Source organism: Pseudomonas citrullilanati (assembly GCF_030580855.1).
Lineage (GTDB): Bacteria > Pseudomonadota > Gammaproteobacteria > Pseudomonadales > Pseudomonadaceae > Aquipseudomonas > Aquipseudomonas citrulli.
The window spans coordinates 1-48,117 of record NZ_JAUQOP010000038.1; the positions used below are offsets into that span (position 1 = coordinate 1).

Sequence of the window (48,117 nt, forward strand, 5' to 3'; positions counted from 1 at the left end):
AAAACCCCCCCAGGGGCTGGCGGGCGCAGGGGGGGGGGGGGCGGGCCCCCCCCCGGCCCCCCGCCCCCCCCCCCCCGCGCCCCGGGGCCCCCCCCCCCCCCCCCCCCCCCACCGCTGTCTCTTTACGTCGTGCGGGCAATCAACCCACCGGCACCCGCAGGTACTCCGGCTGCAGCACGTTGAACCAGAGCAGGATCATCTCCACCAGGATGGTCACCAGCACCAGCAACCCCACGCCCCAGACACACGCCGAGTAGAGCAGGCCTTGTTCCTTCTTCAGGTTCATGAACCGCGGCAGGCCGACGAAGAGCAGGAATGTCGAGTAGGCCGAGGCTGCCAACAGCACAGCCACCGCCAGCCAACGACTCGGGTACAGCCCGGAAATCCCGGCGAGGAAATACGGCGTGGCGGTATAGGCGGCGAAGCCGATGCACTGGTTGAGAGTCGGCCGCGCTTCGAAAGTGCGGGACATCCAGCGAATGAACACCCCCATCAGCGCCACGCCGGCGACGATGGTCAGGTACAGCAACACGCACAGTTGCAGCGCGCTGGCCTGGGTCAGGCGCACGGTTTCGTTTTCCGCCAGGCTCCAGCCGGTCCAGGTGATCCCCACGAACAGGCAGGCTGCCGGAATCAAGGCCAGCAACAACAAGTGAGCCAGGTAATGACGCGGGTGAGCTTGCTCTTCTTCGCGAATGTCCTTCCAGGCGAACTCAGGGTGGGTGAACAGTTTGACGAACAGTGCAGACATGGCGACCTCCTGATCGAGACGGCCTCAGCGTGAGGCCCTGCAATTTTGAGGTGCACCCCGGGCCCGAGGTTTCATTTATTTGGCCTGCGCGCGCAGTCCTCCGATCAGAGGGAATGAATCCGTGCCCACAGGGTCAACCCATCAGCACCCCTGGAGGACTGTGTGCCATGACTGTTGCCCAAACGATGGTTGACTACTTGCGTGAACATGAACTGCGCCTGACCACGGCCGAATCCTGTACCGCCGGACTGATCGTGACGATGCTGGCCGAGATCCCCGGCAGCGGCTCGCTGATCGAAAGCGGCTACGTGGTGTACTCCCCCGAGGCCAAGCAGCGATTGCTGGGCGTCAGTGCCCGGACCATCGACACCTTCAACCTCACCAGTTGCGAAGTGGCCGAGGAAATGGCCCTGGGCGCGTTGCACGATGCCGACGCCAATGTGGCCGTGGCCACCACCGGCATTCTCGGGCCGGACGACATGGACGGCATTCCGGCCGGCACCGTGTGTTTCGCCTGGGCCTTCGAAGTGAAGGGCAAGCGTGCGTTATTCAGCCGCCAGGAGCGTTTCTTCGGCAGTCGCAACCAGGTGCAGTTGCGCGCCGCCGAGCACGCGCTGTTGCAACTGCGCCACTTCCATCAACGCGTCCTGGCGGGCGAATCCCGATAGGTGAAGGCATGGCCCGGCCCGGCGATCCAGAGGACTTTCACAGCCGCACATTCCCGGTGCGCGAGGACATGGCCTACCAGCTCAAGGTCTGGCGGTTCGAGCGGGTCGGCTGGTACATCCTGGTGTTGCTGGTGCTGCTGACGTTGCTCGGCCTATTTTCCCACGGCCCCTTGAGCGCTGGTGAGGCATGGAGCCGCGATGGCCGGCTCGGCGTCGAATATGAACGGTTCCACCGCAACGGCTCGACCAATTCGCTGACCCTTCATCTCAAGGGCCAGCCCGACGCGGTGCTCGAAGTGGAACTGGGCGGCGATTGGCTCGAAGGTTTCGACGTCGAGGCCTTGCAGCCCCAGCCCCTGCGCTCGGCGGGCGCGGGCAAGGGCATGAAGTTCTGGGTCCAGGCGGACGCGCAGGGGCAGGCCACTCTTTACCTGTCGGTACTCAGCGAGGGCCTGGGCACCTACCACAGTCGCATCGCCATGGCCGGTGGCAGCGCAGTCAGTTTCGACGCTTTCATTTTCCCTTAGGTGACCTATGGATTCCGTGCTGCGCGCCGCCGCCATCTATGTAGCCTTGCTGGTCCTGTTCAAGATCGCCGGTCGCCGGTCGCTGGCGGAGATCACCACCTTCGATTTCGTGCTGCTGATGGTCATCGGCGAGGCGACGCAACAGGCGCTGTTGGGGGATGATTTTTCGCTGACCAATTCGCTGATGGTGATCGTCACGCTGATTGCCATCGACGTCGGCCTGTCGTTGCTCAAGCTGCGTTCCAGGCGGGTGTCGCAACTGATCGATGGCGGGCCGACCATCATTGTCGAGGACGGCCGGATACTGCGAGGTCGCCTGCGTCACGCCCGGCTGGTGGAGGAAGACATCATGGAAGCGGCCCGTGCGAGCCAGGGTATCGAGACCCTGGAGCAGATCAAGTTTGCGATCATCGAGCGCAACGGCAAGATCTCGGTGATTGCCAAGGAGTCATCCTGAGCATGTCCCCAAGGCCCGTGGCAAGGGCGTAGGCCCCTGGCCACGGGTATCGGTGCTGGCGGTTCAGAGAATTGGCTTGCCGCCCGTGATCCCATACCGCGAACCGGAGATGTAGCTGGACTCGTCCGACGCCAGCAGCACATAGATCGGCGCCACTTCCACCGGTTGTCCTGGCCGGCCCAGCGGCGTCTGGGAACCGAAGTTCTGTACCTCCTCCTCCGGCATCGTCGCCACGATCAACGGCGTCCAGATCGGGCCTGGCGCCACGCTGTTCACGCGGATGCCCTTGGGCCCCAGCATCTGGGCCAGGCCGCCGGTGAAATTGGCGATCGCGCCCTTGGTGGTGGCGTAGGCCAGCAGCGTCGGCTTGGGCATGTCGGAATTGACCGAGCTGGTGTTGATGATCGATGCCCCGGCCTGCATGTGGGGGACGGCCGCCTGGCAGATGCGGAACATCGAGGTGATGTTGATATCGAAGGTGCGCACCCATTCCTCGTCGGGGATGTCTTCGAGGTTTTCGTGGGTCATCTGGAACGCGGCATTGTTGACCAGGACATCGATGCGCCCGAACCGGGCGACGGTGTCGTCGACCACTTTGCGGCACTGGGCCTTGTCGGCCAGGTCGCCGGGCAGCAGCAGGCACTGGCGGCCCGCCTGTTCGACCCAGCGGGCGGTTTCCCGGGCGTCTTCATGCTCGTCCAGGTAGGAAATCGCCACATCAGCGCCTTCACGGGCGAACGCAATCGCCACGGCGCGACCAATGCCACTGTCGGCACCGGTAATCAGGGCTATCTTGTTCGCCAGGCGACCGGAGCCGCGGTAGCTCTGCTCGCCACAGTCCGGATAAGGGTCCATTTTCCTTTGGGAACCGGGGACGGGCTGGCTTTGTTTCGGAAACGGCGGAGTAGGGTAGTCGGCCATGATCGTTCTCCATGCAGGCTGTGGTTGCGATGGAGGGTGGACCGGGGCACCGTGGGCAGAGTTCGGTCGGATTGGCCGGTCGGTCGATAGGCGTGCACCGCCCGTTCGGCCTGGGCAGTCCCGTTGAATGAAAAAGAAAAGGAGTCAGGCATGTTCAGTCACATCATGATCGGCGCACGCGACTTGCCGAAAATGGTCGCTTTCTACGACGCGGTCCTTGGCACCCTGGGCCTGGTGCGTGCGCCCAGCGAAAACGATACAGGGCCGCCCGGGGAGGGCTGGCACCTGCCCGGCAAGGCGTGGCCGCAGGTGTTCGTGCAGCTGCCGTTCAACGGCCTGCCCGCCACGTGGGGCAACGGCATGCAGGTCAGTTTCGCCGCCGATTCACCCCAGGCCGTGCAAGCCGCCTGGGAGCAGGCCCTCGCCCTGGGCGGCACTGACGAAGGCGCGCCGGGCCTGCGGGCGCATTACTGCCCGGGGTATTTCGGCGCGTATTGTCGGGACCCGGAGGGGAACAAGTTGTGTTTCGTGCATGCACCGGACCTGCCGGCGTGATCACCAGCGTACGTGATGACGAGGGAGCAAGCTCCCTCGCTAACGCCGTCAGCCCCGAGCCTTGAGGCTACGCTCCATCCGCGCCAGCCCTTCCTCGAGCAATGCCCGTGGGCAGCCGAAGTTCAGGCGCACGAACTGGCCGGCGTCGTCGCCGAAATCCAGGCCGGCGCTCAGGCCGACCTTGGCTTCCTTGAGGAAGAACCCCTGTGGATCCTCCAGCCCCAGAGCCGAACAATCCAGCCAGGCCAGGTAGGTACCCTGGGGCACGGTCATGGTGATGCCCGGCAGGCGGGTGTTCACCGCCTGCACCAGGTAGTCGCGGTTGGCTTGCAGGTACGTCTTCAAGGCGGCGAGCCACGGGCCGGCTTCGCTGTAGGCCGCGCAGGTCGCTTCCAGCCCCAGGGCATTGACGCTGTCGACCATGCCGGCGCGGGCCGCGTTGACCCGCTCGCGCACCTTGGCGTCCTGGATGATGGCGAACGAGGTCTTCAACCCGGCGATGTTATAGGCCTTGCTGGCGGACATCAGGGTAATGGTGCGCGCGGCGATTTCCGGGCCGAGGGAAGCGGTCGGGATGTGCACGCGCCCGTCGAAGCACAGGTCGGCATGGATTTCATCGGAGATGATCCAGGCGTCCTGCGCCAGGCAGATGTCGGCCACCGCCTGCAGTTCTTCCCGGCCGAACACCTTGCCCAGCGGGTTGTGGGGGTTGCTCAACAACAACGCGCCGCCGCCTTGCAGGGCCTCGCGCAGCGGGCCGAGCGGCGTGTGGAACTCGCCATTGAGCGCGGTGAAGCCCAGCTCCACCTTGTCCAACTGCCAATGCCCCGGGGCGTTGCGCAGCGGCGGGTAATTGGGCACCTGCACCACGACATTCTGCCCGGGCGCCACCAGCGCATGCAGCGCCATGTTGAAACCCGGCTCCACCCCCGGCAGGAAGACGATCTGCTGGGGCTCGACCCGCCAGGCGTACTTGCTCCACAAGTCGGCCACGACCGCTGCGCGAAGGTTGTCCTGGGCCACGCTGTAGCCCAGCATCGGGTGTTCCAGGCGCTTGTGCAGCGCCTCGATGACCACGGGCGGGGCAGGGAAGTCCATGTCCGCCACCCACATCGGCAGCACATCGGCCGGGTAGCGACTCCATTTGGTGCTGCCGGTGCCGTGGCGCTCGAACACCGTGTCGAAATCGAAAGTCATGGTCGTTCCATCATTCGGGGAATTGAGTGGGGGCCATGATAAAGCAAAGAAGCGATGAGAGAAGATCCAAGGGGGATCGCCGACCAGGCGTCGATCCGGCTCACGCTTGGCGGGCCATTAGGCTTGCCGCTACACTGCGCCCCCCGAATTTCAGCAAGGAAGCGATGGATGCGTTCGCTTGTCAGTGGCGTGCTTCTCTTTATGACCCTGGCGACACCAGTGATGGCCGAGCCGCGTGCATTTTCGGTCAATGACCGCGACGGCCAATACCGGGTCGACGTGCTGATCCCGGAGCCGCCCGAAGACCCGGAACAATTGGCGCAGGCGTTCATCACCGTGCGCGACAACCAGACGCTGCAAGTCCTGCAGCAGTTGCAGACGCCCGCCGGCAACGTGCCGGTCGATCGCAACGGCAAGGTCAACGCCTGGCTGCTGGGGCCCTTCAGCCTGTTGTACTTCGCCGACTTCAATTTCGATGGTCGCCAGGACCTGGCGATTCGCAACGGCACGGACCCTGAGTCGAGCTACAAACCGATGTTCGACGTCTATCTGCAAGACCCGCAGAAACCCCAATGGATACTCAATGCGGCCCTGACGGCGTTGGCGAAGGAGGCCAGCAGCGGGATGTTCTCGGTGATCGCGCAAGACCGCATCCTGTTCACCCAGACCGACCGAGACGACACCTCGACTCGCTCTACCCAGTGGCAGATGCAGGGTGACACGCTGGTCCGGCTTCGTTCGTCCAGCGACGAGGAGATCGAGCCAAGCGAACTGGGCGATGAAACCAGCATGCCCCGTGGCTACACGCTGCACACCTTTGGCGAGCTGAAAGACGGCGAGTGGCAAGAGCAAGCCACCGTGCAAGGTCCTGCGATCAGCGACCCGGTGATGCTCAAGGGGACCCTTGGCGGGAAGGTCCCGGTCGAGCTCTGGTACCAGGAACAGGGCGCGCTGGTGACAGGCGAAGTGCGCTACACCAAGAGCGGCAATGGCAAGCCGATCAGATTGGCCGGCTTCATGGACAACGAGGGTGACGACAGCTATGCGATCCTCCAGGAGTTCGCTGACGATGGCCACCAGACCGGTATCTGGCGGATCACCCAGGAACAGGTTGAACCTTATGGCTACACCGGCACCTGGATCAGTGGCGTCAAGGGGGATGACCGTCAATTGGCGATCGTCTTGCACGCTGGGACTGGCGAACCGGACCCGGAAAAAACCGGCACTGTCGGTTCCGCCCAGCGCAACGGCCATTACCAGTTGCGCAAGGATCCCCAGGGGCACAACGCCGACCTGGACTTGAAGATCCTGCCCGACCGGGATGCCCAGGGCAGGGAAGTGGCAGAGTTCACCGTGACGGTGACAGACGCCGCGACTTCCCGGGAAATCCTGCGTGACCACCAGGTGGTGCCGATGGAGACGGGCAACCTGGTGATCGTGCGGGGCGCGCAGGCGCTGGGGGACGGGGGCGCTTATCATATTCAACTGCTTCCCGGGTTCGCGGTGATCAGCCATAACGAAGGGTTTGAGTCTGCGGAGGACTTGCCGGGGATGTACCTGAGGCGACAGCCTTGAGTGGGGGGCTGGGCCATGGCTTTCGCGAGCAGGCTCGCACGGGAAGTGAGCCGAACCTGCGGGAGCGAGCCTGCTCGCGAAGGCGGCCCGGCAGCCGCCCGGTCTCCCGCGGCTACCCCCAATGCCATCTAGAAATTCAATAGCAAATTTCCATCCACGCGCTACCATCGGCGATTGCCTTCCAACACCTTGGACTTCCCCATGAAACTGCGTCTGCTTGCTGCCAGCCTGTTCCTGTTTTCTGCCCTGACCCACGCCGCCGCGCCGGCCGCCGTTCCGAAGGAGCTGCAAGAGCAGGTCGGGCACCTGGTGGCGTTGCTCCAGGACAGTTATGCCACCGGCTATCCGGAGGCGACGACCGCCCAGACCTTGAACACCGGCGAGGAAAGCCAAGTGACACTGGCATTGTTCACCATCGAAGGCTTTGGCGGTGGCAACAACTACAGCCAGTACCTGGCCGCTTTCACGCCCGAAGAGAATGAAGAAGGCATGCTGCATTACAGCCTGCTGGACGTCATTCGCATCGGCGGTGACAGCTGGCGCTCGATCGATAAACTGAACGCCAAGCTGGTCAGCGACCCGGCGGGCGAGCAGACGCTGATCGACATTCCGGTGATGGAGAATACCGACGACGACGCGCCGAACTTCCCCAGCAAGGCCGGCGTCATCCACCTGTCCCTGGACGGCTCGAACACCCAGCGGCTGGTCGAGGTCAAGTAGGACGAGTGCCCGCAGGGCTACTGCAACGGCACATACACGTCCGTCTGCCATTGGCTCTTCGGCGTTTCGGGGTAGACGCTCAGGTATTCGAAGAACAGCGGCTCGTTGCGCAGTTCCTCGCCGCTGGTGGGCAGCCAGTCCCGGTAGATCGGATAGATCGTTTCGCCGATGTGATCCGGCGATCCGCAATGGCGCACCACCACGTAGCGGCCCCCGGCAATGACGCGCTCGTGGACACCCCATTCATTCGGTGCCACGGCCTCGTGGATTTCCCCGCAGATGGCGAAGCGGAACGCGTGCGCCGGGGTGGTATCGGGGTTGCCGTAGGGAATGCCGAAGGTTCGACTCGATGCCACCGGCGATTGCCCGCTGCGCATTCGCCACTCGACGAAGTTGCGCACACTCTCGTCCACGAGTCCGGGAGGGCCGCAGTGTTCAAGGGCGGCGACTCTGGTTTCGGCACGTTGCACGATTTTGACTTGCATGATGATGCTCCTGGAAAAGTGAGGGATGGCGAAGACCGCATTCCAGACCTGCCAGTTCGGCGCCTTGCGAAAAGCGCTGGGCGACAGGCCGAAGGCTCGCCTGAATGCCCGGCTGAACGCCTCGGGGCTTTCGAAGCCTGCCCCGAGCGCGGCATCCAGCACCGAGCAGTCCGCCTGGGCGGTCAGCCGATGGGCCGCTTGCCGCAGCCGCATCAGTTGCACATAGCGTGAGACGGGGACCCCGACGAACGCCGTGAACTGGCGGTGAAAGTGAAACGCCGAGAAGTTCGCCACCTGGCTCAGCGCATTCACCGACAGGTCCCCGTCGAGATGGGCCTCGATGTAGGCAAGGACCGCGTCGAAGCGTTTCAGGTAAGCATGGTGGTTCGGCAGATCAGGCACTGGCGTCATTTCCTGGAAGTACGGTCGGGAGTAGCTTCGACGATCGTCGTCGGGGATGCCTAGCCGTGCTTGCTCAAGGCGTCCAGGGGCCAAGCCAGGGTGATCGTGCTTTGCGCCGAGGACATCTTCATCGACAACGTCGCCGCCGGCAATCGGTGAAACTATCCGCCCCGGCGCGGTGCCAAAAGCACGTCAAGCGATCGTCGCCCAAGGAAATCCGATGAACAATCCGAACGTCATTCACCACGGCGCGCACGAAGGCGTGACCGGCTCGTGCCATCAGGTCTGGATGGACGACAGCAACAGCCTGCTGATCGACTGCGGCCAGTTCCAGGGCGAGGACGAAGGGTTGGGCGGGGACGACGCATTGGCCCTGGACTTTCCCATCGAAGGCATCAAGGCGCTGATCGTCACCCACGTGCACATCGACCATGTCGGGCGGATCCCCAATCTGCTGGCGGCGGGTTTCGAAGGCCCGATCCTGTGCAGCGAACCGTCGGCGCGGCTGCTGCCGATTGTGCTGGAGGACGCGTTTCGCCTGGCCATCAGTCGCGACCAGGAACAGCTGGAGCGCTACCTCAAGGTGGTCGAACAACGCATCATCGCCTTGCCCTACGACCATTGGTTCACCCTGCACGAAGCCGACCAGGCCGGTTGCAAGGTGCGCCTGCAACCGGCCGGGCATGTCCTGGGCTCGGCGTATGTCGAATTGGAGCTGAGCGAGGGGGCGGCGGCCCGGCGCGTAGTGTTCAGCGGCGACCTCGGGGCACCTCATTCGCCGATCCTGCCCGACCTGGTGCCGCCCGAGCGCGCGGACCTGTTGATCATGGAGAGCACCTACGGTGATCGCCGGCACGAAGACCGTGTCCATCGCCGCGAGCGTCTGCTGGCTGCCATCGAACGGGCGCTGGCGGACCAGGGCACGGTGCTGATCCCCTCGTTCAGCATCGGCCGGACCCAGGACCTGCTGTATGAACTGGAAGAAATCCTTCACGAAAAAGGCCTGTCCCCAGCAGATGGCGAAAAACCGGCCAGCGCCAAGGGCGGCGCGCCCGATATCGATTGGCCGCAGATCCCCATCATTCTCGATTCGCCGCTCGCCAGCCAATTCACCCGCACCTACAAGGAGCTGCAAGGCTTCTGGGATGACGATGCCCGGCAACGCCTGGAACAAGGCCGCAAGCCGCTGTCGTTCAAGCAGCTCATCACGGTCGATAGCCATGACGAGCACCTGCGCATTGTCGAGCACCTGGCCGAAACCGCCCGGCCCGCGATCGTGATTGCCGGGAACGGCATGTGCTCCGGCGGGCGAATCGTCAACTACCTGAAGAAACTGTTGGGCGACCCGCGGCATAACGTCGTGTTTGTCGGCTATCAAGGCAAGGGGACGCCCGGGCGGGACATTATGACCCATGGGCCCGAAGGCGGTTTTGTGATGCTGGAGGGCTGCCGCGTCGATATCCGGGCGGGTGTCGACAGCGTCGGCGGCTATTCGGCCCATGCCGACCAGGCTGACCTGGTGGGTTTTGTCACCCGCATGAAGACATGGCCCGGGGAAATCCGCCTGATCCACGGCGAAGACCAGGCCAAGCAGCGCCTGGCCGAGGTGCTGCGGGCGCGGTACGAAGAGGCGGGGAAGCAAGGGCGGATATCCATACCTTAGTCTGTCGACCGAGGCGAGCGCTGATGTTTGTCGCCCGGATTTGAAATCCGCGACGCGGCTCGCCAGAATCCCCCCCCGATCCGGCAAAGGTGCCGGAGGTGGAGGGTGACGAGGGGCGGCCGTTGAACGAACAGACATTGTCCATGCGCCTGGAACGCGTGGCGGCGCACGTACCAAGGGGCGCACGGTTGGCCGATATCGGTTCGGATCACGGCTACCTGCCGGTGGCGTTGATGCGCCGTGGCGCTATCGCCTGTGCGGTGGCCGGGGAGTTGGCGTTGACGCCGTTCGCGGCCGCCGAGCGCAGTGTGCGCGAAAACGGGCTGGAGCAGCTGATCACCGTGCGCCTGGCGAACGGGCTCGCAGCTATCGAACCGAGTGACGGGATCACCGCGATCAGCCTGTGTGGCATGGGCGGCGAAACGATCCGCGACATCCTCGACAGCGGCAAGGCGCGCTTGAGCGGCCACGAACGCTTGATCCTGCAACCCAACGGCGGCGAACAGCCGCTGCGCCAGTGGCTGATGGAAAACGACTACCGGATTCTTTCTGAAGAAGTGCTGCGGGAAAACCGCTTCGACTACGAAATCATCGTCGCCGAGCGCACGGGCCCGGTGACGTACTCTGCCGAAGAGCTGTACTTCGGTCCGTTGCAGATGCAATCACGCAGCCCGGCTTTCCTGGCCAAGTGGCAGCGCCTGCTGCGCCAGCGGCACAAGACCCTGGCCAGTTTTACCCAGGCAAAACAAACGGTGCCCGAGGAAAAGCGGCAGGCCGTGGCCCGCCAGATTCAATGGATTACCGCGCTGTTGGCTTGAGCCTGGGCCAGTCACACCCATCGACCCGTTTGTGGCGAGGGCGCTTGCTCCCGCCGGGTTGCGCAGCACTGCGCCCTCCGACGCCAGCAATCGCCCTCGTGCAAGCGGTCCTTGCAATCAGAAGATGAACTTGAACAGGGCGATGACCACGATCAGGCCGATCAGGAAAATGATGCCAACGGTGCCGCCAAGGAATTTCAACATAAGAACACTCTCATCAGATGGGCTTATTGTTCTAGACCGCCCGCGATGCCGCTCGTTTCGTTAATTTTCCTGCCGGTGAAAAGAACGGATCAGGCCCGCCCGAGTTCTTCCCTCAGCGCGTCGATCACGGCCAGGCAATGATTCATTGCGCACGACGTGTCATTTGCCCGCCGGCTCAGGATGATCGGCGAGGTCGCGTCGTCCTCCAGCAACGTGCAGAAACCGATGTCGTCGCGGTGCAATACCTGCACCGACGCCGGCACCAGGGTGATGCCCATGCCGGCCCCCACGGTTCACAGGCGGCCACGTTCGAAGGGCTCGCCGACTACATCGCCCGTCATCTCAAGCAGGACATCGACAGCGAGGAACTCGCCCGCCAGGCGCGGATGAGCCGGCGGTCGCTGTATGGATTGTTCGAACGCCATGCCGGCACCACGCCTGGAAACTACATCCGCCAGCAACGCCTGGAACGCGTCAAGGCCTGCCTGAGCGACCCGGACTGCAACGTGCGCAACGTCACCGAAGTGGCCCTGGACTATGGCTTCCTGCACCTGGGGCGGTTTTCCGACAGCTACCGCAAACAGTTCGGCGAATTGCCTTCCGAGACGCTGAAGCGCCGCCACTGAACCCTCACTTGTGCAGGGAACATCGAAAACCACTGTGGGAGCGAGCCCGCTCGCGAAATCGACTGATCACCCATAGCGAGGTTCAATGCCCCGCCGGCCGTTGCCCTATGCCGTTGAGGACCGGGTTGCCGTCCTGGTTCTGTGTCAGGTAAACCGGCAGGACCTTGGGCAGGGAGGGCACCAGGTTCTGCACTTCGTTGAGGTTGTAGATCCCGCCGATGCGCAGCGCGCCGGTGCTGTTGTCGGCGAGCATGACCGGGCGGGCGAGGTAGCGGTTGATCAGCGGCAGGGCGTCGCTGAGCGAGAGGTTGTCCAGCACCAGCTTGCCGCTGCGCCACGCCAGTGAACTGTCGCTGGCGTCGATGTCGCGAACCTGCGGCTGGTGGTCGCCGGCCTTGTAGCTGGCCTGCATGCCAGGGGACAGTTGCGAACCGGTACTGCCGTGCGCCTGGTTGCTGGTCACCCAGACGGAGCCTTCCACCAGCGTGACGCGGACCTGGTCCTGGTACATCCAGACATTGAAGCGAGTGCCCGTCACGCGCACCTGGCCCTGGCCTGCACGGACGACGAAGGGGTGCTGCCGGTCATGGCTGACGTCGAAAAACGCCTCGCCCTTTTCCAGCGTCACCCGGCGCTCATGCTTGTAGTTGGCAAACACCAGTTCGCTGCCCAGGTTGAGTTCCACCTGGCTGCCATCGCCCAGGGTCACATGGCGCACGGTCGCACCGGCTTCGAAGCGCTCGTAGGCGTTGGGCACCCAACCGAGGTTCCAGCCGGTGAACGCCGCCAGGGGCAAGCCGATGACCAGTACCGCCGCCGCGACAGCCAGCCGGCTCCAGCGCGAGCGGGGCCGGGGCCGTGCAGGCGCGAGCGGGGCAGGTTCGGCGCGGGGCAACTGATCGGCCGTGGCCCAGATGTCCAGCATGGCTTCATATTCGAACGCATGCAGGGGATCGGCGTCGTGCCATTGCTTGAAGGCCTGCCGCTCGGCATCGGTGCAGTCGCTGGCGTGCAAGCGCATGCACCAATGGGCGGCTGCATCGGTAATGGCGTCGTATTCGGCTTCCGAGAGTGTAGGTTCGGTCATTGACTCTTCCTGGTTTGCCGCATTCTAACCTTCGGCAGGCGCTGCCGAGAACCGCCGTCATGGCGTTTGCACATCAAATGAGCCGGTTTTCATCCAGAGACTCGAACAACGCCCACCTTCGCACACACATCGTGAAAAAAAGATCAACGTCACCCAACAGCCCATTGCAGTCGCTCACGCCGGGTCGAGCCGCCGCCCCAGCTCGCAGATGAGCAGGGTCATGGAGTCCGCGTTGCGCAGGATGACCTTGATGCGTTTTTCCGCCTGGTGGGGGTCCAGGAAAACGTTGCGCGCTTGATCCAGGTTCCTCGTCCCGGTCATTTCCAGGATGGCCTTGACCGTCTCCTGGTGACGGGGAATCAGCTCCAGGCTCTTGGACACGTTGGCGACGCTGTCCCATTCACGGAACAGCTTGGAGCGCGGCGTATTCAATGAAAGCCCGTTGCGCTGCAGGTCCTGCTGCTGGTCATGGGCCGCCCGCCCAAGGTGCGTGGCCCGCGCGATCAGGTCCAGGAAGGGCAGCGGTGCATCCAGGTAGGCGATGTCGAGCGTATCGAACAATTGGTGGGAGATTTCATGGATGAGCGTTGCCGCCTGGGCATGGGCGTCGACATTGAATGTGTCCGGGACCAGTGCCTTGTAGTTATCCAACCCCGCATCGAAGAACAACTGGGTGAGGTAGATCCGGCCCATTGTCCCTGGCTCGAGCACGAACGCCGTCGCGCCCTCGGCAATGCTCTTGAGGTTGCCGATGACGATACGCTGGCCGTTCTGCGATAACCAGGTCGGGTTGGCCAAGGCCTGGCACAGGGGCGAGATCGCCGTGTGGATCGTCTTGATCAGGCCGGCGTCGACGGTATGGACGCCGAAAAACGACTTGAGGAACGTATCCAGCCGGGAGCCCGAAGGTGGTCCTTGCTTGACTTGCTCAAGGTTGTGAAGGGCGTTGGCGCAGTAGAACCGCGCCATTTCCAGGGCTTGCACGATGCCCGTGGCCTGGCGCGGGTATTTGCGGCGTATTTCGTCCATGCCCCGGGCTTCGATGTTCAGCGTCTCGCCCGCCTTGTGGTCGCTGTAGGCATTGGCCAGGGTGGACATCACTTTGCCGTAGCGGATGGTCTGTCGTTGTGGATCGATCAGCCATTTGCGACGATCGTGGGAAAGCTTGAGCAGCGGGCCCTCGCCGTTTTCATGGATCACCCGCCAAGTGCGGTTGGCCTTGGCCACTTCGAAGACCTGGCCGGCCACGCTGGTGTAGAACCGGCCGGACGCCTGGGCCTGGTAGATGCTGTCGATGGCGGTCGCCTTGAGGTCGGCCAGGCTCACTCCTTGGGCGACGAAGGCTTGCAGGTTGGTGCGGGTCGGCGCGGTGGACGCGATGTCCTGCCAACGCGGTGGCATCACCCTGCGGATAGCCTGCGCATCGGGTTCCACCGGGGCGAGCAGGCCGAAGGTGTCGTCGCGGTTCATCCACCCCAATGACACCATCTCGGCGGCGCCGGCGATGAAATTGTGCAAGCCGGCCTTCCAGTCGTGCTCCTGCAATGCTTCGGCAGAGGCCTTGAAGTCCTGGTAGCTTTCCCAGAGCGTTTCGATGAAGGCCAGCTTGCCCTGCAATTGTCGGCCGATGAACTTGACCCCGGCGCTGAACAGGTGCAAGACCGTCTCCCAATCGAATTGGCGATGCTTGTCGGCCTGCGTGCCGAGCATCTGCGACAACAGTTGCCGGTTGTCGTTGAACAAGGTGTCGAGCAAGTTGGACTGGATCGGTCGACTGCCCAGGGTGATTTCCGACAGTTGCCCGACGGTGCTGGCGAACAGGTTCTTGAACGTGGCTTGCTGATGGTCCGGCAGTCGGCGAATCAGCAGGTCCTGGAGCGCCCCCGGGATGTTGAAGGCGCTGACAACGCTGGCTTCATCCTTGAACTCGATGAAGCTGTGGCCGACATGATAGGGGGCATACAGGATCTGCGGCCCGGCGGCGCCGCCTCGGCCAATCAGATACAGGCCCACCGCCTTGACCGCCGCGGCGCCAGCGGTCTTGATCAGTTCCAGCGGACGTACCAGGGCATCGGCGCCTTCCACGGCTTGGCGCGCCAGGCCGTCGGGGATGTCCAGTACCTGGCGGATCAGGTCGAAGGCCGTTGGCGAGAGATGCTGTTGCAGGTGCCGCGCGTGGGCATGCTGCAACAATTGCCAAGGTACCTGCCGGCGGAACCTGCGCTTCCTGTCCTCGACCGCCGCGTCGGTGTCCGACAGCTTGTCCAGCACCTGGTTTTTGTAAGTGGTGGGGATGTCCAGCGACAGCAGGATTTTCCGGATGGCTGCTTCGTCCAGGCTGTCCGGCAGTTTCTGCCCGCGGATGGAGGAGATCTTGAACCCCGGAGCGGCGGTGACATTGATGTGGTTCAGGGCAAACTCGGTCAGTGACATGGCCGGGCCAGCCAACGCCAGTTTCGGTGTGATCAGCAGCGTGGCCGGGTCGAGTTGCTGGTCGGCGAAGCGCGCGGTCAGCAACGCCATGAGCCTGGCGTCCACATAGGCAGACAGGGGCTCGATACCGTCGAGATAGTCCTTGCCGTCGCTGACGCTGTCCTTGTATTGCTCCAGCAGGTCGATGTGCAGCCGTTGGTCTTCGAGGGCTGCGGTGCCGAGCCAGGCGGGCAGTTTCTGTTGCCAGCGGTCGGTCTCGGCGATTTGCGCGGCCCGCGCCAGGTTGGTGGGGGCGCCTCTGCCGACCAGCGCCTTGAGACTGTCCACCAGGGCGGGACCGGCGAGGCGCCAGGCCCCGGCTTTCAGCTGCATCAGGTAACCATGCTCGGCTTCGAAATAGCCGATGAACGAGCTCATCCGGTTGACCAGCACGTTGTCCTCGATCAGCTCGAACGCCTCCAGGCGATAGACCCCATGGGGCTTGCGTTGCGCCGGCGGCAGGTTGGCGAGCAGGCCGAAGCGCTTGTGCGGGTCCAGCAGGTAGCGGTCCAGTTGTTGTCTGGCCAGTTCAACGGAGGCAAAAGCCCGCAGGCCATCGGCGGGCGTCCAGACGATCCCCAGGCCGGAATAGGGCGTGTCCAACCCGCCACGTTCGGTCAACAGGAAACAGTTGGCCAGGGCCAGGGAAACCGTCGAGCCATCCTGGGTACAGGCCAGTCGCAACGAATAGACGTCGGGCCGGAAACCCTTGACCCCCAGGCGCTGGGTACGATTCGGGTTCTTGGCGTCGAAGGCGAACACGGTCCGGATGAGATCGTGCGCGGCGGCCGGCAGGGTGCCGTTGAGTTCCCTGAGTTCGGCTTCTGCGCGCAAGCCCTGGGAGAACACGTGGGTCAGTTCGGGCAACAACTTGCGAAGCGCGTCGTCCAGTGCCACGTCGGTGGATTGCGGCAACTGGCTGAACAGGCCATTGAAAGCCTGGTCGACCGTTCTATAGCTGTTGCCCTGGCGCTCCAGCCGGTCCGCCATGAAGTTGGACAGGCGCAGTTCCCCGTAAAAAGAGGGCTGGGTGTTCCAGTGCCCCTGGGTCTGGCGTTCCAACAGCTTGCCGTTGATCAGGCTGCGGATGTCCAACGCTTTGTCGACCAATGCATGAACGTCCATGGCGCCCTGGCGCGACATCTCCATGGCGTAGTGCAGGTTGTTCATCTGTTTGTCGATGATCGCCCCGGCCAAGGACTCGAACACCGGGTACTGGACGGACTTGCCCGACACCTGCGGCTCGTCGAGGCGCTGGAAGCGGTTGCGCTCTTGCAGGCTGAGCAGGCTGTAGAGCGCATCCTTCTTGGCGACCGTGGCGGGTGCACCGAGCAGCGCGGCCTTGAACCCCAGGTGGTTGTCGACGCTCAGCAGGCCGTGGTGGGGGGTATAGAGGTAATGTTCCTTGGCGCTGATCATCAGTGCGCCGGCCAGTTCGACGTAAAGCGGTGCGTATTCCCAGAGACGAACCGACTCGACGAACAGCAGCGGTTCCTGCGGGCGCGGGGAACGGTACAGGCGCAGCAGCTCCTGGCTTTGCGCTTCGCTCAGTTGGCGTCGCTCGCGCTGGAGCAGCACGGTAGCGCGAAAGCCATCGCTGATGACCTGGGCGAGCAAGTCCCGGCGCGACCTGTGGAACGGGCCGATGGCATCCCAATAAGCGTCAAGGCGCGCGGTGAGCTTGGGGATGAGGTTCCTGGCCGTGTCCCTGAGAATGGCTTGCCATTGCTGGTTGTTGGACGGCGTCGTCGTGATGCCCGGGTGGATGAAGTCGACGTCATGCCCGGCGGGTCGGCCCTGATGGTGAAAATAGACCAGGACCGCCTCGCTCAGGGACAGGTTGCGAGTGACCCGGCCTGCACCTGCCGAACCCGGCTCGGCGTCAACGCTCAGCGCGACACGGGCCTGTTTGTGGTCGAAGTTCGACAGCACATCGTTCAAGACCTGGTCGAGCATCGAGGCCAGCGACGGCAACTCGACCAGTTCATTCAGCATGGCCTGGGCATTGAGCCCCTGGGCCTGTTCAACGGACTCGATCAGGGCGGCGAACACGTCACCGCTGATGGCTTGGCTGGACGTGGTGATGACGGCGCTGCCGTTCAGTTCGGTGCGCTGGGGGATCGACAGCCAGTGAAACAGCTCGGCCCGTTGCGTCTTGTCCTTCAGCAGGGCCTCGATACGGCTGTCCAGCGCCCCCGGGTCGTCGAACTTCTCGATGCCGCCGTAGGGCGTATAGAGGAATGCCGGCTGGGCGGTCGTCGTGCGCTTATCGGCCAGGGCCTTGAGCGTGAAGCAGCCGGCCAGGGGGATCGGGGATTTTCCATCGCCCTGCAGGTGGATCGACTGCGCGGCCATCGGTGGGGTTTGCGCCTTGCGCAACGTGTCGCTGGACAGGGTCGCGTGTTTCAGCCAGTCGAGGTCGGCCTGGGTCAAGCCGTGGCTGTCGTCCAGTTCGTCCAGGCGATTGGCGTCCAGCACGTGGGGAAACAGCAAAGGCGTGGGGGCGGTGGTCATCGTCGTGTCTCGATCTAGGCGCCGTTGGCCGGCGCATCCATGGGAAGCGACCAGAGTGGGCAAGAACGACGCGGCGCAGGCGGTACATAGTTATCGCGTGAACGGGCAACAGTTGACAGTGCGCGCGCGAAGCGGTGTTTAATCACGGGCTGGCCCGACCTACGCTGTTGCTACCTCCAACAATCATTCTGGAGCTTCAGATGTCTGCGCAATCCGAACACGCTGGTTCTAGCACCCTGTCCCTCGATGCCTTGGTGAATTTGCTGGAAAAGATTTTCCTCAGGCATGGCACCTCGCCCGAGGTCGCCCGGGTCCTGGCTGAAAACTGCGCCTGCGCCGAGCGCGACGGCGCCCATAGCCACGGCGTGTTTCGCATGCCCGGTTATGTCTCGACGCTCAAGAGCGGCTGGGTGAGTGGCCGGGCGGTGCCGGTGGTCGAAGATGTGGCATCGGGGTTCGTGCGGGTCGACGCCGCCAACGGGTTTGCCCAGCCGGCCCTGGCCGCGGCGCGCCCGCTGTTGGTGGCGAAGGCCCGCAGCGCCGGCATCGCGGTATTGGCGATTCGCAACTCCCACCATTTCGCCGCGCTCTGGCCGGATGTCGAGCCGTTCGCCTACGAAGGCCTGGTGGCGCTGAGCGTGGTCAACAGCATGACCTGCGTCGTGCCCCATGGCGCCGACCGTCCGTTGTTCGGCACCAATCCCATCGCCTTCGCCGCGCCACGGGCCGATGGCGAACCCATCGTCTTCGACCTGGCCACCAGCGCCATCGCCCACGGTGACGTGCAGATCGCCGCCCGCAAAGGCGAGTTGTTGCCTCCCGGCATGGGCGTGGACAGCCTCGGCCAGCCGACCCGTGACCCCAAGGCCATCCTGGAAGGCGGCGCGCTGTTGCCGTTCGGCGGACACAAGGGCTCGGCACTGTCGATGATGGTCGAGCTGCTGGCCGCGGCGCTGACCGGCGGAAATTTCTCGTTCGAGTTCGACTGGAGCAACCATCCAGGTGCCAAGACGCCATGGACCGGCCAGTTGCTGATCGTGATCGACCCGAGCAAGGCCGCCGGCCAGGACTTCGCCCAGCGCAGCCAGGAACTGGTCAGGCAGATGCATGGCGTCGGGCTGCGGCGCCTGCCGGGGGACCGGCGTCATCGCGAACGGGCCCGATCCGCCGAGGGGATCACGCTGGATGAGCAGACATTGGCGCAGTTGCAGGCATTGGCCCAGTGACCTCAACAGGTGTTTTCGCCAGGTGTTCGGCTCGACGCTGGCGGATGGGCGAATGACGGTGATCCTTCGTTCCGGATAGATGTGTGTTGCGTCATGTGTGCGAGCCTGCTCGCGAAGGCGGCGGTCCAGTCGCACATCCGCTCGCTGGAATGCCGCTATTCGCGAGCAGGCTCGCTCCCACCATGAGGGGTGGCGAGGTTTTATAGAACCCATACCAGCGGCGGGGTCCTGGCCCGGGAACAGCACCGCGTGAACTGGTCGTGTGGATGACAGGTCAACATTCATGGATCCATTGATGACGTACCCCACAACCTTTTTGAATTTTAGTTGGCTCAAATCCCCTCGAAACCCAATACTCGGCAGCAATGTTCCTACCGCATGAACGGGGGTGATAGATGAAAACCAAAGCGGTGCTCACCGAACAGGACGTTGCCCAGTTACTGGTCGCGGCCAAGGAACTGGCTCATCAGCGGCAATGGGCGGTGTCGGTCTGCGTGGTGGACGATGGCGGCCATCCCCTGGGGTTGTTGCGCCTGGACGATGCCTCGCCGCTGTCGGCCTACATCGCCACCGAAAAGGCCCGGACCGCCGCCATGGGGCGGCGTGACAGCAAGGTCTTCGAGGACATGATCAACGGCGGCCGCTACGCCATCCTGAGTGCCCCGCACCTGCAAGGTATGCTCGAAGGCGGCGTGCCCATCCGCCACGACGGCGTGTGCATCGGTGCGATCGGCGTATCCGGGGTCAAGGCCGAGCAGGACGCCGAACTGGCCCGGCTGGCACTGGAGACGGTGTTGCCGGTCATTACCCCGGATGCCTGAGCCGTGTGTCAGCAATGGCGCCGTTGATTGACGTACCGCTTTGGTGAGCAGGCGCGCTCCCACGCGACTGCATGAAAGCGGTTGCACAAATCTTCCAGACAGCCTTGGCCCCGGGCAGTTAATCTGTCCGGGAAGCAGGCACAAGCGGGGCAGGGCAATGACGGCGCGTAATTGGATCGATCTCAAGCAGGACGCGACGTCCGGCATCGAGACCGTGCGCGCGCATTTTGAAGGGCATGCCTACGATCCCCATTGGCACGACGCCTACCTGGTCGGCGTCACCGAGCAGGGCGTGCAGCAGTTCCATTGTCGCCGCCAGCAACACAACAGCACGCCGGGCAAGGTTTTCCTGTTGGAACCCGGCGAACTCCACGACGGCCATGCGCCCCAGGCCGATGGGTTCACCTACCGCACCCTGTACCTCGAACCCCATTGGCTGGAGCGGGAGCTGCGCTCGTTGTTCGACGTCGCGCCCGACCACGGGCAACTGGGATTCGCCGCCACCCTGGCCGACGATGCGCGGTTGGCCAGCGCGACGGCCCTGGCCTTCCAGAGCCTGCACGACCAGGAAATCCGCATCGTCCGGCAGACCGCGCTCGACACCTTGCTGGCCAACCTGACCCAGCACCTGCATTGGCGGGCACGGATCAACCCCGACCCGCGCTTGCCGCTGGTGGCCCAGCAGGCCCGTGACTATCTGCACAGCCACCTGCACGAAGACATCGGCCTGGACGACCTGGCACGGGTCACCGGCGTCGACCGCTTCCGCCTGACCCGTGCGTTCAAGGCCGCGTTTGGCCTGGCGCCCCATGCGTACCTGATCCAGCTGCGCCTGGCCCGCGCCCGACGCCTGCTGGCCCGTGGCGAAAGCGCCGTGACGGTGGCGGCGATGCTCGGTTTCGCCGACCAGAGCCACCTGGGCCGCTGGTTCCAGCGGGCCTATCGGCTGAGCCCGGCGGATTACCGCAAACGCTGCTCAATTGTTCCAGACTGAGCACGCCCGAGGCGGGATGATCGAAAGACGATCATCCACCGAGACGTTGCTCCATGGACCAGTTACTGCCGTTTGCCTTGTTCGCCTTTGTCGCCTCCATCACACCGGGCCCGACCAATATCCTGGTATTGAGCCATAGCTCGCGCTTTGGCTTGGCGCCCACGTTGCCGATCATCCTGGGGGGCTGCGGCGCGGCGGCGCTGCTGGTGCTGCTGGTCGGGACCGGCCTGGGGGATGTGCTGGCGCGCCATGCGACCGTGCAGACCGTGCTGTCCTGGGCCGGCATCGCCTGGCTGAGCTGGATGGCCTGGCAGATTTTTCGTGCCCCGGCCGAGGCCATTGACCCGGACCGCCCCGTCGAAGGTCCGCGCCTGGGCCTGGCGGGGGCGGCCGGCTTGCAACTGGTGAACCCGAAGACCTGGATGATGGCGCTGGCGGTGGTGAGCGTATTCGCCGGCGCCGAAGCCGATCGCACGGTGCGGGTAGCCTGGCTGTCCCTGGTGTTCTTCGCGATCTCGATCCCGTGCTTGACCGCCTGGGCCTACCTGGGTCGTGGCGCCGCCCGGTTCTGCCGTTCCGCGGTGGCGATGGGGCGGTTCAACCGGGCCATGGCCCTGTTGTTGCTGGTGTCGGCCTGGCTGACCCTGGTGGTGTAGCCGCGTCCTGCCCGGCCTCGCAACCCCTTGCAATGGTTGGGCGGTACCCAAGGACCTTCGATTCGGAGAGCATCGGCCCCTTCCAGATCCGTAGCCCCCAAGGAAGGAGGTCCATCATGTCTACCCTCGATACGCCTATCGAGTTTATCCAGGCCCGGCTGCCCGCCTGGCTGAAGCGGGCCACCCGGGCCGAGCAGGAACGCTTCAGGGTGCTCACCCGCCAACTCCAGCGCGACAGCGATGCGCTCAATGCGCTGCTCAGCGACCTGCCGCCACCCCATGCCTTCACCCTCGATCGACTCAAGGTCGAGGCGCAGGTGCAAGGCTGGGCCCAGGTCATGGGCTTCGGCACCGTGGCGGACGCGATACGCCGGGCCAGGGTCCGGCGTGGGCCCTACGTCACCGATCCCTCGCTATCGGTGGTCGAAGCGGCCATGCGCAATTACCCGCCCGCCGACGCCGTGGTCGGCGGCGATTTCGACCGCAAGGGCCAGCTGTACATCCAGGGCCGGCGAGGGGAGTTCGATGAGGGCGGTGTCCCTTCGAGCACCGCGGCCTTGCCGATGACGCCCGCCAGTTTCGCCAGCCTTTGTCGCCGGCTGGACGTGGGCGGCGCTTACCGGCAGGTGCTGGAAAGCCGGCTGCCCCGTATCGGCGTTGAACTGCCTGGGGTCGCCATGGCCTACCTGGCCTACGCGCGCAGCCTGTTGGCCCATGATGCGTACGAGGCCAAGCTGGACGGACGCCTGGACACGACCGGCGAACGGTTGCTGGCCCATGTCGGTGTCCAGCTGGGGGACGTGCCCGTGGCGCCCCTGGCGTGTGAGGTCAAGGCGCTGCAGTTGTTGTCCGTGCCGTTGTTTGGCGCTCGTGTGTACAGCGGGCTGGCGGGCGATGCCCAGGGTGTGAAGCCGGTCATTCTGCACCTGCCCCATGACAGCGTCGCGCCGCTCCAGCAATTCCCCAGCCTGCAGGCCCTGTCAGCGGCGCTGACCGAACGGGTCCGCAGGCGCAGTTATCGCCAAGGCCTGATGCATTACCTGCCGCTGCGCTTGCAGGCCAGCCTGGGGACGGCCCTGCATGACCAGGTTGAATGGAAGGTCACGGGCAACCTCAACCTGTTCCAGGAAATTCATGCGCGCATCACCGGCTGGCGCGAGGGTGAACCGGGCGAGCCGGGCAGTGAGCGGCGGGTGCGCATTCCCACGCCCAGGGTGGCCTGGAGCCTGGATGACCTGCGCGAAGACCCCTGGCATGCCTGCTACCACGAATGGCGCGGGCATACCCTGGGCAACGCCTCGGCACTGATGGTCCCGACCCGGGACCAGGACTGGCGCGCACTGCTGGCCCGGCTCGAGTACTGGGAGAGCCTGGTGGAACGCTCGCTGATGGTGGCCGCGACGTTTTTTCCATTCTGCGCGCCCATCGGCATGACGGCCGCGGCCGTGGGCGGGGTACGCCTGCTGTATGAAGTGTTCGAAGGCATCCAGGCATTCAACGCAGGCCACGCCCAGGAAGGCATCGAGCACCTGTTCAACGCGCTGTTTGGCGTCGCCCAAGGCGCCTACCTGGGGTTCGTCGGGGCGGTCATCGAACCCATGCCCGTGCATGACGGCACCCTGCGCCTGTGGAATGGCGATGTCACGCCGTTTCAGGCGCGGCAATTGCCGCCAGTGGAGGCGGTGCAGGATGCCTGGGGCGTCTGGCGCACGGATGACCACGCCTGGGTTCGGATCGACGAGCGCTACTTCGAAGTGCAGGGCAGCGCCGACACCTTGAACCTGCGCCTGCCTTCCACCCATCGTGGCGTGACGCCGCTGCTGGAGTGGAGTCGTGACGGTGGCTGGCAATGGGTCCATCGCAACCCCCTGCAGCGTAACAACCTGCAACTGTTGCGCACTTTTGAGCAGACTCCCGTCGAGCTCGACGACAGCACCCTCGTCGCCCTGCAACGGCAAACCGGTATCGATGAAGCGCACCTGCGTTATTTGCAGGTCCAGGGGCAGCCGATGCCGGCCATACTCGCCGACACCCTGGAGGAAGCCAGGAACTGGCAAGCGGTCCGGCAGGTCATCGCGCGCCTGCGCCGTGGCGAGGCGCCGGGAGCCGGGCATTTTCGCATCGTCCAGACCCTGGCCGACTTGCCTGGCTGGCCTGAAGGCTTGACGCTGCTCTACCACGACGGCGAGAGGTTGTACCCCGTGGGGCACCGGACCGATACCCGCTTCTTGCGGCTGAACACAGACGACCTGGCCCATGACGACTGGGCGGCGCGTATCCTGGCGGGCCTGAGCCTGGACGAGCAGGGGGCGTTGCTGGGGCAACGCAGCCTTGGCCTGCGCCCGATGGAGCGCAGCCGCTTGCTGGCCGAGCGCTGGAGCGAGGGCCTGGAGCGCGATACCCATCGCGTGACCACCTCGATGGCCCGCTCCATCGAACCGGAGCCACTGGCTGCGCCGATAACCCGGGCCTTTGCCGACCTGCCCGTGTCCATCGCCAATGAACTTGTCCAGCAGGCCTCGGGGGCCGATCGCCTGCGCCTGATGGAGGGGCGGGTGTCGGAGAGCCTGGGCAAGCGGTGTGCCGAAGCCCTGCGGGAGCTGCGCCTGACCCACGCGCTGCGTGCCCTTGAGCGCGGCGAGAGCAGCGTCGACCGGGACCGCATCGTCATGGGCCTGTTAGGCGACATGAGCCGGTTGCACGGCCGATTGCACCTGCGCCTGTGGTTGCGCGAGTGGCCAGAGCCGATCGAGGTGGGTGAACAGGGCCCGTTGAAAGTCATTCGCCAGGAAGGTGAGCAATACCACCCCTTCGACGAGAGTGGGGATGACCTGGCGTCGGCAGCCAGCCTTGAAGAAGCATTGCTCAGGGCGCTGCCGGACGATGCCCGCCAGGCGTTGGGCCTGAATATCTGGGAAGCGCCGAAACTGCGGGCGCAGTTGCTCGCACAGGCCCTGGAAGATCGCCAAGGCCTGCGTCGCCACCTGGCGATGAAACGCCAAGGCAGCGGCGGGTCCCGTCCGCAGTGGATCAACGGGCGCCTGGCCTATCCCCTCAGCGGCCGGGGCCGGCTGCCGTTGCACGTCTGGCACGGGAGCCTGGAGCAACGCCTGGAGCGGTTGTACCCGACCCATGCCGGGGAGCGCCTGGCGCAGTTGCGCCTTGACTTGGCCGCCGATGCCGAGCGCCAGGGCATCGACCTGGAAACGTTGATCACTCGCCTGGAACACGACTGGACCGTCCTGGACCAGGGGTTGCGCCAGTGGGAAGAGCATGACGGCCCGAACCATCCCGCCGAAAATGCCCTCGATCCCGAATCCCGGGCTGTCCAGCGCTACGCCGTCGTCCGGGAAATTCGCCGCGCCTGGCGGCGTGAACCCCATCCGAACACCGACAACCACGAACTGATGTTGTGGCTCATCGGCTTCAACGTGGGCGAGCTTCCTCCCATCAACGTGCGCCTGGACCATATCCGGTCGCTGGTGTTGTCCAATATGGGCCTGAGCGAGGACCCTTCGGCCTTCCTGCGGATGTTCCCCAACATCAATACGCTGCATCTCTACAGCAACGACCTCACCGCCATCCCCGCCGCCATAGGGGAACTCGGTTCGCTGGCGGAACTGTCGATGAGCGACAACCCGCTGAACCTGCACGCCGACCTGTTTGCCCCGCTGCTCAGCGCCGGACCGGCCAGCAGGCTGGCAACCCTGGAACTGTCCTGGCTCAGCAGCGGCGCCGAGGCCAGCGTCAATGCCCAAATGACCGCCGCCATTGGCCGGCTCGCCGAGCTGCCGGCCCTGCGTGAACTGGTCTGGAACAACAACCTGCATTTCAGCGACCAGCAGTTGCATGCCATCACCGCCTTGCCGCACTTGCGCGCACTGAGCCTGGTGCGTTGTGGCCTGCGCCTGAACGAGCAGGGCAGTGCCTTCCTGCGCTCGGCCACGGCCCTGGAGGATTTGCGCCTGAGCGACAATAACTGTCGGGAGCTGCCGGCGTTGCCGGAGCTGGTGAACCTGCAAGAGCTGGGATTGGCCCGGACCGGACTCGAACAGGTGCCGTCACTGGCGCTGGCCATGCTCACCCGGCCCGCGACCGAGTTACTCTCCATCGATCTGCGAGGCAACCGCATCAGCCATGTCCCGGATGAGGTGTTCGCCGCGCTGAGCCGCTTGCCGAACGCCCCTTCCCGGGACATATGGTTCGACGACAATCCGCTGCAAAGTGCACAGATCCGGGCCCTGCGGGCCATGGTGCCGGATGCCTTCAGCTACACCGTCGACGACTGGCTGAGTAGCTTTTCCAGCCTCCAGCGAGCGCTGGAAGTGGCGCGTGACGATGCCGGAATGCGCCGCTTCATCGACTGGTTCTCAGGGTCCATCTACGACATCGCCGCGGACCCGGAAGTGGTCCTGAGCGTCGATCAGCGGCGCAGGGCGATCGCCCTGTTGCAGCACTACATCGGCTACCGGAACGTGCATGGCGCCCTGGCCAGCCGGCTTGCCGACTTCGACCGGCAACTAGGCCAACTGCGCACGCGTTTGCAAACGCGCATCCTCGACCGCCAGCCCCCCGATTTGCTTGAGCTGGAACTGCACCTCGTCATGTTCGAATCGGTCATGCGCGCCCGCCTGCAATCGCAAGGCACGCCTTATGCCGGTTTCCTGACCGAGCAATACGTCTTCTGGACCCATCGATTGGAGGCGCGCTACCCCGAAAACCAGGAACGACTATCGCACATGACCCGCGAGAGGTTCATTGACTGGCTGAGCGATGCCCAGGACACCTTCGACAACAACGATCACGCCCCCCGTCCTGGGGAGTTGACCTGGCGCCCCTACCTGGGCCTGATGTCCAGCGACTGGCAATGGGGGCTGGCGAGCTGGGACGCGGTGGATGAGGCCTTGGTGGATGCCTTCGCCGAGCCGGTGAACCCTTCCCGTTGGCCCCGGGTATTGCTGGAGAACCTGGTGCAGCCAGAGGCTGACTTGCCCAGCCCCTGGGAATCGGTGACCGAGGGCGAGCGGACCGTCTGGCGTCGCGTGGCGCTTGAGCCGGTGGCGGATGTGGATTGGGCCGCGGGCCGGCCTGTGACACTCACTGAAGACCAACTGCGGCGCACCATGGCCATCTACCGTTCGGTCAAGAGCCGGGAGATCGAGGCGTTGGTGCGAAGGATCACCACCGACCTGGTCACCCCTTGGTGGCCGCAGCGCCCGCAGTAGCCGTCGCGAAAGGGTCAGCCGTTGTCCGCCTGGCTGACCCTGAACAACAAGGCCTTGAGGCCACAGGCCGGGTCGGCGTCGGGAAACTCCGGCGGGTTGTCCAGGCGTCGCTCGAACGCCAGGCCCGGCGCTTCACGGGTGACGCCGTCGATGAGGAAGTCCGGGCCGGTGGCCGGGTCGTTGCTGCAGGCCAGGACGCTGCCGTCGGCGCTGAGCAGTTCCGGCAAGCGGCGCAGCACCCGTTGGTAATCCTTGGTCAACAGGAAGCTGCCTTTCTGGAAGGTCGGCGGGTCGATGATCACCAGGTCGTAGGGGCCGCTGTTGATCACCTTGCCCCAGGACTTGAACAAGTCATGGCCGAGGAAACTCACCTGGCCCAGGTCATGGCCGTTCAGGCGATGGTTGTCGCGGCCACGGCTCAAGGCGGCGCGGGACATGTCCAGGTTGACCACGTGCCGTGCGCCGCCGGCGATGGCCGCTACCGAGAAGCCGCACGTGTAGGCAAACAGGTTCAACACGCGCTTGCCGCGCGCGTTGGCCCGCACCCAGTCGCGGCCGTAGCGCATGTCGAGGAACAGGCCGTTGTTCTGCTTCTTGCCCAGGTCGATCCGGTAGTGCAGGCCGCCTTCGGTCAGGGTCCACTCGTCGATGGGCTCGCCCACCAGCCACTCGGTCAGGCTTTGCGGCAGGTAGCGGTGTTGCATCGCCAGGGTATGGGCCGGGCTCTGCTGCCAGGCCAGCGAGGCCGCCAGCGCCAGCAGCATCGACGTCAAACTCTCAAGCTGCGCGGGCTCAGGCGCCTTGAACAGCGAAACCAGCACGACGCCCTGCAACCAATCGACAGTAATCTGCTCCAGCCCCGGCCAGCAGCGGCCGCGGCCATGGAACAAGCGCCGGGTTTCCTCGGGCACGGAGGCCAGGGCGGCCAGTAAGTGAGTGTGCAGGGTTTGAAGGGCTTCAGGGTTCATCGGGCACGGCCAGCAATTCGAAAGGCCGGCATTTTAACCACGCTTAACCGCCATTGGCGCCCAGAATGCTCGCCACCTGCTGGGGCTTGCAATTGAGGTAGGCCGAGCGCTTGAGCCAGCTCGGGTCCGGGTACCAGGAGAACATGAATTGTCCACCCTTGAGCTTGTCGATCACCTGGCGGGCCACCTGCGGGCGCACGGCCGGGCAGCCCTGGCTACGGCCGATACGGCCCTGGCGCTGGCTCCACAAGGGGTTCACGTAGTCGGCGGCATGGATCACGATCGCCCGGTCCCGGGCCAAGTCATTGAAGCCCGGCTCCAGGCCGTCCATGCGCAACGAATAACCATGGGTGCCCTGGTAGCTTTCCTGGGTGCGGAACAGGCCCAGGCTGGACTGATAGCTGCCTAGCTGGTTGGAGAATTGCGTGGCGAAGTTCTCCCCGGACTTCTGCCCGTGGGCCACCAGGTCGCGCAGCACCAGTTTTTTCTGGCGCAGGTCGAAGATCCACAGGCGACGGGCGGTGGATGGTTGCGAATAGTCGATCACCGCGAGGTGGCGGGCCTGGGAGGCGCCATTGGCGACGGCGCATTGCATGGCGCTCAAGGCACTTTTCAACGCCTGGGGATTGAGTTCCGGCGCCGCGTGGGCGAGGCTGTTGTAAAGGCGCTGGGAATTGGGCTGGCCAGCCAGCGCCGGGCCGCCGATGACGGCCAATGTCGTCATGACCAGGCCGATCCGGCGCAGCAGGCCGGACACGCTTGGAAGGTTCCCACGGCGGTGTGTGTTTGCGGCATCCCGTCCGGTCTTGTTCGTTTGCATAATGGCGGGTCGTACCTGTCGCAACGTTTGACCGTCAACCAGACGGCCATGGAGTGGAGTAAAGCAGTTGTTCAAAAAATCCGCATGTTACCTGAGCCTTTTAATGCTCACTGTGCCATTGGTCGCGACAGCCGAGGACAACGATCCGGCGCGGGTGCAGACCACGTTGGCGCAATTGTCGGTCACATGCCCGGAGGTGGCGGCGAGTGTCGACTTTCCGGCGATGATCAACTTGCAGGCGTTCTATGAGCAAAACGCAGGCCAGGAAATCTGGTCGACCGACGGACGACGGGAGCGGTTGGTCCAGCAGTTGCAACAGTTGGCCGATGACGGTCTGGATCCGGCGCGCTACAGCCTGCCGGCCGACGGCGCGCTCCAGGGAGCCCATTGCCTCGACATCGCCATCAGCCAGCGCTACCTGCAAGCCTTGTATGACCTGCGTTTCGGCTACCTGCCCCAGGACCGCTTGGAGCCGGTGTGGAAGGCCACCCCGCAAGCCGTGGACCGCCCGGCGCTGGTGCTGACCATTGCCGTACCCGGCGTGCAGGACCTGGCCGGGGCGTTCGAACAGGCGCGGCCGAACCTGGACCTTTATCGCAACCTGCGCAGCCTGTATGCGCGGTTGCGGCAACAACCCTTGTCCGATTGGCAGCCGGTGCCGGGCGGTCCGCTGCTGCAACCGGACAAGCAGGATGCCCGCATCCCGGCGCTGGCCCGGCGGCTGTACCACGAGGGTTACCTGAGCACGCCGCCAGTCGAGGGGGACGAGCACTACGGCCTGCCCCTGGTGGAGGCGATGAAGCACTTCCAGCTCCAGCATTCGCTGCAAGCCGATGGCGTGGTGGGGCCGTGGACCGTCACCGAGTTGAACATCAGCCCGGCGATGCGCCGCGAACAGTTGCGCATCAACCTGGAGCGCATGCGCTGGCTGGCCCAGGACCTGGAGCCCGACAGCGTCCTGGTCAACGTCGCGGCGGCCCAGTTGACGGTCTACCAGGGCGGCGCGCCAGTCTGGCAGACCCGGACCCAGGTGGGGCGCGCCCAACGACAGACGCCACTGCTCAAATCCCGGGTGACCCGCCTGACGCTCAACCCGACCTGGACCATCCCGCCAACCATCATGCGCGAGGACAAACTGCCGGAGATCCGCCGCGACCCGGAATTCCTCAACCGGCAGAACCTGAAGATCCTCGACCGCGATGGCCTGCCGTTGACGGCGGCGGAAATCGACTGGGAGCATCCGGGCAACCTCATGCTGCGCCAGGATCCAGGCCCGAAGAACCCGCTGGGCAAAATGGCGATCCGCTTTCCCAACCCGTTCTCGGTCTACTTGCACGACACCCCGAGCCAGGCTCTGTTCAGCAAAGGACCGCGGGCGTTCAGTTCAGGCTGCGTGCGCATCGAGCAAGTGCTGCACTTGCGCGACCTGCTGGTGAGCCCGGCCGAACGCACCCGTACCGACACGCTGCTGGCCACCGAGCTGACCCACGAGTTCAGGTTGGCCAAGCCAGTGCCGATCCTGCTCGGCTACTGGACGGTGCAGGCCGACAGCCAAGGGCAGGCGACGTACATCCCGGATGTCTATGGCCGCGATGTGACCCTGTCTGCCGCCCGCTAGGAACATCCCCGACTTTCGAGGTGCAGCACATCCCAGCGTGGAATCGCACACCCCGTGTGGGAGCGAGCCTGCTCGCGAAGGCGTGACCCATCCAACATCCCCGCCAACTGACCCACCGCTATCGCGAGCAAGCTCGCTCCCACAGGATTTTGGGCTGTACATGCCAATGCGGAGTTCCCACATCCCATGTGGGAGCGAGCTTGCTCGCGAAGGCGTCAGCCCATCCAACATCCCCGCCAGCTGACCCACCGCTATCGCGAGCAGGCTCGCTCCCACAGGATTTTGGGGCTGTACATGCCAATGTGAAGTTCTCACATCCCATGTGGGAGCGAGCTTGCTCGCGAAGGCGTCAGCCCATCCAGCATCTTCGCCAACTGATCCACCGCTATCGCGAGCAGGCTCGCTCCCACAGGATTTTGGGGCTGTACATGCCAATGTGAAGTTCCCACATCCCGTGTGGGAGCGAGCTTGCTCGCGAAGGCGTCAGCCCATCCAACATCTTCGCCAACTGATCCACCGCTATCGCGAGCAGGCTCGCTCCCACAGGATTTTGGGGTTGTACACGCCAATGTGAAGTTCCCACATCCCGTGTGGGAGCGAGCCTGCTCGCGAAGGCGTCAGCCCATCCAGCATCTTCGCCAACTGATCCACCGCTATCGCGAGCAGGCTCGCAAACAGGGAATGTCGAGGCTGCACTTTTATGAAGCCACCCTGGCCGGATCGCACCATGGGAAGGCAGCCATTGCCCTGAGGCTGCAACCCTTGCAGTGCCGACGCCGCTGTCCGCAAGCCCACGCCCGCAAGGGCCGAGCCGGGGAGCCGTGTTGAAATCCCTGGGTTGGCACGCTCGCTGCAATAGCCTGTCCAGGCCCACCGCGAACACACTCGAGTGGGCAGCCCCGTCGGTCAACGAAGATCGAGCGCCAGCAGGCCGGGGATAACGGTAGATCGGGGCGCAGTCGCCGGGTCGATACCGCACAGAACAGGCAAAGACGCCTGGAACCGAAAGGTTTCAGGCGTCTTTTTTTTGCTTTCAAAATCGTGATGGGCTTTTGTCGGGTGCTTTTATGAATTCCAACGTTGCGTCTCTGAACAAGCTGCAAACGCTGATCGTGATCGGCAATGGCATGNTCGGCCATCATTGCGTCGAGCAACTGATCGAGCGCGGTGCCCTCAATCATTACCGCCTGCATGTATTCAGCGAAGAGCCGATGCGCGCCTATGACCGCGTGCACCTGTCCGAGTATTTCGCCGGCCGTGACGCCGAATCCCTGGCCCTGGGCGAGGCGGCTTTGTACAAGACCCCGGGCGTGACGCTGCACCTGGGCGTGCCGGTGCTTGCGATCGACCGCCAGGCCCGCCAGGTCGTCACCGCCGGGGAGCGCCTGGGCTACGACAAACTGGTGCTCGCCACCGGTTCCTACCCGTTCGTGCCTCCCATCGAGGGGGCAGAAGGGGATGCCTGCCTGGTCTACCGCACCCTGGAGGACCTGGATGCCATTCGTGCCGCCGCCAACAATGCGCGGCGTGGCGTGGTGGTCGGTGGTGGCCTGTTGGGGCTGGAAGCGGCCAACGCGCTCAAGAGCCTCGGCCTTGAGGCCCATGTGGTGGAATTCGCCCCGCGGCTGATGCCAGTGCAATTGGACCCGCAAGGTGGCCTGGCCCTCAAGGCGCGGATCGAGTCGCTCGGCGTCGGCGTGCACCTGTCCAAGGGCACCCAGTCCATCAGCGCCGGAGAGCAGTACCGCTACCGGATGAATTTCGGCAGCGACGATTTCCTGGAAACCGACCTCATCGTATTCTCCGCCGGCATTCGCGCCCAGGACGCCCTGGCGCGTCAAAGTGACTTGCACATCGGCCCGCGCGGCGGCGTGGTGATCGACGACCAGTGCCTGAGCAGCGACCCGGACATCTACGCCATCGGCGAGTGCGCGGCCTGGAACGGCAGCGTCTTCGGCCTGGTCGCACCGGGTTACCAGATGGCCCGCAGCGTCGCGGCGCAACTGTGCGGCGACCACGGCGAAGCCTTCACGGGCGCCGACATGTCCACCAAGCTCAAGTTGCTCGGTGTCGACGTCGGTTCCATCGGCGATGCCCAGGGCCAGACACCGGGCGCACGCAGCTTCCAATTCATCGACGAAACCAGCGCCAGCTACCGGCGCCTGGTGGTGGATGCCGATGGCAAGCGCGTGATCGGCGCGGTGCTGGTGGGTGACAACAGTTACTACGACACCTTGTTGCAGTACATGCAGAACGGCATCGCGCTGCCCAAGGACGCGACCAGCCTGATCCTGCCGTCCTCTGAAGGCGCCCCGACGCTGGGCCCGGCCGCGTTGCCGGCCGCTGCGACGATCTGTTCATGCCACAACGTCACCAAGGGCTCGATCTGCTCGGCCATCGACGCGGGCTGCACCGACCTCGGCCAGCTCAAGTGCGACACCAAGGCCGGCACCGGTTGCGGTGGGTGCGCCGCGCTGGTCAAGCAGGTGTTCGAGCACGAACTGATCGCCCGCGGCGTCAGCGTCGACAAGAGCCTGTGCGAACACTTTGCCTACACCCGCCAGGAGCTGTACGCCCTGGTGCGGGTGGAAGGCATCATCAGCTTCGATGAACTGCTGGCCAAGCACGGTCGCGGCCACACCGGTTGCGACCTGTGCAAGCCGGCGGTGGGGTCGATCCTGGCGTCGTGCTGGAACCAGCCGATCATGGACCCGTCCCTGGTGCCGTTGCAGGACACCAACGACACGTTCATGGCGAACATGCAGAAGAACGGCACCTATTCGGTGGTGCCGCGTATCGCCGGCGGCGAAATCACCGCCGACAAGTTGATCGCCATCGGCGTGGTCGCGAAGAAATACGACCTCTACACCAAGATCACCGGCGGCCAGCGCATCGACCTGTTCGGCGCGCAGTTGCACCAGTTGCCGGACATCTGGGCCGAACTGATCGAAGCCGGTTTCGAGACGGGCCACGCCTACGGCAAGTCCACTCGCACGGTCAAATCCTGCGTCGGCAGCACCTGGTGCCGCTACGGCGTGCAGGACAGCGTGCAAATGGCCCTGGCGATCGAAGACCGCTACAAGGGCCTGCGCTCGCCCCATAAGCTCAAGTTCGCCGTGTCCGGGTGCACGCGCGAATGCGCCGAGGCGCAGAGCAAGGACGTCGGCGTGATCGCCACCGAAAAGGGCTGGAACCTCTACGTGGCCGGCAACGGCGGCATGCGGCCTCGCCACGCCGAGCTGTTCGCCACCGACCTGGATGACGCGACGCTGATCCGCTACATCGACCGCTTCCTGATGTTCTACATCCGCACCGCCGACAAGCTGCAACGCACCTCGGTCTGGCGCGAGAGCCTGGAGGGCGGCCTCGACTACCTCAAGGAGGTGATCATCGACGACAGCCTGGGTCTGGGCGCCGAACTCGAAGCCCAGATGCAACTGGTGGTCGACCGCTACGAATGCGAATGGGCCAACGCCCTCAAGGATCCGGAAAAACTCAAGCGCTTCCGCACCTTCGTCAACGATGGCCGCGGCGATCCGGACGTTCATTTCGTTCGCGAGCGCGGCCAGCGCCGGCCGGTCCATGCCGGCGAACTTCACCTGATTCCCGTCACCGAGGAGGTGCTCTGATGAGCCAGTCAAACGTCGTTCGTCTCTCCACCCGCGAGGCCGCCCAGGCCCCCGTGCAATGGCGCGTCCTGTGCAGCCGCCAGGACCTGGTGCCCAACTCCGGCGTGGTCGCCTGGCACGACGGCAACCAGGTCGCGTTGCTGTATCTGCCCGGGCAGCAGGACAAGCCCCTGTACGCCGTCGATAACCGCGACCCCAAGTCCGGGGCGAATGTCATCGGCCGGGGCCTGTTGGGCAGCATCAAGGGTGAGCTGGTGATTGCCTCGCCCCTGTACAAGCAGCACTTTCGCCTGGAGGACGGCCATTGCCTGGAATACCCGGAACAGCGCCTGCGGGTATGGCCGGTGCGCTTGAACGGGGATGTGGTGGAGATCGGCGAGGGTTGAAAGGCACCTGGGCCTGGCCCATCCGGGGGCGAGGATAGCTCTGCGCGCCCGTCGGCGATGCCGCAGGTGCCCAAGGCACGCCATGCCAGTCATCAAGGAGTCGATTAACGCCCATCGGTGGAGGCCCCGGCTTCCGCCGTTTTTTTGCCTGGTCGCAGCGCCTGGATCTAAGAGCCTGGATTCGCTCATGAACATTAATTAGAATCAGTCTCATTTAAGACCTTGCGCAGGCTTCTCGATATGGGTGATGCAGCTTCGCCGACGGAACAGACCCTCCATGTGTTGTACCGAGACCACGGCGGCTGGCTGGAAAACTGGTTGCGGCGCCGCTTGGGCAATGCCTGGGATGCGGCGGACCTGCGCCAGGATACCTTCCTGCGCGTGCTCTCCAGCTCCCAGGCCTTGGCCGACCTGCAGGAACCCCGGGCCTATCTGCTGACGGTGGGCAAGCGGCTGCTGAGCAACTTCTACACCCGACGCAACCTGGAGCAAGCCTATCTCGACGCATTGGCGAGCCTGCCCGAAGCGTGCGTGCCGTCGCCCGAACAGCGTTGGCTCCTGCTGGAAACCCTCCACGCCCTGGACGAACTGCTCGACGGCCTGCCGCCCCTGGTCCGGCGGGCCTTTCTCTGGAGCCAGCTCGAAGGCCTGGGCTATCGGGAGATCGCCGAGCGCCTGAACGTCTCCGAGCGCACCGTCAAGCGCTACATGGCCCAGGCCTACGAACACTGCCTGTTGGTGGACTTTTGAACCGCCAGGGCCCGACGCCCGAAGCCCGCGATGCTGCCCGGGCGGCGGCCCGCTGGTTGACCCTGCTGGAATCGGCCGACGCGGCATTCGATGCCGCCGCGCTGCAACGCTGGCGCGACAGTAGCCTTCATCATGAGGCGGCCTGGCAAAAGGCGCTGCGGTTGCGCCAGCGTTTCGCCGGGGTGCCGGTTTCCGTGGGCATGGCCACCCTGGATCGCCCGGACATGGCCCGCCGCGGGGTGCTCAAGCGCGCATTGGGCGTCGCCGCCCTGGTGCCCACCGCCTGGCTGTTGGGCCGGGAACTGCCACTGGACGTCTGGCGGGCGGACCTGCACACCGCCACCGGCGAGCAGCGACGTTGGGCCCTGGCCGATGGCAGTGCCTTGCAATTGAACACCGACAGCGCCGTGAACCTGGACCTCGCGACGCGGCGCCTGGTGCTGGTCCGCGGCGAAATGGCCCTCAAGGTCGCCGGGGACGGGCCGTTGTCGATCCAATCGCCCCATGGCCTGGTCAGCGTCAGCCGGGGTGAAGCCTGCCTGCGCTTGAGTGAACGTGATTGCCGGGTCTCGGTGCTCGGCGGTTCGGTGCAGGTGCAACCGTTGCGCGGCCCCTCGCTGGGGGTGGAGCCGGGCCAGCAGGTCGATTTCCAGGCCGCGGGTGCGGGCCCGGTGCGTCGGTTCGATGTGCTGCAGCTGGGCTGGCGTGACGGCGTGCTGACGGCCCAGGACCAGCCACTGGGGAATTTCCTGCGGGACCTGGGCCGCTATCGCCCGGGCGTGTTGCGTTGGGACGAGGCGTTGGAGTCGCTTCGCGTCACCGGCAGTTTCCGCGTGGAGGATACCGACCGGATCCTCGCGCTGCTCTCGGCCAGCCTGCCGGTGGACGTGCACCGTCGCACCCGTTACTGGGTGACCCTGACACTTCGCAAGAATATTGCCTGAAGCCTGTCCCGTTTTTTCGTCTCGCTTGTCATTGAAGGCAACTGAACGAAAATGAGAGCGCCCCAATGCCCACAGTTGTACCTTTGTGCTTGCGCCCGACCTTCGCCGGCTGGCGCCCGCTATTGAACCTGAGCCTGCTGCTGAGCCTGAGCGCCAGCCCCTTCTTCATCGCGCCCAGCCAGGCCGAAGAGGCCGCGCGACGCAGCTACCAGGTGCCCGCCGGCAGCCTGGGCGCGGCCCTGACCCGGTTTGCCGGCCTGGCAGGGGTGAACCTGTCAGTGGACCCGGCGCTGGTGAGCGGGCGCAACAGTGCCGGGCTCTCCGGCGAGTACGGAGTGGAAGAAGGGTTTGCCCGGCTGCTGCAAGGGTCGGGCCTGCAACTGCAAGCGGTGGGTGACCAGGCCTACATCTTGATGCCCGCACCGCAAGGCGACAGCCTGCAACTGGCGCCAACGTCGATCCTCGGGGCCGGCGACGCCACGGACGCGCCGGTCTATGCCGGGGGCCAGGTCGCCCGGCGCGGCTCCCAAGGCCTGCTGGGTTCGCGGGACTTCATGGAAACGCCGTTCAGCATGACTACCTACACCAGCGAAACGGTGAAGAACCAGCAGGCCCGTACCCTGGGCGACCTGATCGCCAGCGACCCGTCGGTGCGCGCCACCAACCCGGCGGGCGGGCGCTATGAACAATTCACCATTCGCGGGCTGAGCCTGTTCAACAGCGATGTCGCCTACAACGGCCTCTACGGTGTCTTGCCGACCTACACCATCGACATGGAGATGGCCGACCGCGTCGACATCCTCAAAGGGCCGACCCAACTGATCAACGGTATCTCGCCGCGGGGCAGCGTCGGTGGCGGGATCAACGTGGTGCCCAAGCGCGCCACCGACACCCCCATCAATTCGTTCACCGGCAGCTATGCGTCCAACAACCAGTTGGGCGGTGCAGTGGATGTCGGCCGGCGCTTTGGCGAGGAGAACCAGTTCGGCCTGCGCTTCAACGGCGTGAAGCAATCCGGCGACACCGAATGGGATCACCAGAGCGTGGACCGCGAGATGGCCGTGCTGGGCCTGGATTTTCGTGGTGAACGCCTGCGGCTGTCGACGGATATAGGCCATACCGAACGCGACACCGACGCCCCCCAGGAGCGTGTGCAGGTAGGCGCCAATGCCCAGGTGCCGCACGCCAGCGACGTGCGCAGCAACTATGCCCAACCCTGGAGCAAGGCGCGCACCACCGACACGTTCGGTGCGGTGAATGCCGAATTCGATGTGAACGATGCCGTCATGCTGTATGGCGGTGTCGGCGCGCGCAAAAGCAACCACGATTTCCTCCGCCATGCCGTTTCGGTCACCAACGACGCCGGGGATTTCACCGTTTCGCCCCGGGACTTTACCCGCGACGAAAATGTCCGCACGGCCACCGTCGGCGTGCGCAACTGGTTCCACACCGGGCCGGTGAGCCATGAGGTCAACCTGGCGGCCAGCTATTTCTATATGGACTTCACCAATGGCGGCGCCCGCTACGCCAACGGCCGCAGCAACCTCTACGACCCGGTGGACACGCCAACGCCAGCCACGCCGACGCGCCAGGATGACAAGGTCTACACCGAGAACCGCTTCAGCGGCGTGGCGCTGTCCGACACCCTGGGCTTCTTCGACGACCGGCTGCTGTTGACCCTCGGCGCACGCTGGCAGCGGGTCAAGGTCGATGACTGGTCGAACGACGTCAAGGGCGACACCGCCTACGACGAGGAAAAGGTCTCGCCGTCCGGTGGCATCCTGTTCAAGGCCACCGACACGCTGTCGCTGTACGCCAATTACATGGAAGGCCTCAGCCAGGGCAAGATCGCGCCGTCGACCTCGGTGAACGAGGATGAGATCTTCCCGCCGTTCATCAGTCGCCAGGTCGAAGTCGGCGCCAAGTACGACACCGGACCGTTCGCCGTGACCGCCGCCCTGTTCCGCATCAAGCAGCCGGCCTATGCCACCGACGCGACGACACGGGTTTTCGGACCGAACGGCAAGCGCGAGAACACCGGCGTGGAGCTGAGCGTGTTCGGTGAGCCGCTCAAAGGCACTCGCTTGCTCGGCGGTGTGATGTACATCGACAGCGAGTTGACCGGCACCACCGACGGGCGCTTCGACGGCAACCGGGCTCCCGCGACGCCCAAGTACAACGTCAACCTGGGCGCCGAATGGGATGTGCCGACGGTACAGGGCCTGACCTTGACCAGCCGCGGCATCTATTCGAGTTCACAGTACCTGGACCCGTCCAACGACAAGCAAATCGACGCCTGGGTCCGTCTCGACGTCGGCGCCCGCTACGCCTTCAAGGTCGACGACAAGCGCGTCACCCTGCGCGCCAACGTCGAAAATGTGGCGGACAAGCGCTACTGGAGTTCGGCCGGGGCCTCGGACGACAGCGAACCAGGCTTGACGCTGTCGACGCCGCGCACCTACCTGCTTTCGGCGACCGTGGATTTCTAGTGGCCTGTACGGTCAATTCGGGTACATCAGGCGTCGCGAAACAGGTCGTGGGCATCCAGCAGGCGCCAGGCGATTTCCGGGCGTTTTTCCAGCCCGCGCCGGATGGCGCTGGGGATCGACTGGCGAATCTTGCGGCACAGGCCCGGTTGCGCCTGGAACTCGATGGCGATGCCGCGCATGGTGCGCACTTCGTTGGAGCCGGGTTCGATGCTCAGGCGGATACCCAGGTTCTCGTACAGGCGCTGTTGCAAGCGCTGGAGTTCGTCGAGGCTCTGGATGTTCTCCAGGCGTTCGAGCAGGCGCTTTTCTTCCTGGCGGTTCAGGCAAAGGATGCGCAGGTCGCCGCCAGGGGTCTGCAACAACTCTTCGCGGCGACAATCGCAGACGCCAGGCGGGCAGGGGGGACGGATCGGGATCGACGCGGTCATGGGCTCCACACAATCTGCAACACAGCGAAACGCTCTCCGAGCGATTGCCCGTCCAGCAATGTGATGGCTGTCGGCACGGCGGTCAACCCCGGCGCGCGGCCGGCTGTCCGGCAGCGGGCAGGGGCCGCTCGTCTGCTCGTGGGCCGATTCAATCAAATTTTTCCGTCCCAGGTGGCCTCAAGAAGACAAGCGGCTCGGCCGCGCGGAAAAAGGAGAGCGCCACCCCATGCACATCAATTCCTCGACATGGCCCCTGTTGGAAGAACTGCTGATGGCCCGCGGGCCGGGCGGGCAGGAACACGAAGTGCGCAACCTCTGCGTGCGAGAACTGGAACCCCATTGCGACAAGACCTGGATCGACCCGGCCGGTAACGTCATCGGGCTGATCAGGGGCAGCGGCGCGGCCAGCGAAACCAGGGGGCCGATCAGGATCATGGCGCACCTGGACGAAATCGCCATGCTGGTCAAATGCGTCGAGCCCGACGGGACCTTGCGGGTGGTGGCCCTGGGCGGCGCCAATCCGATCAACTTCGGCGTCTGCCCGGTGGACATCCTCGGCGATCGGGACTTCATTCCCGGCGTGTTGTCGTTCGGCTCAATGCATTGCACCAACGAAACCCACCAGGGCGCGGACGTGCTGTCCGGGAATGTGCATTGGGACGACGTCCATGTGATCACCCGTTGTTCGGTGGAAGAATTGCGCGAACACGGCGTGCGCCCGGGCTCGCGAGTGGTGCTGAGCCAGCACTGGCGCCGGCCGTTTCGCGTCCGCGACGCGATCGCCGCGCACTTCCTCGATGACCGCGCGCCCATGGTCGCCACGTTGCAGGCCGCCGCGTTGCTGGCCGGACGGCGGGGTGAGACGGCCGACGATGTGTATTTCGTCTTCACCACCCAGGAAGAAGAGTCCAACGCCGGCGCGCTGTATGCGGCCAGCCACTTGCCGGGAGAGGTCACCGTGGCAGTCGAGGTCGGGCCGGTGGCGGCGGAATACGGCACACGCCTGAGCATCGATCCGATCATCAACACCGGCGATGAGAAGGGTTGCTACAGCCGCGACATCGTCGACCAGTTGTACCGCGCCGGCGAACGCTGCGGGCTGGCGCCCCAGTTCGCCTTGCTGGTGGATTTCGCCAGCGACGCCAGTGCGATCATGGGCAGTGGGATCTCGGCCAAGGGCGGCTGCATCGCGATCCCCACCGAGAACACCCACGGTTATGAGCTGATCTTGGAGGGAAGCATCGAGGCCTGTGCGGGGACGTTGCTGGGGTTCTTGCTGGCGCGGTGACGGGTGACCTTTTCCGCGAGCGGGCTCGCGCCCACCCGGAACTGGATCTCACCCAGCCGGTGCGGGAGCGAGCCTGCTCCCACACTGGACAGAGGTGTTGTCGGTCATAGAAGGCATGCCCCACAGGGGCAATGACTCACAAGCCCAGGTCGGACAGCCCCGGGTGATCGTCCGGGCGGCGGCCCAGGGGCCAGTGGAACTTGCGCTCGCTTTCCTTGATCGGCATGTCGTTGATGCAGGCAAAGCGGTGGGCCATCAGCCCTTGCTCGTCGAATTCCCAGTTCTCGTTGCCATAGGAACGGAACCAGTTGCCCGAGTCGTCGTGCCATTCATAGGCGTAGCGCACGGCGATGCGGTTGCCGGTGAACGCCCAGAGTTCCTTGATCAGCCGATAGTCCAACTCCTTGGCCCACTTGCGGGTCAGGAAAGCCTTGGCTTCCTCGCGGTTATGGGCGAACTCGGCGCGGTTGCGCCACTGGGTGTCCAGGGTATAGGCCAGGGACACCCGCTGCGGATCGCGGGAATTCCAGCCATCTTCGGCCAGGCGGACCTTCTCGATAGCCGACTCACGGGTAAAGGGCGGCAGGGGCGGGCGAACGTCGGAAGCAGCAGGCATGGTCAATCTCCAAGGGGTCAGTGGGTAGCACAGCGGTCAAGCGGGTCACGCGTTTGATTCGTCCAGGCCGAGCAACACGCCCAGCATGTCCCGGGCCTGGTCAGCCGCGCCATGATCGCCCATCACCAGCGCCACCGTGATGGCGCCGTCGATCAGGATCAGCAGTTGTCGGGCCAGGGCGTCAGGGTTTTCCACGCCCTGGTCGACGCACAGCCGGGTGACATAATCGAGCAGCTTCTGTTTGTGCAGTTTCGCCACTTGGCGGACCGGGTCCTGTGGGTCGCCGGTTTCACCGCTGGTGTTGATGAATGCACAACCGCGGAACCCGTCGCTGTCGAACCAGCCCTTGAGCACGGTGAACAGGTTGAACAGGCGGGCGGCTGGGGTCGTCGCTTTGTCGACCTCGCTGCTGAACCACTGCATCCAGCGTTCGTCGCGGCGCTTGAGGGCGGCCACGATCAGGTCGTCCTTGTTGGCGAAGTAACGGTAGACACTCTTCCTCGAGACGCCGGCGGTTTTCACCAGAAGGTCCATGCCGGTGGCGGCGATGCCACTTCTATAGATCAACTTTTCGGCGACATCGAGAATGATGTCACGTGTTTCACTGCTAATGTTTTCGTTCATGAGATAGACAGTAGAACGATCGTTCTCCTTGGTCAAATGTTTTTTTTCATGACGACGGGAAGACCCGGGCCGATCCATGGTGTAAGCTGATCCGTTCTTCGGAATCGACCTTTTGCGAGCCCTATGCCGTCGCTTTTCAAACGCTCCCTGCTGCCCAAGCTGCGCAGCTTTGCACTGACCGCCGAGGCAGTGACCATCCTCGATGGCGCCGCCGAATTCCGCCGCTGCCTGCTGGAGAAAATCGCCCAGGCGACCCAGCGCATCTACATCGTCGCCCTGTACCTGCAACAGGACGAAGCCGGCCAGGAAATCCTCGATGCGCTGCACGCCGCCAAGGCGGCCCGTCCGGAACTGGACGTGGTCGTGGTGGTGGACTGGCTGCGGGCCCAGCGTGGGCTGATCGGCGCGAAGAAGCAGCCGGGCAACTCGGCTTGGTACCAGGAACAGACCCGCACCCATGCCAGCGAAGTGCCAATCTACGGCGTACCGGTGCAGACCCGCGAACTGTTCGGCGTGCTGCACTTGAAAGGCTTCGTGATCGATGACTGCGTGCTCTACAGCGGGGCCAGCCTGAACAACGTGTACTTGCACAAGTTCGACAAGTACCGCTACGACCGCTACCACCTGCTGCACAACGCCGCGCTGGCCGATTCCATGCACCACCTGGTGCAACATGGCCTGGTGGCTTCCCGGGCGGTGCATCGGCTGGACCTGCCGAACCTGCCCAGCACCCGCAGCCTGCGCAAGGACATCGGGGACTTGCGCAGCCGCCTGAAATACGCGGCCTACGACACCACCGCCGGCAGCCTCGACAAGACCGGCCTGTCGGTCAGTCCATTGCTGGGCGTGGGCAAGAACAACCCGCTGAGCCGGGTCATTGGCGAGTTGATCGCCAGCAGCCGCCAACAACTGACCCTCTGCACGCCGTATTTCAACCTGCCGCTGGCCGTGACCCGCGAACTCAATCGCGCCCTGGCCCGTGGGGTCAAGATCGACATCATCGTCGGCGACAAGACCGCCAACGATTTCTATATCCCGCCCAGCGAGCCGTTCAAGATCATCGCGGCATTGCCCTACCTGTACGAAATCAGCTTGCGTCGCTTCGCCAAGCGCCACCAGCGCTACATCGACAGCGGTCAGTTGAACCTGCACCTGTGGCGCGATGGCGACAACACCTATCACCTCAAGGGCATGTGGGTCGACGAGCGCTACACCTTGTTGACCGGCAACAACCTCAACCCGCGAGCCTTCCGCCTGGACCTGGAAAACGCCCTGTTGCTGGACGATCCGAAAGGGGAGCTGCTGGAGCCTCGTCGGACCGAGCTCGAACGGATCTATCGCCACACGCGCCGGATCGAGCGTTACCTGGACCTGGAAAGCCTGCCGGACTACCCGGCCGCGGTGGCCAAGTTCCTCAAGCGGGTCAGCCGGGTGCGGATCGAGCGGCTGCTTTACCGGATCCTGTGAACAGTCGCGCCGTGTCTGAAAAAGACACCATTTCCATCCAGCTGGTGCGCGAGGCGCTGCTCCAGAGCTGCGACCCCGGACCTGCCAGCGCCGAGGTGCTGAGCAAGGTCGGGATCGACCCGGCACTGCTGGACGATCCCCAGGCGCGAGTGCCGGCCCATGCCTATGCACGGCTCTGGCGCTTGTTGGCGCGGCGCCTGGACGACGAGTTCTTTGGCATGGACCCGCGCAAGCTCAGGTCCGGCAGCCTGGCGTTCCTCTGCCAGTGCGCCATGGCCCAGCCCACGCTGGCGGCGGGGTTGACGGCGGGGCTGGGCTTTCTGTCGCTGATGCTCGAACACCTGCCGGCGCAATGGGCACGCCAGCAGAGCCTGGCGGAGATCGTGCTGCTGGAGGACGACCAGCCACCGCGCCGGGCCTTTACCTATTTCACCTACTGGATGATCGTCCACGGCGTGGCCTGCTGGCTGGCGGGGCGGCGCATCCCCATCCTGTCCGTCGAACTGCGCTGCCCGGCACCGGACTTCTGCGACGACTACCGGGTGATGTTTTCCCAGAACCTGCGTTTCGACCGGCCGCGCACCCGGATGATCTTCGCCGCCGAGTGCCTGGACCTGCCCATCCGGCGCAGCCCCGAGGAACTCAAGCGGTTCCTGGCCCAGGCCCCGGCCAATATCCTGGTCAAGTACCGCGACCCGCAAAGCCTCGCCAGCCGCATTCGCCACGACCTGCGACAATTGCCCGCCGACCAGTGGCCGGAAACCGAAACCCTGGCCCAACGCCTGTGCGTCTCGGCCTCGACCCTGCGCCGGCGGCTGGCGGAGGAGGGCCAGACCTATCAAGGCCTCAAGGACAGTGTGCGCAGGGAGTTGGCCATCGCCTGGCTCGCCGAACCGTCCATCAGCTTCGTCGAGATCGCCGCGCGCCTGGGCTTCGCCGACGCCAGCTCCTTCTACAAGGCCTTTCGCAAATGGTCCGGGTCCAACCCCGGGCACTATCGGAGCCTGATCCTCAACGACGCCCATTGATCCGGCACCGACCGCTGCTCACAAATCTGTCATTTCTCCTTGATATAAGCCTCGGTAGGGAAAAAACAGGCCATCGAGCAGAGTAGTGAATGGAAATGACCGTTGTGGGTAATGTTTGTGTCGGTTTGCGGGAACCTGCATTGGCCGGGATGGCGCAAAGGCCGTGCCGATGAAGATCCTGGTCACCGGCGCGGCCGGTTTCATCGGGTTCCATGTGGCCAGGCGGTTGTGCCGTGACGGCCATCACGTGGTAGGCATCGATAACCTCAACAGCTATTACAACGTCGAGCTGAAACACGCCCGGCTCGCCGAGTTGGCCACCTGCAGCCATTTCCAGTTCCAGCGGATGGACGTGGCGGACAAGCCGGCGCTGCTGGAGCTGTTCGCCCGGCATGGGTTCGACCAGGTCGTCCACCTGGCGGCCCAGGCCGGGGTGCGCTATTCCATCGACCATCCCGACGTGTATGCGCAAAGCAACCTGGTGGGTTTCCTCAATGTGCTGGAAGCCTGTCGCGCCCATCAACCGGCACACCTGGTGTTCGCTTCGAGCAGCTCGGTCTATGGGCTGAACGATCGCCTGCCGTACAGCACCGATGACCCGGTCGACCAACCGGTGTCCTTCTACGCGGCCACCAAGCGCGCCAACGAACTGATGGCCCACGCGTACTCGCACCTGTATGGCATTCCCACCACCGGCCTGCGCTTTTTCACCGTGTACGGGCCGTGGGGGCGACCGGACATGGCGCCGTTCAAATTCACCGAGGCGATCCTCGGCGGTCGTCCTCTGGAGGTCTACAACGACGGCGCGATGTCCCGGGATTTCACCTACATCGACGACATCGTCGAAGCCCTGGTGCGCCTGTTGCCGCTGCCACCTGGCGAGGCGGGCGGCGTGCCCAACAAGGTCTACAACATCGGGTTTGGCGCGCCGGTCAAGTTGCTGCAATTCATCGAGTGCCTGGAGGAGTCCTTGGGCACCCGCGCAATCAAGCACTGCATGCCGTTGCAGGCGGGCGACGTGGTCGACACCTGGGCGGACACCCGCGAACTGGAAGCGCGCGTGGGCTTTCGACCACAGGTCGCGGTCCCCGTGGGCGTGCAGTCGTTCGTCGAGTGGTATCGCGCCTATTACGGCGTCTAGCCTTTTCATTTTCCTGGCTTTTATTGGAACGTCATGCACGAAACCCCTTATGTATCGGTCCTGATCCCGGCGAAGAACGAAGCCGGCAACCTCATTCCGCTGCTGGAAGAGGTGCGTGCCGCGTTGGTCGACGAAGCCTTCGAGGTCATCGTGGTGGACGACGGCAGCACCGACGCCACCGCCGCCCAGTTGCGCACGCTGCAAAACAACGGTGACTACCCGCAGTTACGGGTACTCAGCCATGCCCGCTCCCTGGGGCAGAGCACCTCGATTCATCACGCCGCCGAGGCGGCCCGGGGGCATTGGCTGGCGACCCTCGATGGCGATGGCCAGAACGATCCGGCCGACCTGCCCAAGATGATTGACCTGGTGCGTGGCTCCGAAGGCCAGCCCGGCGGCGTCAAGCTGGTGGCGGGGCACCGGGTCAACCGCCGGGACACGGCGAGCAAGCGCTGGGCATCGCGGTTCGCCAACCGGTTGCGCGCCGGCCTGCTGAAGGACCAGACGCCCGACACCGGCTGCGGGATCAAGCTGATCGAGCGCGAAGCGTTCCTGCGCCTGCCGTACTTCGATCACATGCACCGTTTCATTCCCGCGCTGATCCGCCGTCACAACGGCCGGATGCTGGTGCAACCGGTCAATCACCGCGAGCGGGGCGCCGGGGTGTCCAACTACGGGAACCTCGACCGCGCCCTGGTGGGCATTGTCGACTTGTTCGGGGTGTGGTGGCTGATAAAGCGCACGCGCCTGGACGTCAACGCACACGAAACTGAGGTCTGAAATGAGCAGAGAATCCTTGTGGCTGGCCGTGGGTTTCAGCGGCCAGTTGGCCTTCACCGGGCGTTTTGCCCTGCAATGGCTCTACAGCGAATACAAGAAGCGCAGTTTGATTCCCGTGGGGTTCTGGTACCTAAGCATCGTCGGCAGCGCGTTGTTGCTGGCCTATGCCATCTACCGCGAAGACCCGGTCTTCATCGTCGGCCAATCGTTCGGTTTCGTGGTGTACCTGCGCAACTTGCAACTGATCGCCAAGCAGGCCGGACAGGCCAACCCCGAACTCGATCAAAAGGGCTGACAGGTGCGGATACGCTTGGCTTCCTCGCGGTGGGAACTGCTGGCCCTGGTGCTGCTGACGCTGGTCATGGTGGGCGCGGGGCTCGGCTGGCGCCAACCGATGAATGTCGACGAGGAGCGTTTCCTCGGCGTGGCCCTGGAAATGCTGCAGAACGGGTCGTGGTTCATTCCCCACCGCGCCGGCGAGATCTACGCCGACAAGCCGCCGCTGTTCATGTGGACGGTGGCGGTGTTCGTGCAGCTCACCCATTGGCCGAAAGTCGCCTTGTACCTGCCGGCGCTGCTGGCGAGTGCCGTGACCACGGCGTGCCTGTATGACCTGGGTTGTCGCCTGTGGGGCCGACGTATCGGCGTGACCGCGGCGCTGTTGTTCCTGGCGACCTACCAGACCTACAGCATCTTGCGCACGGGGCAGATCGATGGCTTCCTGGCGCTGTGGACCGTCCTCGGTCTCTACGGCCTGTGCCGGCATTTGCTGCTGGGGCCGGCCTGGGGTTGGTACTACCTGGCCTGTGGAGCGATGGGGCTGGGCATCATCAGCAAAGGCGTGGGCTTCCTGCCGGCGCTGATGCTGCTGCCCTATGCCTACGCCGTGCGCAAAGGCTGGAAAGGCGTGGTGCCAATGCCCGGCAAGGCCGGCGCCTGGTGGCTGGGGCTGCTGGTGGCGCTGGCGGCCATTTCGCTCTGGTTGGGACCGTTGCTGGTGATCGTGGGGCAGGGCAGTGCCGACAGCCTGGCGTATGCCCAGGAAATCCTCTTCAAGCAGACGGCCGGCCGCTACGCCAACGCCTGGGAGCACCGCGAACCCTTCTGGTACTTCTTGGCCCAGGTGATTCCCAAGTACTGGCTGCCGATGGTCTTGCCGCTTCCCTGGCTGGTGCCGGCCTGGCGCAAGCAGTTGCTCAAGCACGACGGACGGGTGTTGGTGCTGTTGGGCTGGGTGCTGCTGGTGTTGCTGTTCTTCAGCTTGAGCAGCGGCAAGCGCAAGCTGTACATCTTCCCGGCCGTGCCGGCGCTGGTATTGGTGACGGCGTCGCTGGTCCCGTGGATGCTGCGCCGTTGGTTCAGCCAGCGCCCCAGGGGCCGGATGGTGTTCAGCGCATTGGCGGTGGCCTGGCTGTGCGCCTGGTTTGCCCGGGGGTTCATCGAGCCGTACAAGGAAGGCCTCAACCCCCACGAAACCCTCATGCGCGATGTGGCACGGCTGACGGCGGGCGCCGACCTGGCCCTCGTCGGCTGGCGTGAAGGCCATTGGTTGTTCGCGCAACAGCCCGTGGTGCATTTCGGCTTCTACAACCGCCATTCCCTGGAAGACTCCGCGCAGTGGTTGCGCAGCCACCGGCAGGCCTTCGTCCTGGTGCCCGGGAACCAAATGGCCCGCTGCTACGATCCGCAGAAAGCCCGGCGCGTGGGCGGCACCTCCAGGGCCGAATGGTTCCTGGCGGGGGCCGAGGCGGACAACGGCAACTGCCAGGCGGCGGAGGGCGGGAAGGTGTATGGGTTTGCCTGGGAGCGGCCTTTGTAGCTGTCCTCACCAACGCATTCGCGAGCAAGCTCCCACCTTGGTTCCCGGTTGCTCACAAACCTGCGGCCCAGCACAAATCCCTGTGGGAGCGGGCTTGCCCGCGAAGGCGTCGGCACAGGGGACATCGAGGCAAGCTGACCCACCGCCATCGCGAGCAAGCTCGCTCCCACACTGGATCTCGGTTGCTCACAAACCTGCGGCCCAGCACAAATCCCTTGTGGGAGCGGGCCTGCCCGCGAAGGCGTCGGCACAGACGACATCGAGGCAAGCTGACCCACCGCCATCGCGAGCAAGCTCGCTCCCACACTGGATCTCGGTTGCTCACGAACCTGCGCCCAGCACAAATCCCTGTGGGAGCGGGCCTGCCCGCGAAGGCATCGGCACAGGCGACATCAAGGCAAGCTGACCCACCGCCATCGCGAGCAAGCTCGCTCCCACCCTGGATCTCGGCTGCTCACAAACCTGTGGCCCAGCACAAATCCCTGTGGGAGCGGGCTTGCCCGCGAAGGCGTCGGCACAGACGACATCGAGGCAAGCTGACCCACCGCTTTCGCGAGCAGGCTCGCTCCCACACTGGACCTCGGTTGCTCACAAACCTGCGGTCCAGCACAGATCCCTGTGGGAGCGGGCTTGAACTGGTCAAGTAATCTTGGACACCGATTAAGGTTTACGCCGCCAAGCGCTCTTTCGCGACTGGCGACCGGTAGTCGTTGTAGCTGTGAGGCCTGCTGATGTTGTAGCGCGAGACATAGCGCTGT

Annotated in this window: 38 protein-coding genes and 2 pseudogenes; 27 read left to right on the forward strand and 13 right to left on the reverse strand. The window is 64.6% G+C overall.

The features are described from left to right. Positions 1 to 139: 139 nt before the first annotated feature. Positions 140 to 751, reverse strand: coding sequence for a Yip1 family protein (locus Q6A48_RS20945; RefSeq protein WP_304556141.1), 612 nt, complete (start codon positions 749 to 751; stop codon positions 140 to 142). Positions 752 to 918: 167 nt separating this feature from the next. On the opposite strand from Q6A48_RS20945, the gene Q6A48_RS20950 reads away from it, so the two are divergent. The 3 genes from Q6A48_RS20950 to Q6A48_RS20960 are packed head-to-tail and all read left to right on the forward strand — an operon-like array spanning position 919 to position 2,403. Continuing rightward, positions 919 to 1,419 (forward strand): CinA family protein, encoded by a 501-nt coding sequence (locus tag Q6A48_RS20950; RefSeq protein ID WP_304556142.1) that lies wholly within the window; start codon positions 919 to 921, stop codon positions 1,417 to 1,419. An 8-nt stretch (positions 1,420 to 1,427) separates the two neighbouring features. Beyond that, positions 1,428 to 1,946: a hypothetical protein gene (locus Q6A48_RS20955; RefSeq protein WP_304556143.1), complete on the forward strand. Its 519-nt coding sequence runs from the start codon at positions 1,428 to 1,430 to the stop codon at positions 1,944 to 1,946. Positions 1,947 to 1,953: 7 nt separating this feature from the next. Next, entirely contained in the window at positions 1,954 to 2,403 is a 450-nt protein-coding gene (locus Q6A48_RS20960) for a DUF421 domain-containing protein (RefSeq protein WP_304556144.1), read from the forward strand. 63 nt (positions 2,404 to 2,466) lie between these two features. On the opposite strand, the gene Q6A48_RS20965 is transcribed toward Q6A48_RS20960, so the two are convergent. Then, positions 2,467 to 3,324 (reverse strand): SDR family oxidoreductase, encoded by an 858-nt coding sequence (locus tag Q6A48_RS20965; protein ID WP_304556145.1) that lies wholly within the window; start codon positions 3,322 to 3,324, stop codon positions 2,467 to 2,469. A gap of 150 nt (positions 3,325 to 3,474) precedes the next feature. Between Q6A48_RS20965 and Q6A48_RS20970 the strand changes: the two genes are divergently transcribed. Beyond that, entirely contained in the window at positions 3,475 to 3,879 is a 405-nt protein-coding gene (locus tag Q6A48_RS20970) for a VOC family protein (protein WP_304556146.1), read from the forward strand. Between the two features lie 48 nt (positions 3,880 to 3,927). Here the strand turns inward: Q6A48_RS20970 and Q6A48_RS20975 are convergent, their stop codons facing one another. Then, positions 3,928 to 5,076, reverse strand: coding sequence for a MalY/PatB family protein (locus Q6A48_RS20975; protein WP_304556147.1), 1,149 nt, complete (start codon positions 5,074 to 5,076; stop codon positions 3,928 to 3,930). A 168-nt stretch (positions 5,077 to 5,244) separates the two neighbouring features. Between Q6A48_RS20975 and Q6A48_RS20980 the strand changes: the two genes are divergently transcribed. Further along, on the forward strand, positions 5,245 to 6,651 hold the full coding sequence (locus Q6A48_RS20980; protein WP_304556148.1) for an XAC2610-related protein: 1,407 nt from the start codon (positions 5,245 to 5,247) through the stop codon (positions 6,649 to 6,651). Between the two features lie 201 nt (positions 6,652 to 6,852). Continuing rightward, the gene (locus tag Q6A48_RS20985) at positions 6,853 to 7,371 is read left to right on the forward strand and encodes a hypothetical protein (RefSeq protein WP_304556149.1); all 519 of its coding nucleotides are present in this window, start codon (positions 6,853 to 6,855) and stop codon (positions 7,369 to 7,371) included. 17 nt (positions 7,372 to 7,388) lie between these two features. Here the strand turns inward: Q6A48_RS20985 and Q6A48_RS20990 are convergent, their stop codons facing one another. Further along, the gene (locus Q6A48_RS20990) at positions 7,389 to 8,267 is read right to left on the reverse strand and encodes an AraC family transcriptional regulator (protein WP_369811722.1); all 879 of its coding nucleotides are present in this window, start codon (positions 8,265 to 8,267) and stop codon (positions 7,389 to 7,391) included. Between the two features lie 211 nt (positions 8,268 to 8,478). Here Q6A48_RS20990 and Q6A48_RS20995 point away from each other — a divergent pair, with 211 nt between their 5' ends. Together Q6A48_RS20995 and Q6A48_RS21000 are read left to right on the forward strand one after the other, a co-directional pair. After that, complete coding sequence (locus Q6A48_RS20995; protein WP_304556151.1) at positions 8,479 to 9,921, forward strand: MBL fold metallo-hydrolase; 1,443 nt, start codon at positions 8,479 to 8,481, stop codon at positions 9,919 to 9,921. A gap of 122 nt (positions 9,922 to 10,043) precedes the next feature. After that, positions 10,044 to 10,739 carry a tRNA (adenine(22)-N(1))-methyltransferase gene (locus Q6A48_RS21000; protein WP_304556152.1) on the forward strand — a complete coding sequence of 232 codons (696 nt, stop codon included), beginning with the start codon at positions 10,044 to 10,046 and terminating at the stop codon, positions 10,737 to 10,739. Positions 10,740 to 10,856: 117 nt separating this feature from the next. Here the strand turns inward: Q6A48_RS21000 and Q6A48_RS26235 are convergent, their stop codons facing one another. Both Q6A48_RS26235 and Q6A48_RS21005 read right to left on the reverse strand, forming a co-directional pair. Further along, on the reverse strand, positions 10,857 to 10,943 hold the full coding sequence (locus tag Q6A48_RS26235; RefSeq protein WP_442087941.1) for a small membrane protein YohP: 87 nt from the start codon (positions 10,941 to 10,943) through the stop codon (positions 10,857 to 10,859). Between the two features lie 89 nt (positions 10,944 to 11,032). Next, positions 11,033 to 11,233, reverse strand: a pseudogene (locus Q6A48_RS21005) (LysR family transcriptional regulator); the annotation flags it as partial. On the opposite strand from Q6A48_RS21005, the pseudogene Q6A48_RS21010 reads away from it, so the two are divergent. Next, a pseudogene (locus Q6A48_RS21010) lies at positions 11,234 to 11,569 on the forward strand (helix-turn-helix transcriptional regulator); the annotation flags it as partial. Positions 11,570 to 11,651: 82 nt separating this feature from the next. Here Q6A48_RS21010 and Q6A48_RS21015 read toward each other — a convergent pair. Beyond that, entirely contained in the window at positions 11,652 to 12,656 is a 1,005-nt protein-coding gene (locus Q6A48_RS21015) for a FecR family protein (RefSeq protein ID WP_304556153.1), read from the reverse strand. 174 nt (positions 12,657 to 12,830) lie between these two features. Beyond that, positions 12,831 to 17,642, reverse strand: a complete 4,812-nt coding sequence (locus Q6A48_RS21020) for a dermonecrotic toxin domain-containing protein (RefSeq protein ID WP_304556154.1) — start codon at positions 17,640 to 17,642, stop codon at positions 12,831 to 12,833. 200 nt (positions 17,643 to 17,842) lie between these two features. On the opposite strand from Q6A48_RS21020, the gene Q6A48_RS21025 reads away from it, so the two are divergent. The 5 genes from Q6A48_RS21025 (at position 17,843) to Q6A48_RS21045 (ending at position 26,564) form a co-directional block, all read left to right on the forward strand. Next, positions 17,843 to 18,868: an Ldh family oxidoreductase gene (locus Q6A48_RS21025; protein WP_304556155.1), complete on the forward strand. Its 1,026-nt coding sequence runs from the start codon at positions 17,843 to 17,845 to the stop codon at positions 18,866 to 18,868. Between the two features lie 395 nt (positions 18,869 to 19,263). Further along, positions 19,264 to 19,689, forward strand: coding sequence for a GlcG/HbpS family heme-binding protein (locus tag Q6A48_RS21030; RefSeq protein ID WP_304556156.1), 426 nt, complete (start codon positions 19,264 to 19,266; stop codon positions 19,687 to 19,689). A gap of 157 nt (positions 19,690 to 19,846) precedes the next feature. Beyond that, positions 19,847 to 20,683, forward strand: a complete 837-nt coding sequence (locus tag Q6A48_RS21035) for an AraC family transcriptional regulator (protein WP_304556157.1) — start codon at positions 19,847 to 19,849, stop codon at positions 20,681 to 20,683. Between the two features lie 53 nt (positions 20,684 to 20,736). Continuing rightward, positions 20,737 to 21,339, forward strand: a complete 603-nt coding sequence (locus tag Q6A48_RS21040) for a LysE family translocator (RefSeq protein WP_304556158.1) — start codon at positions 20,737 to 20,739, stop codon at positions 21,337 to 21,339. Between the two features lie 116 nt (positions 21,340 to 21,455). Further along, positions 21,456 to 26,564, forward strand: a complete 5,109-nt coding sequence (locus tag Q6A48_RS21045) for a dermonecrotic toxin domain-containing protein (protein WP_304556159.1) — start codon at positions 21,456 to 21,458, stop codon at positions 26,562 to 26,564. Between the two features lie 14 nt (positions 26,565 to 26,578). Here the strand turns inward: Q6A48_RS21045 and Q6A48_RS21050 are convergent, their stop codons facing one another. Together Q6A48_RS21050 and Q6A48_RS21055 are read right to left on the reverse strand one after the other, a co-directional pair. Then, positions 26,579 to 27,532, reverse strand: coding sequence for a class I SAM-dependent methyltransferase (locus tag Q6A48_RS21050; RefSeq protein ID WP_304556160.1), 954 nt, complete (start codon positions 27,530 to 27,532; stop codon positions 26,579 to 26,581). Between the two features lie 43 nt (positions 27,533 to 27,575). Beyond that, positions 27,576 to 28,256: a murein L,D-transpeptidase catalytic domain family protein gene (locus tag Q6A48_RS21055; protein WP_369811723.1), complete on the reverse strand. Its 681-nt coding sequence runs from the start codon at positions 28,254 to 28,256 to the stop codon at positions 27,576 to 27,578. A gap of 163 nt (positions 28,257 to 28,419) precedes the next feature. On the opposite strand from Q6A48_RS21055, the gene Q6A48_RS21060 reads away from it, so the two are divergent. The 6 genes from Q6A48_RS21060 to Q6A48_RS21085 all read left to right on the forward strand — a co-directional run bounded on the left by Q6A48_RS21060 (position 28,420) and on the right by Q6A48_RS21085 (position 38,168). After that, on the forward strand, positions 28,420 to 29,970 hold the full coding sequence (locus tag Q6A48_RS21060; RefSeq protein ID WP_304556162.1) for a L,D-transpeptidase family protein: 1,551 nt from the start codon (positions 28,420 to 28,422) through the stop codon (positions 29,968 to 29,970). Between the two features lie 1,067 nt (positions 29,971 to 31,037). Next, positions 31,038 to 33,599, forward strand: coding sequence for a nitrite reductase large subunit NirB (gene nirB, locus Q6A48_RS21065; RefSeq protein ID WP_304556163.1), 2,562 nt, complete (start codon positions 31,038 to 31,040; stop codon positions 33,597 to 33,599). Continuing rightward, positions 33,599 to 33,985 carry a nitrite reductase small subunit NirD gene (gene nirD / locus Q6A48_RS21070; protein WP_304556164.1) on the forward strand — a complete coding sequence of 129 codons (387 nt, stop codon included), beginning with the start codon at positions 33,599 to 33,601 and terminating at the stop codon, positions 33,983 to 33,985. Before nirB ends, nirD begins: the two co-directional genes overlap by 1 nt. Before the next feature lie 240 nt (positions 33,986 to 34,225). Then, positions 34,226 to 34,735: a sigma-70 family RNA polymerase sigma factor gene (locus tag Q6A48_RS21075; protein WP_304556165.1), complete on the forward strand. Its 510-nt coding sequence runs from the start codon at positions 34,226 to 34,228 to the stop codon at positions 34,733 to 34,735. Then, positions 34,732 to 35,679 (forward strand): FecR domain-containing protein, encoded by a 948-nt coding sequence (locus tag Q6A48_RS21080; RefSeq protein ID WP_304556166.1) that lies wholly within the window; start codon positions 34,732 to 34,734, stop codon positions 35,677 to 35,679. The genes Q6A48_RS21075 and Q6A48_RS21080 overlap by 4 nt, the downstream gene beginning before the upstream one ends. A 65-nt stretch (positions 35,680 to 35,744) precedes the next feature. Then, complete coding sequence (locus tag Q6A48_RS21085; protein WP_304556167.1) at positions 35,745 to 38,168, forward strand: TonB-dependent receptor; 2,424 nt, start codon at positions 35,745 to 35,747, stop codon at positions 38,166 to 38,168. Between the two features lie 26 nt (positions 38,169 to 38,194). Here the strand turns inward: Q6A48_RS21085 and Q6A48_RS21090 are convergent, their stop codons facing one another. Further along, positions 38,195 to 38,596, reverse strand: a complete 402-nt coding sequence (locus tag Q6A48_RS21090) for a hypothetical protein (protein ID WP_304556168.1) — start codon at positions 38,594 to 38,596, stop codon at positions 38,195 to 38,197. A gap of 226 nt (positions 38,597 to 38,822) precedes the next feature. Here Q6A48_RS21090 and Q6A48_RS21095 point away from each other — a divergent pair, with 226 nt between their 5' ends. After that, positions 38,823 to 39,884 carry a zinc-binding metallopeptidase family protein gene (locus Q6A48_RS21095; protein ID WP_304556169.1) on the forward strand — a complete coding sequence of 354 codons (1,062 nt, stop codon included), beginning with the start codon at positions 38,823 to 38,825 and terminating at the stop codon, positions 39,882 to 39,884. A gap of 136 nt (positions 39,885 to 40,020) precedes the next feature. On the opposite strand, the gene Q6A48_RS21100 is transcribed toward Q6A48_RS21095, so the two are convergent. Both Q6A48_RS21100 and Q6A48_RS21105 read right to left on the reverse strand, forming a co-directional pair. Further along, positions 40,021 to 40,500 carry a nuclear transport factor 2 family protein gene (locus Q6A48_RS21100; RefSeq protein ID WP_304556170.1) on the reverse strand — a complete coding sequence of 160 codons (480 nt, stop codon included), beginning with the start codon at positions 40,498 to 40,500 and terminating at the stop codon, positions 40,021 to 40,023. Between the two features lie 45 nt (positions 40,501 to 40,545). After that, positions 40,546 to 41,124, reverse strand: coding sequence for a TetR/AcrR family transcriptional regulator (locus Q6A48_RS21105; protein ID WP_304556171.1), 579 nt, complete (start codon positions 41,122 to 41,124; stop codon positions 40,546 to 40,548). A gap of 123 nt (positions 41,125 to 41,247) precedes the next feature. On the opposite strand from Q6A48_RS21105, the gene pssA reads away from it, so the two are divergent. The 6 genes from pssA (at position 41,248) to Q6A48_RS21135 (ending at position 47,359) form a co-directional block, all read left to right on the forward strand. After that, positions 41,248 to 42,591, forward strand: coding sequence for a CDP-diacylglycerol--serine O-phosphatidyltransferase (pssA, locus tag Q6A48_RS21110; protein WP_304556172.1), 1,344 nt, complete (start codon positions 41,248 to 41,250; stop codon positions 42,589 to 42,591). 11 nt (positions 42,592 to 42,602) lie between these two features. After that, the gene (locus Q6A48_RS21115; protein WP_304556173.1) at positions 42,603 to 43,619 is read left to right on the forward strand and encodes an AraC family transcriptional regulator; all 1,017 of its coding nucleotides are present in this window, start codon (positions 42,603 to 42,605) and stop codon (positions 43,617 to 43,619) included. 169 nt (positions 43,620 to 43,788) lie between these two features. After that, a complete protein-coding gene (locus Q6A48_RS21120) occupies positions 43,789 to 44,760 on the forward strand; it encodes an NAD-dependent epimerase (RefSeq protein ID WP_304556176.1) in 972 nt (323 codons plus the stop codon). 33 nt (positions 44,761 to 44,793) lie between these two features. After that, positions 44,794 to 45,540 (forward strand): glycosyltransferase family 2 protein, encoded by a 747-nt coding sequence (locus tag Q6A48_RS21125; protein ID WP_304556174.1) that lies wholly within the window; start codon positions 44,794 to 44,796, stop codon positions 45,538 to 45,540. A gap of 1 nt (position 45,541) precedes the next feature. Next, positions 45,542 to 45,835, forward strand: coding sequence for a lipid-A-disaccharide synthase N-terminal domain-containing protein (locus Q6A48_RS21130; RefSeq protein ID WP_304556175.1), 294 nt, complete (start codon positions 45,542 to 45,544; stop codon positions 45,833 to 45,835). Between the two features lie 66 nt (positions 45,836 to 45,901). Beyond that, entirely contained in the window at positions 45,902 to 47,359 is a 1,458-nt protein-coding gene (locus Q6A48_RS21135) for an ArnT family glycosyltransferase (RefSeq protein WP_304556177.1), read from the forward strand. The last annotated feature ends 758 nt before the right edge of the window (positions 47,360 to 48,117 follow it).

Bases quoted from the DNA above. Each gene is read 5' to 3' on its own strand.
- Q6A48_RS20945 (WP_304556141.1), bottom strand. From the start codon at position 751: ATGTCTGCACTGTTCGTCAAACTGTTCACCCACCCTGAGTTCGCCTGG.
- Q6A48_RS20950 (WP_304556142.1), top strand. From the start codon at position 919: ATGACTGTTGCCCAAACGATGGTTGACTACTTGCGTGAACATGAACTG.
- Q6A48_RS20955 (WP_304556143.1), top strand. From the start codon at position 1,428: ATGGCCCGGCCCGGCGATCCAGAGGACTTTCACAGCCGCACATTCCCG.
- Q6A48_RS20960 (WP_304556144.1), top strand. From the start codon at position 1,954: ATGGATTCCGTGCTGCGCGCCGCCGCCATCTATGTAGCCTTGCTGGTC.
- Q6A48_RS20965 (WP_304556145.1), bottom strand. From the start codon at position 3,324: ATGGCCGACTACCCTACTCCGCCGTTTCCGAAACAAAGCCAGCCCGTC.
- Q6A48_RS20970 (WP_304556146.1), top strand. From the start codon at position 3,475: ATGTTCAGTCACATCATGATCGGCGCACGCGACTTGCCGAAAATGGTC.
- Q6A48_RS20975 (WP_304556147.1), bottom strand. From the start codon at position 5,076: ATGACTTTCGATTTCGACACGGTGTTCGAGCGCCACGGCACCGGCAGC.
- Q6A48_RS20980 (WP_304556148.1), top strand. From the start codon at position 5,245: ATGCGTTCGCTTGTCAGTGGCGTGCTTCTCTTTATGACCCTGGCGACA.
- Q6A48_RS20985 (WP_304556149.1), top strand. From the start codon at position 6,853: ATGAAACTGCGTCTGCTTGCTGCCAGCCTGTTCCTGTTTTCTGCCCTG.
- Q6A48_RS20990 (WP_369811722.1), bottom strand. From the start codon at position 8,267: ATGACGCCAGTGCCTGATCTGCCGAACCACCATGCTTACCTGAAACGC.
- Q6A48_RS20995 (WP_304556151.1), top strand. From the start codon at position 8,479: ATGAACAATCCGAACGTCATTCACCACGGCGCGCACGAAGGCGTGACC.
- Q6A48_RS26235 (WP_442087941.1), bottom strand. From the start codon at position 10,943: ATGTTGAAATTCCTTGGCGGCACCGTTGGCATCATTTTCCTGATCGGC.
- Q6A48_RS21015 (WP_304556153.1), bottom strand. From the start codon at position 12,656: ATGACCGAACCTACACTCTCGGAAGCCGAATACGACGCCATTACCGAT.
- Q6A48_RS21020 (WP_304556154.1), bottom strand. From the start codon at position 17,642: ATGACCACCGCCCCCACGCCTTTGCTGTTTCCCCACGTGCTGGACGCC.
- Q6A48_RS21025 (WP_304556155.1), top strand. From the start codon at position 17,843: ATGTCTGCGCAATCCGAACACGCTGGTTCTAGCACCCTGTCCCTCGAT.
- Q6A48_RS21030 (WP_304556156.1), top strand. From the start codon at position 19,264: ATGAAAACCAAAGCGGTGCTCACCGAACAGGACGTTGCCCAGTTACTG.
- Q6A48_RS21035 (WP_304556157.1), top strand. From the start codon at position 19,847: ATGACGGCGCGTAATTGGATCGATCTCAAGCAGGACGCGACGTCCGGC.
- Q6A48_RS21040 (WP_304556158.1), top strand. From the start codon at position 20,737: ATGGACCAGTTACTGCCGTTTGCCTTGTTCGCCTTTGTCGCCTCCATC.
- Q6A48_RS21045 (WP_304556159.1), top strand. From the start codon at position 21,456: ATGTCTACCCTCGATACGCCTATCGAGTTTATCCAGGCCCGGCTGCCC.
- Q6A48_RS21050 (WP_304556160.1), bottom strand. From the start codon at position 27,532: ATGAACCCTGAAGCCCTTCAAACCCTGCACACTCACTTACTGGCCGCC.
- Q6A48_RS21055 (WP_369811723.1), bottom strand. From the start codon at position 28,256: ATGACGACATTGGCCGTCATCGGCGGCCCGGCGCTGGCTGGCCAGCCC.
- nirD (WP_304556164.1), top strand. From the start codon at position 33,599: ATGAGCCAGTCAAACGTCGTTCGTCTCTCCACCCGCGAGGCCGCCCAG.
- Q6A48_RS21075 (WP_304556165.1), top strand. From the start codon at position 34,226: ATGGGTGATGCAGCTTCGCCGACGGAACAGACCCTCCATGTGTTGTAC.
- Q6A48_RS21085 (WP_304556167.1), top strand. From the start codon at position 35,745: ATGCCCACAGTTGTACCTTTGTGCTTGCGCCCGACCTTCGCCGGCTGG.
- Q6A48_RS21090 (WP_304556168.1), bottom strand. From the start codon at position 38,596: ATGACCGCGTCGATCCCGATCCGTCCCCCCTGCCCGCCTGGCGTCTGC.
- Q6A48_RS21095 (WP_304556169.1), top strand. From the start codon at position 38,823: ATGCACATCAATTCCTCGACATGGCCCCTGTTGGAAGAACTGCTGATG.
- Q6A48_RS21100 (WP_304556170.1), bottom strand. From the start codon at position 40,500: ATGCCTGCTGCTTCCGACGTTCGCCCGCCCCTGCCGCCCTTTACCCGT.
- Q6A48_RS21105 (WP_304556171.1), bottom strand. From the start codon at position 41,124: ATGAACGAAAACATTAGCAGTGAAACACGTGACATCATTCTCGATGTC.
- pssA (WP_304556172.1), top strand. From the start codon at position 41,248: ATGCCGTCGCTTTTCAAACGCTCCCTGCTGCCCAAGCTGCGCAGCTTT.
- Q6A48_RS21120 (WP_304556176.1), top strand. From the start codon at position 43,789: ATGAAGATCCTGGTCACCGGCGCGGCCGGTTTCATCGGGTTCCATGTG.
- Q6A48_RS21125 (WP_304556174.1), top strand. From the start codon at position 44,794: ATGCACGAAACCCCTTATGTATCGGTCCTGATCCCGGCGAAGAACGAA.
- Q6A48_RS21130 (WP_304556175.1), top strand. From the start codon at position 45,542: ATGAGCAGAGAATCCTTGTGGCTGGCCGTGGGTTTCAGCGGCCAGTTG.
- Q6A48_RS21135 (WP_304556177.1), top strand. From the start codon at position 45,902: ATGGTGGGCGCGGGGCTCGGCTGGCGCCAACCGATGAATGTCGACGAG.